The sequence below is a fragment of the Aeromonas sp. s7(2024) genome, from assembly GCF_040907825.1.
GTDB classification, from domain to species: domain Bacteria; phylum Pseudomonadota; class Gammaproteobacteria; order Enterobacterales; family Aeromonadaceae; genus Aeromonas; species Aeromonas veronii.
This window is the reverse complement of sequence record NZ_JBFOCM010000019.1, coordinates 1-57,671: the sequence shown is the minus strand read 5'-3', so window position 1 is coordinate 57,671 and position 57,671 is coordinate 1. Positions and strand designations below refer to the sequence as shown.

44 protein-coding genes, 3 tRNA genes and 1 pseudogene (1 of these 48 running past the window's edge) are annotated in these 57,671 nt (G+C 60.1%); 26 read left to right on the top strand and 22 right to left on the bottom strand.

Features of this window, described 5'->3' with window-relative positions:
• The 5 genes from AB5Y73_RS08240 to AB5Y73_RS08220 form a co-directional block, all read right to left on the bottom strand.
• Positions 1-1,820 carry the 5' portion of a non-ribosomal peptide synthetase gene (locus AB5Y73_RS08240; protein ID WP_107685139.1) on the bottom strand. It extends 2,170 nt beyond the left edge of the window, so only the first 1,820 of its 3,990 coding nucleotides appear in the window; its start codon is at positions 1,818-1,820; its stop codon lies off the left edge, out of view.
• A 125-nt stretch (positions 1,821-1,945) separates the two neighbouring features.
• Positions 1,946-2,713: a 2,3-dihydro-2,3-dihydroxybenzoate dehydrogenase gene (gene dhbA, locus AB5Y73_RS08235; RefSeq protein ID WP_107685138.1), complete on the bottom strand. Its 768-nt coding sequence runs from the start codon at positions 2,711-2,713 to the stop codon at positions 1,946-1,948.
• Positions 2,710-3,657, bottom strand: a complete 948-nt coding sequence (locus tag AB5Y73_RS08230; RefSeq protein ID WP_107685137.1) for an isochorismatase family protein — start codon at positions 3,655-3,657, stop codon at positions 2,710-2,712. Before AB5Y73_RS08230 ends, dhbA begins: the two co-directional genes overlap by 4 nt.
• A complete protein-coding gene (locus AB5Y73_RS08225) occupies positions 3,654-5,300 on the bottom strand; it encodes a (2,3-dihydroxybenzoyl)adenylate synthase (RefSeq protein ID WP_107685136.1) in 1,647 nt (548 codons plus the stop codon). Before AB5Y73_RS08225 ends, AB5Y73_RS08230 begins: the two co-directional genes overlap by 4 nt.
• Complete coding sequence (locus AB5Y73_RS08220; protein ID WP_107685135.1) at positions 5,297-6,445, bottom strand: isochorismate synthase MenF; 1,149 nt, start codon at positions 6,443-6,445, stop codon at positions 5,297-5,299. The genes AB5Y73_RS08225 and AB5Y73_RS08220 overlap by 4 nt, the downstream gene beginning before the upstream one ends.
• Positions 6,446-6,711: 266 nt before the next feature.
• On the opposite strand from AB5Y73_RS08220, the gene AB5Y73_RS08215 reads away from it, so the two are divergent.
• Positions 6,712-8,664, top strand: a complete 1,953-nt coding sequence (locus tag AB5Y73_RS08215) for a TonB-dependent receptor (protein WP_107685134.1) — start codon at positions 6,712-6,714, stop codon at positions 8,662-8,664.
• A 126-nt stretch (positions 8,665-8,790) separates the two neighbouring features.
• The gene (locus AB5Y73_RS08210) at positions 8,791-9,855 is read left to right on the top strand and encodes a 3-deoxy-7-phosphoheptulonate synthase (protein WP_368147451.1); all 1,065 of its coding nucleotides are present in this window, start codon (positions 8,791-8,793) and stop codon (positions 9,853-9,855) included.
• 77 nt (positions 9,856-9,932) lie between these two features.
• Here AB5Y73_RS08210 and AB5Y73_RS08205 read toward each other — a convergent pair whose 3' ends face one another.
• From AB5Y73_RS08205 to AB5Y73_RS08195, 3 genes are all read right to left on the bottom strand, one after another.
• On the bottom strand, positions 9,933-10,931 hold the full coding sequence (locus tag AB5Y73_RS08205; protein WP_040066127.1) for a LacI family DNA-binding transcriptional regulator: 999 nt from the start codon (positions 10,929-10,931) through the stop codon (positions 9,933-9,935).
• A gap of 177 nt (positions 10,932-11,108) precedes the next feature.
• Positions 11,109-13,010, bottom strand: coding sequence for a transglycosylase SLT domain-containing protein (locus tag AB5Y73_RS08200; RefSeq protein WP_040066126.1), 1,902 nt, complete (start codon positions 13,008-13,010; stop codon positions 11,109-11,111).
• 99 nt (positions 13,011-13,109) lie between these two features.
• Complete coding sequence (locus AB5Y73_RS08195; RefSeq protein WP_181497187.1) at positions 13,110-15,614, bottom strand: bifunctional diguanylate cyclase/phosphodiesterase; 2,505 nt, start codon at positions 15,612-15,614, stop codon at positions 13,110-13,112.
• A gap of 368 nt (positions 15,615-15,982) precedes the next feature.
• Here AB5Y73_RS08195 and raiA point away from each other — a divergent pair, with 368 nt between their 5' ends.
• Complete coding sequence (gene raiA / locus AB5Y73_RS08190) at positions 15,983-16,321, top strand: ribosome-associated translation inhibitor RaiA (RefSeq protein WP_005334257.1); 339 nt, start codon at positions 15,983-15,985, stop codon at positions 16,319-16,321.
• Between the two features lie 111 nt (positions 16,322-16,432).
• On the opposite strand, the gene AB5Y73_RS08185 is transcribed toward raiA, so the two are convergent.
• Positions 16,433-16,942: a VC2046/SO_2500 family protein gene (locus AB5Y73_RS08185; protein WP_107685175.1), complete on the bottom strand. Its 510-nt coding sequence runs from the start codon at positions 16,940-16,942 to the stop codon at positions 16,433-16,435.
• 124 nt (positions 16,943-17,066) lie between these two features.
• Here AB5Y73_RS08185 and AB5Y73_RS08180 point away from each other — a divergent pair.
• Both AB5Y73_RS08180 and AB5Y73_RS08175 read left to right on the top strand, forming a co-directional pair.
• Positions 17,067-17,151 (top strand) — tRNA-Tyr (locus AB5Y73_RS08180).
• Between the two features lie 34 nt (positions 17,152-17,185).
• Positions 17,186-17,270, top strand: a tRNA-Tyr gene (locus tag AB5Y73_RS08175).
• A gap of 177 nt (positions 17,271-17,447) precedes the next feature.
• On the opposite strand, the gene AB5Y73_RS08170 is transcribed toward AB5Y73_RS08175, so the two are convergent.
• Both AB5Y73_RS08170 and AB5Y73_RS08165 read right to left on the bottom strand, forming a co-directional pair.
• On the bottom strand, positions 17,448-21,248 hold the full coding sequence (locus AB5Y73_RS08170) for a translocation/assembly module TamB domain-containing protein (RefSeq protein ID WP_107685131.1): 3,801 nt from the start codon (positions 21,246-21,248) through the stop codon (positions 17,448-17,450).
• A 61-nt stretch (positions 21,249-21,309) separates the two neighbouring features.
• Entirely contained in the window at positions 21,310-23,085 is a 1,776-nt protein-coding gene (locus AB5Y73_RS08165) for an autotransporter assembly complex family protein (protein ID WP_107685130.1), read from the bottom strand.
• Between the two features lie 514 nt (positions 23,086-23,599).
• Here AB5Y73_RS08165 and AB5Y73_RS08160 point away from each other — a divergent pair.
• The 10 genes from AB5Y73_RS08160 to mltB all read left to right on the top strand — a co-directional run bounded on the left by AB5Y73_RS08160 (position 23,600) and on the right by mltB (position 33,434).
• Complete coding sequence (locus AB5Y73_RS08160; protein ID WP_043818464.1) at positions 23,600-23,974, top strand: hypothetical protein; 375 nt, start codon at positions 23,600-23,602, stop codon at positions 23,972-23,974.
• Positions 23,975-24,097: 123 nt separating this feature from the next.
• Positions 24,098-24,376 carry a peptidylprolyl isomerase gene (locus AB5Y73_RS08155; RefSeq protein ID WP_005334269.1) on the top strand — a complete coding sequence of 93 codons (279 nt, stop codon included), beginning with the start codon at positions 24,098-24,100 and terminating at the stop codon, positions 24,374-24,376.
• A gap of 179 nt (positions 24,377-24,555) precedes the next feature.
• Positions 24,556-25,230, top strand: a complete 675-nt coding sequence (locus AB5Y73_RS08150; RefSeq protein ID WP_100654087.1) for a DUF1499 domain-containing protein — start codon at positions 24,556-24,558, stop codon at positions 25,228-25,230.
• Positions 25,231-25,255: 25 nt separating this feature from the next.
• A complete protein-coding gene (locus AB5Y73_RS08145) occupies positions 25,256-25,837 on the top strand; it encodes a carboxymuconolactone decarboxylase family protein (RefSeq protein WP_263717628.1) in 582 nt (193 codons plus the stop codon).
• A complete protein-coding gene (locus tag AB5Y73_RS08140) occupies positions 25,837-27,990 on the top strand; it encodes an FAD-dependent oxidoreductase (RefSeq protein ID WP_368147448.1) in 2,154 nt (717 codons plus the stop codon). Before AB5Y73_RS08145 ends, AB5Y73_RS08140 begins: the two co-directional genes overlap by 1 nt.
• 17 nt (positions 27,991-28,007) lie before the next feature.
• Positions 28,008-29,204, top strand: coding sequence for an ABC transporter substrate-binding protein (locus tag AB5Y73_RS08135; RefSeq protein WP_279499469.1), 1,197 nt, complete (start codon positions 28,008-28,010; stop codon positions 29,202-29,204).
• A gap of 77 nt (positions 29,205-29,281) precedes the next feature.
• The gene (locus AB5Y73_RS08130; protein ID WP_279499468.1) at positions 29,282-30,916 is read left to right on the top strand and encodes an ABC transporter permease; all 1,635 of its coding nucleotides are present in this window, start codon (positions 29,282-29,284) and stop codon (positions 30,914-30,916) included.
• 23 nt (positions 30,917-30,939) lie between these two features.
• Positions 30,940-31,590, top strand: a complete 651-nt coding sequence (locus tag AB5Y73_RS08125; RefSeq protein ID WP_064336852.1) for an ATP-binding cassette domain-containing protein — start codon at positions 30,940-30,942, stop codon at positions 31,588-31,590.
• 14 nt (positions 31,591-31,604) lie between these two features.
• Positions 31,605-32,219: a CDP-alcohol phosphatidyltransferase family protein gene (locus AB5Y73_RS08120; RefSeq protein WP_139406355.1), complete on the top strand. Its 615-nt coding sequence runs from the start codon at positions 31,605-31,607 to the stop codon at positions 32,217-32,219.
• Between the two features lie 132 nt (positions 32,220-32,351).
• Positions 32,352-33,434, top strand: a complete 1,083-nt coding sequence (gene mltB, locus AB5Y73_RS08115; RefSeq protein WP_181497182.1) for a lytic murein transglycosylase B — start codon at positions 32,352-32,354, stop codon at positions 33,432-33,434.
• 102 nt (positions 33,435-33,536) lie between these two features.
• Here mltB and pgm read toward each other — a convergent pair whose 3' ends face one another.
• Positions 33,537-35,186, bottom strand: coding sequence for a phosphoglucomutase (alpha-D-glucose-1,6-bisphosphate-dependent) (gene pgm / locus AB5Y73_RS08110; RefSeq protein WP_042080241.1), 1,650 nt, complete (start codon positions 35,184-35,186; stop codon positions 33,537-33,539).
• A 58-nt stretch (positions 35,187-35,244) separates the two neighbouring features.
• On the bottom strand, positions 35,245-35,754 hold the full coding sequence (gene seqA / locus AB5Y73_RS08105; RefSeq protein WP_181497181.1) for a replication initiation negative regulator SeqA: 510 nt from the start codon (positions 35,752-35,754) through the stop codon (positions 35,245-35,247).
• A 274-nt stretch (positions 35,755-36,028) separates the two neighbouring features.
• On the opposite strand from seqA, the gene AB5Y73_RS08100 reads away from it, so the two are divergent.
• The 4 genes from AB5Y73_RS08100 to fldA are packed head-to-tail and all read left to right on the top strand — an operon-like array spanning position 36,029 to position 37,969.
• Entirely contained in the window at positions 36,029-36,811 is a 783-nt protein-coding gene (locus AB5Y73_RS08100; RefSeq protein ID WP_235686276.1) for an alpha/beta fold hydrolase, read from the top strand.
• Positions 36,812-36,866: 55 nt separating this feature from the next.
• On the top strand, positions 36,867-37,088 hold the full coding sequence (locus AB5Y73_RS08095; protein WP_005334296.1) for a DUF2788 domain-containing protein: 222 nt from the start codon (positions 36,867-36,869) through the stop codon (positions 37,086-37,088).
• A 20-nt stretch (positions 37,089-37,108) separates the two neighbouring features.
• Positions 37,109-37,405, top strand: a complete 297-nt coding sequence (gene ybfE, locus AB5Y73_RS08090) for a LexA regulated protein (protein WP_005334297.1) — start codon at positions 37,109-37,111, stop codon at positions 37,403-37,405.
• A gap of 39 nt (positions 37,406-37,444) precedes the next feature.
• Positions 37,445-37,969: a flavodoxin FldA gene (gene fldA / locus AB5Y73_RS08085; RefSeq protein WP_005334298.1), complete on the top strand. Its 525-nt coding sequence runs from the start codon at positions 37,445-37,447 to the stop codon at positions 37,967-37,969.
• A 90-nt stretch (positions 37,970-38,059) separates the two neighbouring features.
• On the opposite strand, the gene AB5Y73_RS08080 is transcribed toward fldA, so the two are convergent.
• Positions 38,060-38,533 (bottom strand): DUF4442 domain-containing protein, encoded by a 474-nt coding sequence (locus AB5Y73_RS08080; RefSeq protein WP_058056010.1) that lies wholly within the window; start codon positions 38,531-38,533, stop codon positions 38,060-38,062.
• 241 nt (positions 38,534-38,774) lie between these two features.
• Between AB5Y73_RS08080 and fur the strand changes: the two genes are divergently transcribed.
• Positions 38,775-39,203 carry a ferric iron uptake transcriptional regulator gene (fur, locus tag AB5Y73_RS08075; protein ID WP_005334301.1) on the top strand — a complete coding sequence of 143 codons (429 nt, stop codon included), beginning with the start codon at positions 38,775-38,777 and terminating at the stop codon, positions 39,201-39,203.
• Positions 39,204-39,319: 116 nt separating this feature from the next.
• On the opposite strand, the gene glnS is transcribed toward fur, so the two are convergent.
• The 3 genes from glnS to nagE form a co-directional block, all read right to left on the bottom strand.
• On the bottom strand, positions 39,320-40,981 hold the full coding sequence (glnS, locus tag AB5Y73_RS08070) for a glutamine--tRNA ligase (protein ID WP_005334302.1): 1,662 nt from the start codon (positions 40,979-40,981) through the stop codon (positions 39,320-39,322).
• A 355-nt stretch (positions 40,982-41,336) separates the two neighbouring features.
• Entirely contained in the window at positions 41,337-44,000 is a 2,664-nt protein-coding gene (locus AB5Y73_RS08065) for a beta-N-acetylhexosaminidase (protein WP_181497179.1), read from the bottom strand.
• Between the two features lie 121 nt (positions 44,001-44,121).
• Entirely contained in the window at positions 44,122-45,600 is a 1,479-nt protein-coding gene (gene nagE, locus AB5Y73_RS08060) for an N-acetylglucosamine-specific PTS transporter subunit IIBC (protein ID WP_058056009.1), read from the bottom strand.
• Between the two features lie 273 nt (positions 45,601-45,873).
• Between nagE and nagB the strand changes: the two genes are divergently transcribed.
• The 4 genes and pseudogenes from nagB (at position 45,874) to AB5Y73_RS08040 (ending at position 50,196) form a co-directional block, all read left to right on the top strand.
• Positions 45,874-46,674, top strand: coding sequence for a glucosamine-6-phosphate deaminase (gene nagB, locus AB5Y73_RS08055; RefSeq protein ID WP_005334308.1), 801 nt, complete (start codon positions 45,874-45,876; stop codon positions 46,672-46,674).
• A 9-nt stretch (positions 46,675-46,683) separates the two neighbouring features.
• Complete coding sequence (gene nagA, locus AB5Y73_RS08050) at positions 46,684-47,829, top strand: N-acetylglucosamine-6-phosphate deacetylase (RefSeq protein WP_106843195.1); 1,146 nt, start codon at positions 46,684-46,686, stop codon at positions 47,827-47,829.
• 4 nt (positions 47,830-47,833) lie between these two features.
• Positions 47,834-49,048 (top strand): ROK family protein, encoded by a 1,215-nt coding sequence (locus tag AB5Y73_RS08045; protein ID WP_005334312.1) that lies wholly within the window; start codon positions 47,834-47,836, stop codon positions 49,046-49,048.
• Between the two features lie 109 nt (positions 49,049-49,157).
• Positions 49,158-50,196 (top strand): annotated as a pseudogene (locus tag AB5Y73_RS08040) (IS481 family transposase).
• Positions 50,197-50,378: 182 nt separating this feature from the next.
• Here AB5Y73_RS08040 and AB5Y73_RS08035 read toward each other — a convergent pair.
• Positions 50,379-50,468: transfer RNA gene (locus AB5Y73_RS08035), tRNA-Ser, on the bottom strand.
• A 391-nt stretch (positions 50,469-50,859) separates the two neighbouring features.
• Here AB5Y73_RS08035 and AB5Y73_RS08030 point away from each other — a divergent pair.
• Together AB5Y73_RS08030 and AB5Y73_RS08025 are read left to right on the top strand one after the other, a co-directional pair.
• Complete coding sequence (locus AB5Y73_RS08030; RefSeq protein WP_118853599.1) at positions 50,860-51,816, top strand: L,D-transpeptidase family protein; 957 nt, start codon at positions 50,860-50,862, stop codon at positions 51,814-51,816.
• Between the two features lie 39 nt (positions 51,817-51,855).
• Positions 51,856-52,842: a DUF481 domain-containing protein gene (locus tag AB5Y73_RS08025; protein WP_118853598.1), complete on the top strand. Its 987-nt coding sequence runs from the start codon at positions 51,856-51,858 to the stop codon at positions 52,840-52,842.
• 116 nt (positions 52,843-52,958) lie between these two features.
• Here the strand turns inward: AB5Y73_RS08025 and AB5Y73_RS08020 are convergent, their stop codons facing one another.
• The 4 genes from AB5Y73_RS08020 to AB5Y73_RS08005 all read right to left on the bottom strand — a co-directional run bounded on the left by AB5Y73_RS08020 (position 52,959) and on the right by AB5Y73_RS08005 (position 57,604).
• A complete protein-coding gene (locus AB5Y73_RS08020; protein WP_118853597.1) occupies positions 52,959-54,374 on the bottom strand; it encodes a DASS family sodium-coupled anion symporter in 1,416 nt (471 codons plus the stop codon).
• Between the two features lie 245 nt (positions 54,375-54,619).
• On the bottom strand, positions 54,620-55,345 hold the full coding sequence (locus tag AB5Y73_RS08015; RefSeq protein ID WP_118853596.1) for a MaoC family dehydratase: 726 nt from the start codon (positions 55,343-55,345) through the stop codon (positions 54,620-54,622).
• Between the two features lie 246 nt (positions 55,346-55,591).
• The gene (rlmF, locus tag AB5Y73_RS08010) at positions 55,592-56,563 is read right to left on the bottom strand and encodes a 23S rRNA (adenine(1618)-N(6))-methyltransferase RlmF (protein WP_118853595.1); all 972 of its coding nucleotides are present in this window, start codon (positions 56,561-56,563) and stop codon (positions 55,592-55,594) included.
• Positions 56,564-56,641: 78 nt separating this feature from the next.
• Positions 56,642-57,604: an IS1595 family transposase gene (locus AB5Y73_RS08005; protein ID WP_279499216.1), complete on the bottom strand. Its 963-nt coding sequence runs from the start codon at positions 57,602-57,604 to the stop codon at positions 56,642-56,644.
• Between the last annotated feature and the right edge of the window lie 67 nt (positions 57,605-57,671).

The window sequence follows — 57,671 nt, the reverse complement described above, 5'->3', positions numbered from 1 at the left end:
TCACAAGGTGCTATCCCCGCCACGTCTATCGTCGCCAGCTGCTCTGCCACACCGGGGGCATCGAGGCTGACAAGTGGCGCAGCCACATCGAGCGGCATCTGAAGCGTACGACTGGTCAGCACCAGCGCAGGATCGCTGCTGGCGAGAATGTAGCCGATCCGCTCCGCCGGATAGTCCGGATCAACGGGCACGTAGACGGCACCCACCGCCATGATGGCCTGCTGGGCGAGAATCAGCTCGGGAGAGCGCGGGATCACCACCGCCACCCGACAACCGGGGACCACGCCCCTTCCCGCCAGATAGCTGGCCAACTGACAGGTACGCTGACGCAGCTCGGCCACACTCCAGCGCTCGGCACCACACTCCAGCGCGATGGCGCTCTGATCTGCCGCCGCCAGCCCCTCGGCCAGCAGTGCGCTCAGGGTGGTTGTCGGCAACGGATGGTCGGTTTGGTTCCAGCGCGCCAGCTCAACCTGCTCACAGGGCAGCAACAGCGGCAAGCGCACCGCTTCGGCCTCGTCATCCGCCTCCCTCCAGGCCGCCAGATAGGCGACCAGCCGGGCCAGATGACGTTCGCTCTCCTGTTGGCTGAAACGCCCCTGATGTGCTTCGAGGGTCAGGGTCATCGCGCCTGCCTCCTCGGCAAAGTAGAATGCGCACTCCTCCACCGGCCCCGCCGCCAGCACCTGCACCTCACCACGAACCTGGTTGTGCCCTTCACCAAAGCTGAGGGTACGGGCAAAGGGCATTAAATTGACCTGAGGGCCAAACAGCGACTGGCCCGGCTGACGCTGTTGCAACCACTCCTGACGGCAGCCCTGATGACGGCGCAGGGCGGCAAATTGCCGCTCTACCTGTGCCAGCAACTCCCCTACCCGGCTGGTGCCGCTCAGCTCGATACGCAGTGGCACCACATTGACCTTCATGCTGGGGGTATCGGCCGCCGCTGAACCCAGCCTCCCCATCAGCGGAATACCCAGCACCACCTCGCCAGCGCCGCTCATCCGCTGCACATAGCTGGCCACCGCCGCCAGCAGCAGACTGTATGGGTGACAGGCCGAACGACTCGCCCGTGCCACCAATGCCTGCCACTGGCGGCCAGCCAGCCGCTGCTCAAGACGATATGTGGGGCCCGGCCCTTGCGCCGGACGGCGGGAGAGCGACGCCGGATTCTCCACCCCGGCCAGCTGCTGCACGAAGAAATCGCGATCCCGCGCGGCGCGCGGCGAATCCTGATAGGCCGCCTCTTCAGCCAGCAACTCCTGCTGGGTCGCATAACGACAGGGTGCAGGCTGCTCGCCGGCACAGAGCGCCTCATACCAATTTGCCACCCGCTGGCAGAGCAGGCTCAGGCCAAAGCCGTCGATGGCGATATGGTGCACGGCGATAAACCAGGCCCACCGCCCCTCGCCAAGGCGATAGAGGGTGGTGGCAAACAGCGGCCCCCCGGCCAGATTGAAGGGGACTGCCAGCTGCGCACGCATCTCGGCCTGCGCGGCGGCGAGCGGGTCAGCTTCGCTGCGCAGATCCCGCTCTGCCAGCTGCCAGCAGGCGGGGTTGGCCACCATCTGCGGGCCATCGGCAGTGGCTACAAAAGCGCAGTGCAGACAGGGGATCTCGTCGATAGTCTGGCGCACCGCGCGGGTGAAGTGATGGGGAGCCAGCGCCCCCTCCAGCAGCCAGTACTCGCCGGTATTGCAGGCGGGGCTCTGCGGGTATTTTTGCTGGGCAAACCAGATGCCCGCCTGAGCGGTGGTAAGCGGCCAGCGCGAGTGCTCACCACGCTGGTGGGTGGCGCGCATCGCCATTGTCTGTTCCATGGAAATGTCCTTGCGCAAACATCGAGCGGGCAGTGGCTTGCCCCTGCCCGCATGGCTGAAAAGCGAGGAGGCCAGGCCTCCTCCATTAAGAAGGTGTCACGCCTGCCAGACCGGCAGCGCGTCGGCTAAACCCCCAGGGTGGCACCGCCATCGACCACCAGATCCTGCAGGGTGATATGGCTGGCCGCATCGGAGGCGAGAAACAGCACGCAGGCAGCCACCTCGTCGGGTGTACCCAATTTGCCAAGGGGGATCCCCAGCTTGAACTGCCCGGGCAGACCCGCGATAGTGCGCTGTTCTCCCTCCCGCTGCTCAGCCTCCCCCTCCTGCCACATGCCGTACAGCATCGGGGTACGGGTCGAGCCCGGTGACACCAGATTGCAGCGCACCCCATAGGGGGCAAGTTCCAGCCCTGCCGTTTGAGTGAGGCTGGTCAGCGCCGCCTTGGAGGCGCCATAGATGCCCATCCCCACTCGCGGCACCCGACCAGCATTGGAGGATACATTGACGATGGCGCCCCTGCGCCGCCCCTGAAACCAGGGGGTCAGGGCCCGCATCAGGTAGAAGGGGGCGAAGGTATTGATGGCGAAGGTGCGCTGCAAGAGGGCGTCATCCACCTCATCGATCCTGCCGGTCGCCAGTACGCCCGCGACATTGACCAGCACATCGGGCCCCAGCCCCTCGTCCAGCAGCTGTTCGCAGCAGCGGGTCACGGCCTCGCTGTCACTCACGTCGATCACCACCCTCTTCATGTTGCCGGGCAGTGCCTCGGCCAGTTGCAGATCGAACGCCACCACGCTGGCTCCTGCCTCGGCAAAAGTGCGCGCCACCGCATGGCCAATTCCCTGCGCCGCGCCGGTCACCCAGATGGTTCTGCCTTGCCACTCGCTCATGGGGTGCACTCCGGTTCGCTGACGTGCTCTTCGTTGACCTGATAAGCCGTGGCCTGACTGACATTGGGTTGACTGACATTGTGCTGACGGGAGAGGAGATCCCACCAGTGAGCCAGGGTCGGCGTGCGGGCCAGCTCGGCCAGCTCCACCACCAGCCCCCGCTGACGCCACTCTTCCACCAGCCCCATCACCGCCAGCGAGTCGAGACCGTAGTCGAGCAGGTTGTCATCCTCGGCGGGCTGCTCCTGCTGCATCTCGGCGGGCAACCGTGCCAGCACCTGAGCGCGTAGAGATTCGCGAGTCATGGGGCGTTTGCTGGCCGCCATCACCTCGGCCACGGTAATCACCCGACCGGCATTGCGGCTGACGTAGGAGAGCGCCAACAGATGATCCTCGCGGGAGAAGTCGGCGATGGCATCAGCCACCAGGAAGGGGCGAATATCGCGCATAAAGGCATCGACCGCCGTCTGCATCACCCCGATATGGCCGTAGATGCCGCAGATCACCAGCTGATCTCGCCCCCATTGGGCCATCAGCTCGGCCAGTGGAGAGCGGCAAAAAGCGCTGTAGCGCCACTTGGTCAGCACCGTATCCTGCGGCTCGGGCGCCAGCGCCGGAACGATAGGTTGACGCTCCGGCGCCCGGGTCAACCCCGGCCCCCACATGTCGTTGAGCAGCGCCCGATCGGCCTGGCTCTGCTCGGCGGGCTGGGCGGTATAGACCACCGGCATGCCAAGAACTCGCGCCTGACGGATCAGGGTGGCGATATGGTCGATAACCTGATTGATCAGCGGATTGCCCGGCCCGTAGAAATCGACGAAATAGTGCTGCATATCGTGGACCAGCAAAGCGGCACGGCCCGGTTCGAAGGGCCAGTTTACCCGCCCGGTTGGCAGCTCTTCTGCGGTAGGCAGCGGATAGGCGGCGAGGGATTGAATGGTCATGCACACTCCTTGGCGAGCTGCTCGCGCAGCGTCTGTTTGTCTATCTTGCCGACCGGGGTGTGGGGCAGTTGCTCCACCAGCACCAAGCGATCGGGCAGTTTGTAATCGGCCACCCCCTGCTCGCGCAGGAAACGGCGCAAACGGGGCAGATTGAGGGGCTCGCGGCACATCAAAAAGGCGCAGCTGCGCTCCCCGAGCATGGGATCGGGCATGGCGACCAGCGCCGCCTGCCGCACCTCCGGGTGGGTCAGCAACAGCTCTTCAATCTCGAGGGCGTCGATCTTCTCGCCACCCCGGTTGATCTGATCCTTGTTGCGCCCCACCACCATCAGATGACCGCCGGGCAAGCGGCAGACCAGATCGCCGGTGCAGTAGAAACCGTCCCGGTCAAAAGCCCGCTGATTGTGGGCATCAGCCTTGAAGTAGCCGCGAAAGGTGTAGGGGCCACGCGTCCAGAGCTCGCCGCACTCACCATCGGGCAAGGGGCGCCCGTCGCTATCCCTCACTTCCACCTCGTCGCCCGGGCTCATTGGACGGCCCTGGGTATTGACGATGTGCCACTGGTCATCCTCGATGCGGGTGTAGTTGACCAGCCCCTCGGCCATGCCAAACACCTGCTGCAAACGGCAACCAAGGCGGCTCGCCACCGCCTCGGCATGAGCCGGGCTGAGGCGCGCACCTCCCACCTGCACACACTCCAGAGAGGTCTGCGGATAGTGGCTGGCCGCCTCCAGCCAGAGCGCCAGAGCCGGTGGCACCAGTGCCGCCCAGTTGACCTGATGGCGCTGCACCAGCGGCAGACAGGTTGCGGCGGAAGGATCCTTTGCCAGCACCACGCAGCCACCGACATAAAACACCCCGAGTGCCCCGGGGGAGCTCAGGGGAAAGTTGTGGGGCGCTGGCAGAGCGCAGAGATAGATCACCCGCTCATCCCAGCCGCACACCGCTACGCTCTGGCGCACGCTGTAGCCATAGTCATCGTGGGTACGGGGGATCAGTTTGGGGGTGCCGGTGCTGCCGCCGGAGAGCTGGAAAAAAGCGACTTGATCGGCCGGGGTAGGAGTTGGCTCGATAGCCGTCAGCGGCGAACCATCAGCACGGGCTATCGGGTCAGGCTGACACCATGCAAATCCTGACTGAAGATCGGAGCCTTCTGCCTGCTCGAACAGCAGTGTCTGGCAGGAAGGCGATACCAGCTCATCAAGGGCCACGAGGCTCCCAGCTTCACCGGCAAAGCCGGGATGGGAGGGGCTGAGTACCAGCAAGGCGGGCTCAATCTGGCGGGCAAAGGCCACCAGCTCGCGCCGCTGATGGCTGTAGAGGGCGTGCACCGCCACCACTCCGCAGCGGATCAGGGCAAACCAGCAGATATAGAACTCTGCGCAGTTGGGCAACTGCACCAGCGCGGTATCGCCGTGGCCCAGCCCGCGCGCAGCCAGCCGCGCCGCCAGTGCATCGACCTCACGCTTTAACTGGCCATAATTGAGGGTTCGCTCGCCGCAGATCAGGGCCGTGCGCTCGGGATAACGTGCGGCGGAGTCATCGAGCAGTGCGGTGAGCGGTTGTCCGCACCACCACCCTTGCGCCCGGTAGTGGGCCGCCAGCTCGGCGGGCCAGGGGGTAAAGGGCACCAGCGGCTTCATGCAGTTACCTCCGGCTCCCGGCTCTCGAGGCCAAACGCCCGCAGCATGGTGCCGAGCTTGGCGGCGGTCTCCTGCCACTCCGCTTCCGGCGAGGAGCCCACCACTACCCCGGCGCCGGCATAGAGCCGCAGTTGCCTGCCGGCCAGCACGCCACAGCGAATGGTGACTACCCACTCGCCATTGCCATCGGCATCCATCCAACCAACGGCGCCGCAGTAGAAGCGGCGATCGTACCCCTCAAGCCGGGCGATGGCCTGACGCGCTGCCGAGAGCGGCGTGCCGCACACCGCCGGTGTCGGGTGCAGCGCCAGCGCCAGAGCCAGCACGGGAGAGGGCTCATGGAGCCGTCCGGCGATGCGGGTCGAGAGGTGCCACATGGTAGGAGTGGCGATCACCTGCGGCTCCAGAGGGACGTCCAGCTCGCGACAGAAGGGAGCGAGGGCCGCAGCGACTGCATCGGCCACCAGCGCATGTTCATAGCGATCTTTTTGCGCCCCCAGCAGCTCGGCACTGGCCGCCGGTTGATCAGGAAAAGCGTGGCGCGGACGGGATCCCGCCAGCGGATTGCTCACCACCGCCATCTCGCTGCGCGATACCAGCAGCTCGGGGCTGGCGCCAAGCAGGGTCTCCCCATCCGGCAGCGGGATCTGGAACACATAGGCGCCCGGATTCTGGGCCAGCAGAGAGCCATAGGCGTGTGCGGGGGAGGTCTGCTCTGCGCTCTGCACGTCGATGGCGCGCGACAACACCACTTTCTCAAGCCTCCCCTCGCTAAACTGCTGCAGCGCCGCCCGCACCGCCCCCTGATAGTGGGCAGCGCCGGTCACTTCACTCACCGCACCATGGAGCTGGCAACAGCGGGCGGGCAACAGGGCATCCCTTGCAACCCACTGCGATTGCGCCGGGATCACCAGATGCCAGGGGGATTGGGTATCAAACGGAATGGCGCCGATGGCGATGGGATTGTCCATCCCCTGTTGGCGCAACTGACGCAGATGGGCGAGCAGTTTTTCCGGTGGAATGCCGGTAAAACTGTCGTGGATACCGGAAGCGACCAGTACCCTGTCACCGCTGGCAAAACAGCACACTTTATCCAACCCGGCCGCTGTGGCGGGCCACTCTCCTTCCAGTGCATGGTCACACATGACGGTGCTACTCCTTGGAATGAATCACTGCCTGACACGACTTAAAGTGAGTCATTTGACTCACCAGATGTCAGGGTGAACGGCATCCTAACAAGGAGCGAAATAACGATCAATACAAATGAGAATCAATTTCATTAACTTCTTTTTAGTCAAAAGAGGGTGACGAACGAAACTTAACTTCGCCGATAAAAAAGAGTTGCGATCGGAGCAAATTCAATTTGATAATGATAACGCTTATCATTTGTATATTATGGAAGATGTAAATAATGAAATCCTCAACCTCCCGTTTTATTGCTCCCAGCCTGCTGGCCACTACCATCGTCACCCTGCTGACCCAGCAAGCGATCGCCGCCAGCAACGCCCCTCAAGCCGATGAGGTGATTACCGTCACCACCACGGCGCACAATACCCGCTCGGCACCGGCCTCTATCTCTGTCATCACCGCAGAACAGATCGCCGCCGCGCCCGTCAATGATCTTGCCGACCTGCTGCGCCACGAAGTGGGCATTCAGGCTGAAGCTGACACCAATGGCCGCAGCGATATCGGCATTCGCGGCATGTCCGGCAAGTACACGCTAGTGCTGGTGGATGGCAAACGCCTCTCCTCCTCCAATGCCCTGTGGCGCGGTGGCAACTTCGACAACACCCCGGTCCCCCTTGGCATGATCGAGCGGGTCGAGGTGATCCGTGGCCCCATGTCGGCACTTTACGGCTCCGATGCCATCGGTGGTGTCATCAACATCATCACCAAGCAGCCGGGCAAAACCTGGCAAGGGGCAGCCGATGCCGACTTCAAGGCCATCGAGGGCAAAGATGGCGGCGATCAGCACAGAACCAACCTGGGCTTTACCGGCCCGCTGACCGACAACCTGCTGATCCGGATGAATGGCGAAGTGTACGACCGTCAGGCCTGGACTCCGCCCGAAGCGGCCGATGGCATCCCGCTCATCGAAGCCAAGCAGACCCGCAACTTCGCCTCCACCCTCAGCTGGCTGGTGGATGAGCAGCAACGCTTCGAGCTGGATTACCTCTACAACCAGGATGAGCGGCCTCTCGATATCTTCCGCAAAACCGGCAACAAGGTGCACAGCCGCCAGCAGCAGAACGATCGCAACCTGTTTGGCCTGACCCACAAGGGGAACTGGAGTTGGGGTGACACCACCGTCATGGCCAACTATGAAAGCTCCCAGATCGACGACTTCAACACCAGCTACTCTGCCCCGCAGCAACGGGAGCTGGAAGAGAACACCTTGACCCTCAAGGGCTATACCAACCTGGCACTGGCTAACCACTACCTGACCCTGGGTGGTGAATATCTGGATCGGGAGCTGGTGGATGCGGTGAGCTACAAGGATATCGGCGGCAAGGAGAGTCACTCCCAGGAGGCGCTGTTCGCTCAGGACGAAATTGGCCTGACCGACAGCCTGACCTTCACGCTGGGCGGCCGTTACGATCACCACGAGATCTACGGCAGCCACTTCACCCCGCGCGGCTATCTGGTCTATGAGATGAACGATGTGGTGACAGTGAAAGGCGGTGTCAGCCAGGCCTTCAAGGCACCGGCGCCGCACCAGTACTCCAACGGCTACAGCATCGAGAGCTGCGGCGGCAGCTGCCGCATCTATGGCAGCGACAAGGTCAAGCCGGAAACCAGCACCAACTACGAGCTGGGTGTCATCGCAGGAGAAGGGATCTGGGAGACCAGCGCTACCCTCTTCTACTCCGACATCGACGACATGCTCACCTTCAAGCAGTTGCCGAACTCCACTGACCGCACCTGGTACAACCTGGAGAAGGCCACCACCAAGGGGTTGGAGCTGACCGGCAAGCTCGATCTGACCGACGATATCAACCTTGGCGCCAACTACACCTACCTCAAGGCTGAAGGCGATCAGGGTCAGGCACTGCCCGAGCGGCCGGAGCACAAGGCCAATGCCAAGATCACCTGGCAGGCCACCGAGCGGGTCAATGCCTTTGTCGGCACCACCTACACCGGCACCCAGTTTGCCGAGCAGACCGTCAACAAGGTTGTCGTACTGCACAAGCTGCCCAGCTATCAGACCTTCGATCTCGGCACCGGCTTCAAGGTCACCGAGAACTTTGACCTGCGACTGGGGATCAACAACCTGACCGACGTGCGCCTGCAAGAGAAAGATACTGTCTTCCAGAACGTCGAACCGGGTCGCAGCTACTACGTCAGCGGCTCAGCCCGCTTCTAAGGTAGCCAAGGCCGATATAACAGAGCGCGGGCCCATGCCCGCGCTCTGTTAACCAAGAGAATAAGGGGAAGATCCCCACTGGACAGCAAAGAGCATGCAGATTTCCATTTGTCATCAGGATCGCTCATGTTCACCTCACTTCTGAATGCTTCACCCCTTGCCACATTGCCCACCCCTGACGAGATGTTAAAGGCCAGACTCTGTCCGGCACGGCTTACTCGCCAAATCGCACGCAGCCGCCAGCAAGCCCGCCATATTCTGCAGGGAGAGGATGATCGCCTACTGCTGGTGATCGGCCCCTGCTCCATTCACGATCCGGCAGCCGCCCGCGACTATGGTGGCCAGCTCGCTGAACTGCAGGGCCAATACGGGGAGCAGCTGCAACTGGTGATGCGCACCTATTTCGAAAAGCCGCGCACGACGCTCGGCTGGAAAGGATTTATCTTCGATCCCGACCTCGATGGCAGCGATCAACTGGAAAAGGGACTAACCCAGGCTCGGGAGTTACTGTTGGCACTTGGGCAGGAAGGGCTCGCCTGTGCCACCGAATTTCTCGATCTCACCAGCATGCTCTATCTGGGGGATCTCATCAGCTGGGGTGCCATTGGCACCCGCACCACCGAATCCCAGCTCCACCGCCAACTGGCCTCCGCCCTCCCCTGCCCCATCGGTTTTAAAAACGGCACCGACGGCAATATCCGGATCGCGGTAGAGGCGATCCTCGCCAGCCGAGCGGCCCACCTCTATACCCAGCCTTCCGGTGATGGCCAGCTGGCACTGGTGCGCAGCCATGGCAACCCCGACTGCCACCTGATCCTGCGCGGTGGCCGCCAGCCCAACTATCAGAGCTGTCATGTGGCAGAGGCTGGCGACTTGCTGCGCCAGCATCATCTGTCACTCCGGCTGATGATCGATTGCAGCCACGGCAACAGCCAGAAGCAGCATGCCCGCCAGCTGCTGGTTGCCCGTGACATTGCCGACCAGCTGGGTGCTGGTAGCCATGCCATCGCCGCCATCATGGTGGAAAGTTTTATCGGCGAAGGGCGTCAGGAGATTGGCAGCAAACCGCTGCGCTACGGCCAGTCGATCACCGATAGCTGTATCGGCTGGGAACAGACAAGGCAGCTGCTCGATATGGTGGCAGAAGGGGTGGAGGCGCGCCGTCAACACCGGATCGCCCTGGCGGGATAAATGGCGGATTAGAGAGATAACGCAGAAAAGAGTGTGGCCCCGATGGGGCCACCTTGTTGTTCACTGTTTGACGCACATCAGGCGACTGACTCACGCTCCACCAGCTGGGCTTCAAACTTGAGCGCCAGGCCGTCCACCGGCTTGTGATCGAGCAGACGCAGCGCCAGCTCGGCAGCGCGGCTGCCCATCTCCTCGATGGGGTAGCGCACCGTGGTGAGTTTGGGATAGATGTAGCGGGCGTAGGGGATATCGTCGAACCCCACCACCGACACCTGCTGCGGGATCTTGTAACCCCGCTCCAGCAGGCAAGAGATCGCCCCCGCCACCATGCCGTCGTTGAAACCGAGCACGGCAGTGAACTCGACACCACGGGCCAGCAGTTCACTCATCGCCACATAGCCGCCATTTTCGTCGGCAAAGGCGCGGCTGACGAGTGCAGGATCAAAGGCGATCCCGGCCCTGGCCAGGGTCTGGGTGTAACCGGCCATCCGCTGCTGACCATCGACAAACTCTTCATCATCGGAGGTGATAAAGGCGATGTTGCGATGACCGGCATCCAGCAAGTGCTGGCACGCGGTGGTGATCCCCGCCTGGTTATCGAGCCAGACGCAGCGATCCTCAAAGCCCGGCACCTGACGGTTGATGAACACTATGGGGGTAGAGCCAGCCGCCAGCTCGCTCAGCTCCTCGTCCGGGAGCGCCTTGCTGTGGAGGATCAGCGCATCGCACTGGCGCTGCAGCAGCGCCTGAATGGCGTGACGCTCGCGCGCGATATCATGGTTGCCAGACATGACGATGGTGAACTTGTTGGCCTGATCGACCATGGTTTCGATGCCACGCATCATCTGGGCAAAGAAGGGACCGCCGCAGAGGTCGCCAACCAGCACGCCAATGCAGTTGGAACGCTTGCTGACCAGTGCCTGGGCAAAACTGTTGGGTCGAAAATTCAGTTCCTTCATGGCCGCCAGTACGGCCTCACGCTTTTCCGGTGCTACCTGTGCCGTGTTGTTGATAACCCGCGACACGGTGGAGATAGACACATTTGCCAGCTGAGAAACGTCTTTAATCGTTGCCACTATCCATTCCTTTATTGTGGGGGAACCTGTCGATGCCGACGCCCGAGTATACCCTGCGGCCTGATGCAATTCCCGGAGCCAGGTCACCAGGCATGTTTCCTTTGGTAACAAAACCTTACCCGATGATACCCGGCAGCAGGGAAATTTGAAAACAGGGGCCGGCTTGCGGCCCCCGACTCAATAGGCGTGATTGAGCTCCCGCTCTGACATGAAGCGCAGCGGCTGCTGCAGCTTGTGCTGATAAATGAGATCGAACGACAACACGTTTTGCACGTAGTTGCGGGTCTCCTTGTAGGGAATGCTCTCGACCCACACGTCCATCGGCTTGTTGTCACTCTGCTCTCGCCAGCGTTTTACCCGTCCTGGCCCGGCGTTGTAGGCAGCAGCAGCCAGGATCCGGTTGCCGTCATAGACATCCAGCAAGCGCTTGAGATAGGCGCTCCCCAGACGAATATTCATCGTCGGATCAAACAGTTGCTGCTCGTTGCGATAGGGCACCCCCAGCTTGCCGGCAGTCTCTTTGGCAGTAGCAGGCATCAGCTGCATCAGACCGCGCGCCCCCACCGGCGACTGGGCCAGCGGATAGAGAGCACTCTCCTGACGGGAGATGGCGTAGAGCAAACTGGTGTTCATGGTGCGCTCTTGCGCCATCTGGGAGAAGGTGCGCTTGAGCGGCAGCGGGAAGCGCAGGTCGAGAGCATCCCACGCTTCGGCGCGAATGCTGGCGAGAATGGCCAGCTCGTGCCAGCCCTGATTGAGGGCGATATGACCAAACTCGATGCGCTGGGCCACCGGATTGCGATCCATATTGTGGATCCACTCCGAGCGGGCCGCCGCAATCTCGTTCATCGACAGCAGCTCGCGCACCCGCAACAGGAAGGGCCAGCGCTGGCTGGCCGTGCGCCAGTCCGGTACATGCTTGACGCTCTGGTTCTTGATGCGATAGGGCACCCCGGTGCGCTGGGCGGCCATAAAGCCGTAGAAACCGCGCAGGTTGGCAGTCTCCAGATAGAGATCCCGCGCCGGTTTTTGCTGCCCCTGCACTTCAAGGGAGCGCGCCATCCAGTAGCGCCAGCGATCTTCTTTCTGACGGGCCATCGGCATCATCTTCACCCAGCCGGAGAGGCCACGCCAATCCTGCTCCCAGATGGCCAGTCGTGCCCGCAGCTCGGTAATGTCGGGATCCGCCAGCTTTTTCACCGTGCTGTCGACCCAGCTGCGCTGGGCTATGGAGCGATCCAGCAGCAGGCGGCGGGCAATCGCACGCTCTACCGGTTTCACCTCGGCCTGGGTCAGGCCGAAACGGCTGCGAAACAGCGCAAGCTGGCGCAGCACCGACTCCGGCTCCTGATTGGCATAGCGGGTCAAACCAAGGGAGAGCAGCTTGCGGGAATAGGGGTTGCTGCTGAAATAGGCCGGGTTCATCGCCTTGGCTGGCTGCTCGAACAGGGTCACCATCTGATCGCCATAGCTCTGCAAGCCGCTACCCAGGGTCGCGCCAAGGTGGCGGATCAGATTGGGGTTTTCCGCCTCGAACGCCAGCGTCATCCGCTGCCAGATCTTCTCCTGGGTTCGCTGACCGGATGCCTGCCACAGCTGGAACAGCGGGGAGCAGGCATCGGGACGGGATTGGCCGCTCATCCAGATCTTGCCCGCCCCCTGCAACGCCTCTTTCGGCTTGCCGGTGTAATAGAGCGCCTGATAGTGCATGCAGAGCAAGTCGGTGGAGCTCGGCTTGGCCGGATAGAAGCGCAGGAACTGCGACCACTGCTGGCTCTGGGCCAGATAGGTCAGATAGCTGCGCTCCAGTCGGTTGGACTGGGGGGTATCCCCATGCTGGCGGATAAAACGGGTCACATCGTTGTAATCCGCCGCCCCCGGACGAAAGGCGAGCTGATAGTAGTCGAGGTAAGGGAGCAGGGGGTAATGGGTCAAACGGGCACGAATTTGCTGGAAACGGGCCTGGTCATTGGCCCGTACGGCGTCATATGCCTGACGGTAGAGCGTCTGGTCGGCAGTCTGCGCCATCAGGGTCGGCACAAACAGCGCCGACAAAACAATTCCCCATACAGCTTTCACTGAACATCTCCATTGAGGGCAATACACCGCCCGGTGGCGGTGGGTCTACTGCCTCTCATTCTACCCGTTGCCGGGCAGCGCTACAGCGGGGAGCAGGGACTATTTTTCTGACTCGCTCAGCTGCATCTCGCGCAGTTGCTCCGGTCTGGTCAGCCGCTGTACATATTTCTCCAGATAGGGCACCGGCAGCGGCTTGGAAGCGAGATAGCCCTGATAGAAACTGCACCCCTGCGCCTTGAGAAACTCCAGTTGCTGGCGGGATTCCACCCCTTCCGCCGTGACGTTGAACCCCATATGTCGCGCCATGGCGATCACCGCCTCGACGATGGCCATGTTGTCGCCATCTTTCGGGATGTCCTGAATGAAGGAGCGGTCGATCTTGAGCTCATCGGCAGGCAACCGCTTGAGGTAGCTCAGGGAGGAGTAACCGGCGCCAAAATCGTCGATGGCAAAGCTGATGCCGAGCTCCTTGAGCTCGGTCATCTTGCTGATGGTGTCCTCGGCATGGCCCAGCACCACGGATTCGGTGATCTCCAGATTGAGGCAGGCCGGATCCATGCCGGTTTGCGCCAGCACATCGTGGATCCGCTCGACAAAGTCGGTGGCATGGAACTGCTTGGCACTGACGTTGACCGAGATCTGCGGAATGTGGATGCCGTTCTCCTCCCACAGCACATACTGGGCGCACGCCTCGTGCAGCACCCAGTTGCCGATATCGACAATCAGGTCCGTCTCCTCGGCAATGGGAATAAATTCGGCCGGCGAGACCAGCGAGCGACCGGCTGGCTGCCAGCGAATGAGCGCCTCGACACCAATGATATCGCCGCCATCGACCATATGCTGGGGCTGATAGTAGAGGGTCAGCTCTTGCTGGCTGAGGGCGTTGCGCAATTCGTTGTGAATGAGCAGACGGCGATCCGCCTGCTGCTGCATCGAGGCATCGAAGAAGCGACGGGTCTTGCGGCCAGCGGACTTGGCCTGATACATGGCGGTATCCGCCTGCTTGAGCAGATCATCGACCCCCTGCTCCCGATCCGGAAACAGGGTAATGCCGACACTGGCGCCGATGTGCAGCACTTGCCCCACATAGGTATAAGGAGCGGCAATCTCGGTGATAAGCCGCTCGGCAATGACATCGGCCTGCATCTCCGCCTGGGGCGGGCTGGCCGAGAGCGATGGCAGCAGCAACACAAACTCGTCACCGCCGAGGCGGGCCAGGCAATCTCCTTGCCGCACCAACCGTTTGAGACGGGCGGCGACCTCCTTGAGCAGCCAGTCACCGGTAGCGTGGCCGAGGGAGTCGTTGATGGTCTTGAAGTGATCGAGATCGATAAAGAGCAGCGCGCCAATCAAGCCATCACGGGTCGCCTCGTTGAAGGTCTGCACCAGAGTCTCGTGGAGCTGACGGCGATTGGGCAATCCGGTCAGCTCGTCGTAATAGGCGAGATCCTGAATGCGTCGCTCGGCCGCCTTGCGCTCGGAGATATCCTCGAAGCAGATGACAAAGTGGCTGATCACCCCCTTCTCGTCCTGCACCGGCGTCACTATCTCCCACTGGGGATAGGTGTGACCATCGACATGGCGACGCTGGGTCTCCCCCTGCCAGCGACTGAGAGTATTGAGCTCGTAGCCGAGCCCCCCCAAATTGGGCCAGAGATCCTCTTCCAGATGCAGGCCCAGCACCGACTGGCTGTCAAAGCCGGTGATCTGGCTGAAGGCGTTGTTGACCCGCAGGATCTTGAACCCCGGATCCGTAATGATGATCCCTTCGTGGGTCTCGAATGCAACGGCAGAGAGGCGCATCTGGGCATCTGATTGCAATCGCTCCAGCTCGGCCACCATCCGTACCGAAAAGGTATTGAGCACCGAGGTGAGATTGCTGGTATCTGCCGGGGCCGAATAGAGCAGCGCCAGATGGCCCAGAAGTTGGCCTCTGGCATCAAACAGCGGCTGACCATAATAAGTCTGCCCGACCGCCAGCCAGGGTTGATACTCCTGCGACTCGTCGATCACCTCGAAACAGATGGCCCCTTGCTTGTAGAGCTCCTGACAGGGGGATCCCGCCAGCAGATAGTCCTTCTGCGCCAGCCCGTCGGCAGCCAGCACTTTGACTCGGTCGGCACCGCACAACTCACCCACCCAGACCGCATCCACCTTGAGGATATGGGCCAGCTGGCTGACCAGGGTATTGAAGAAATCGAGCCCAGTGCGGGCAGAGAGCGCCTGCGCCAACTGGGTGAGCAGGGTGGTTTGCAGCAACGGCAAAGAGAGGTTGAGAGAGGATACTGCACTGTTGGCGGTATCAAGAGGGGCCAGCCAGCCACAGCAGATCTGCTGGGTGGGCACAAACTGGCCGCTCCAGAGCACATGGTTGAGCTGCCCCTGATCATCTTTCAGATGACCGATGAACTGTTCAGGCAGATGTGATTCATGAAGCCGGACGAGAAAGTCGGCAAAGCCTGCCTCGTCTTCCGGTAACAAGCGAGCGGCCCAAGGATGATTGCCCTCCCCTTGCCACTGCTGGTAGGCCCCCTGATCAGAGAGACTCCACTGATCATGTTGCCGATCGAAAAACCACATGACTTGCGTGGCCTGCTGCTTCATTTACCACTCCAACACAACAACCAACCACGTTTGATGTCCAATCAGGCATAGCAACGCCCCCTGCATCCGCTCATCAGATCAGAGGTTGCGAGGGAAGAGTACAAACATGCGATATCAAGCAGTGGAAACCGGGCATGAGGTCGACACGAAGTGCTGCCAAGAAGGGACAGAAACGATCCTATTCCCGTCATACTGCCTGCCAGTTTCATGGAGCTCAAGCTGTTTTTGGCACGAAACCGGAAAAGATCACAATTTATAAGTTGCTGAATAGCCAAGGGAAGGTTATGTGACATAGATCACATTTCAATCTTTACCAATGAGTAATCTGAAGGTGAAGACACAAGCAAGACGACCCGAAGGGGGCCAATATGAAAATCGAAATTACCAGCAAAATCATCGACATCACCCCGGCTATCCGCGAGCGCATCGAATCCCGTTTTGAAAAGCTCGAACGTCTTCAGGTGCCTCTCATCACACCCCATGTGATTGTTTCCAAAGAGCGTCTGATGTTCACTGTCGAAGCCAGTGCTGGCATCCCCAACGGCAAACTGTTTGCCCAGGCAGAGCATGAGGATCTCTACGCCGCCATTAACGAACTGGGGCAAAAACTGGAGCGCCAACTCAACCGTCACACCGAAAAGCCGATTGCCCGTCGTGCCAATGCCGCCCTCAAAGAGCAGCCGCAACCGGATGAAGCTGACGCTTGATAGCATGCCGCAAGGCTAAAAATTCTAAAGAGCATAAAGGCGGGGTTACCCGCCTTTTTGTTGCCTGTGATTTGCCAACAAGCATCGCGTTACACCAGTGAACAGGCGCCATCAACTGAGCCAGTGCAACCGGGTATCCACCCCCTGTTGCAAACGATCGAGGATCGGCAGCAATACCAGCGGATCCTCTTGGCGTGGCATATCGGCCAGCTTTCCTTGCAACCGCTCCCGCGCCAGCGGCGACAGGTTGTCGTAGACAGCCTCATCCAGCAGCGGCTGTTTGACCGCCAGCGGCGGTGTTTGCAGCGCCAGCCAGAGCCGCACATCCACCATACTTCCCCCCTGCTGCAGCCGCTCATTGATGGCACTGCAGTCACTCCCCGCCCCTTCAGCCACCAGCACCTCTACCGGTCTCAGCTCAAAGTGCAGACGCCAGTCACGGCTCTGGGGAGTGGCCGCCGGTTTGGCATCAAACCAGGGCTGTTCCTCCACCGCATCGGTCAGCAGGGCCAGATGCAACCGGAAATCAGCCCGATCCCCATGCTGCAGGTCACGGTTGAGGCGCTGCCCCAACTGGCCCTCATCAACGAGCAGGTGATTACGGATTGAACTGGGCAGCATGAGATAACTCTCGAAAATGGCGATTTCACTGGTTATCGGCCACAAATCCAATTCTTTTAATGGAAAAATCCTGCTTGGGGGTTCACAAAACCGGAAGATCTGTTAGTATGCGCCTCGCACTTGTGGAGGGGTTCCCGAGCGGCCAAAGGGATCAGACTGTAAATCTGACGGCTCTGCCTTCGAAGGTTCGAATCCTTCTCCCTCCACCATTTCAAGTGCGACAAGTTGAAAGCAATACACCGTGGAGGGGTTCCCGAGCGGCCAAAGGGATCAGACTGTAAATCTGACGGCTCTGCCTTCGAAGGTTCGAATCCTTCTCCCTCCACCATCATTCAGAAAACCCAGCCTCGCGCCGGGTTTTCGCATTTTTGGCCCATCGCAATTCATTCTCCCTCTGCACTGCCAACCTTTATCACGGCTTGCCCGCGGCCGATCGCGCAATAAAAAAACGGGAGGCCTGCGCCTCCCGTTTACGTTCATATCAGCCCTGTTACGGGATGAAGCGTTACAGAGTAAAGCGATAGAAGATATCGACCGCCTGGGCCACTCCGCTCATCGCCTGCAGATAGAGCCGTGGCAATACCTCGTAGCGCAGCTTGAATTCGGCGATGGGACTGAAGACCCCGACCCCGTACTGGAACTGCAAGCCCGGCAGCAGATAGGCCGACAGAGTCACCTGGGTGTTGTCACCACTGCCCGCGGTATCGAGGGAGACATCGCTCATCCCGAGCGACTCGCCAATGCTCGACACCACGCCGTTGGCCTGACTCACCGCACCGGCCACCAGCAGGCCGTTGAAACCGCCATCCTCACCGCCAGTCTGCAACCCTTTGCCACGCAGCAGATAGGAGAGCTGTTCCGACTGCGCCATCTGCGGCTCGGAGTAGACAGTGATCTCAGGCTTGCTGGCAGGGCCTGTCACCCGCACCCCGACCGTCACCTGACCCTCGATGGTATCGGGATCCCGGTTGGCTTCGATGTTGAGGAACGGCCGATCCAGCGGACCGGAGAAGAGGATCCGCCCCTCCTTGATGATGAGGTTCTGACCATAGGCCTTGAAGCGGCCGTTGGTCAGCACCAGCTGGCCGTTGCCTGCCAGCGGTTTCTCGGGATCCTGACGGATATTGAGACCGCCGGAGACATCGGTCTTCAGTCCCATGGCATCAAGTTTCACATCGTTGCCAAGGCGGATCGCCACCTTCATCGCCAGCGGCAGACTTGCCTGCTTGGGGGCCGGGGGCAGATCGTCATAGACCACAGTCACATCGTCGGAGACCGCCACCGCCGAATCCGGCAGGCTCTTGACCAGAATGCGCGCCCAGGGAATATCCACCTGACCGGTAATCCGGGTCTCCTCCCCCAGCGACACCGCGATATCGGGCGAGACTCTGACCCGGCCCATGCCCGGATATTGCGCCTCCAGATCCTTGCCCTGAATGGTGAGGCTGCCGCTGACCGGCATCTTGGCCCAGCTGAGCCAGCCGCCCAGTGCCAGCGGCCCCTTGCCCACCAGCATGGAGCCATCGAGCTCGGCGCGGTTGCCCTCGATCTTGAGGCGGGTCACCAGCTTGGTCAGGGTCACCATGTCGGAGTGGGTCTGCACTTCACCGTCACGCAGGTTGAGCTGGCCAAACAGCAGGGGCGCCGCCAGCGTGCCGTCGAAGCGGGCATCGGCGGAGATGATCCCTTGCAGGGAGCGCACCTCAGGGATGAGCGGCGCGAAGGTATTGAGCTTGAGATCGTCAAACTTGAGCTGACCACCGAGAAGACCGCGACCGGCGGGCTCCTTGATCAGCAGATCGGTATCGATATTGCCGATCTGTTTGGAGGCAAAATCGAGGCGAATGGCCGCCTGCTGCCGCTCGAAATCCAGGGCCAGAGCCAGCTGCTGATAGTCGGTCTTGAGGCCATCTGCCACAAAAGTGCCCGGCGTGGTGCGCACCACCGCATGCAGGGTCGGCTGATTGCCACGCCAGCTGGCGCGGCCATCGGCCGAGAGCATCGCCTGCCAGCGGAAGTTGTCCGGCAACCAGGGGCGTAGCCGCTTGAGATCAAACTCACTCAAAGCAAACTCCAGAGTGCCCTGTGCAGCGGAGACCTGACTCCCCTTGACGCAGAGGCTGGCCCCTTGGGAGCCGAGGCAGAGATCCCCCATCGCCAGCCGCTGACGCGGCAGATCGAGATCCAGTGCCCAAGGGGAGCTCAAGTCCCAACGGCGCAGCGGGGTTTTCAGCCGCAACTCGGAGAGCGCCCCGCGCCAGTGATCCCCGCGCACGCCGCCACCCAGTTTGAGATTGGCCGCAACAGGGTCACCCTTCATGGTCAGGGTCAACAGATGCTGACTGATATCGCCGCTGAGGTTCAGGGCCAGCTGGCTGAGCTTGGTCTCCCCCTGTTTCAGCTGCGCCACCAACAACGCGAGCTCACCGGCCGGTTTGGCGCCGATCACCGCATTGCCCTTGAGAGTAATGCCCTTCAGGTCGGTGCCGGCATAGTAGAGCCGCTCGGAGGCGAGATCCGCATCGATTTTTGGCGTCTGCTGATTGCCACTGACCTTCACCTGCCCCTTGATATCCCCTTTCAGGCCAGGATAGATGCCCCCCAGCTGGGGAGCCTGCAGGTTGGCATCGAGCTTCCACTGGGCGCTGCTGATACTGCCCTTGGCCTGCAACTGGTTGGGGCCACTTTGCAGCGAGAGCGCCGGGATCAGCCACTCCATCTTGTCGTTACCGCTAAGCTCCCCCTTGAGGGCCAGCGGGTACTGGTTGAGCTTGCCATCAACCTTGAGCTTGGGCAGTTTCAGCTCCCAGTGGCCCGCTTCGTTCATCACGAAACTGCTCTCCAGCTCACCGGCCAGCGTCCCTTTCAGCTCGGGCAGCAGCTCGGCCGGATTGATCCCCTTGAACAGGGTGGTTCCCTGCCACTCGAGCCCCTTGTTCCAGGCGAGCTTGCCATCGAGTTTGAGCTCCCCCTTTAGGGCGTTGAGCTGCAAGGCGATCTTGCTGAGCCGCTCCAGATCCCCCTTACCGTCCAGCGCGAGCTTGAAGGGGGGGACATCGGTTCCCTTGCCGGAGGTATTGAGGGCAAACTGATAGCCGGAGAGCTTGCCCTTGGCAGTCAGGCTCCCTTTATCCAGCAGATAGCTCGGCTCATCTTTGGCAGGCTTGTGAAGAGGCCAACCGAGGCTCTTCCAGTCGAGGGCCAGATCAAAAGGGAGATCCGGGTCGAGAGCGGCCAGCGAGCCCTTGAGATTGGCGACGACCGGCCCCTTGGCCGACAACACCAGCCCCAGCTTGCCGACCGAACCGCTCAGCGCCAGCGTGGCCTGCTCCCCCAGCAGCTCGCCACCGAGCAACCCCTTGCGTGCCTTGGCATCCAGGGTCACCGCCAGCGGGTAGTCGTCACTGAGCTGGATATGGCCCTTGAGCGCCAGATCGGCCATGGCGTGGCGCAGCGAGAGCTCGCGCACCTCGATGCGATCGTCGGCAGCAGTGGCCGACAGCAGCAACTTGTCGAGCCCTTCAATCAGCTCGCCCTGCTTATATTGCACCTGGGTCGCGCTGACCCCTTCCAGCTGGATGGGGAAAGGAAGATGAATGGCGGGCAGGAGAATGGGGGCAGCCTTTGCCGTGTTCGCAGCTGGCGTCCCTTTGCCCTGTTTGACGGTCTTGGCGCTGGCCTTGTCGTTGCGCGCCACCGCAGCACCGGCTCGCTTCTCGTTAGCGGCCGGCTGCTTGGCAGATTTGGCTGCGCTGGCGGGTGCCGCATCATCCAGCGTCACCTTCAGGTTATCGAGCACCGGGCCGCGTACAATCAGCCCCTTGCGATTGAGGGTGGCGCCGATATCGAGGGACCCCAGGGTCACAGCCACGCCGGGCACTGCCAGATCGAGATCGGCCACCTTGAGGCTGTCGACCTGGATCTTGAGTGGCAGCGGGCGCCAGACAAAGGGTTCGGAAGGCTCTTCCGGCGCAGGCTCGGAGTCGGCTACCTTGACCACCGGATGGGTCACCGCCAGGGATTTTATCCAGAGCTTGCCCTGCAGCAACTTGCCGAGATCCCAGTCGAGCACGGCGCGATCCACCGTCACATCCACCAGCTCATCCTGCCAACCCGCCCCTTCCAGAGTCCAGCCATAGCCAAGCTGACCGGCCACCAGCTCCCCCTTGAGGGAGGGCAGCGCCCCCTTGGCCTGTTGCCACAGCCACTTGTTGCCCTGATGGGTAAAGCCCAGCAGGCTGACACCGATGAGCAGCAGGAACACCAGCCCCATCAGCCAGAGAAAAATGCGTTTTAGCCAGATCACAATGCAGACCCCCGCGCAAGATACAGCCGCAGCGGCCAAAGAAAAAAGCGTTTAGACAACATCATAATTCAGGCCCCAATGCGAAATGCAGCCGCAAGGGCTTGTCCTCCTCCGATACCCCGACCGCCAGATCCAGCCTGACCTGACCGATGGGGGTGACCCAGCGCACACCGACGCCAGTACCTATTTTCCAGGGCTCGCTGTAATCGGTGGTGGAGGTGCCGCCATCCACAAACATGGCCCCCAGCCACTTCTCGCTGAAGCGGTAGTTGTATTCCAGACTGGCCACGCTGGTGTAGCGGCCACCGGTCAGCTTGCCATCCGGCCCGGTGGGGGAGATGCTCTCGTAACCAAAGCCGCGCACCGTCTGATCGCCACCGGTAAAGAAACGCAGAGAAGGCGGCACCAGCGAGAAGCTGTCACCTATGATGGCCCCCTGCTCGGCCCGCATCAGGAATCTGTGGTTATCGCCAAGAGTTCGCAGCCACTTGCTGCGTCCCCACACCCGCATAAAGCTGATGTCGGAGCCCCATCTGGGATCGGAGAACTCCAGCGTCAGCTGCTGGCGATCCCCCCAATCGGGCACCAGAGTACCGCGCACCCGCAGTCGGGACCAGGAGACCCCGGGGATCAGCAGCAAGCTGTTCCCCTCGTCGGCGCCCTGGGTATAGATCTCGTTCTCCAGCCGGATAAAGACGTCCCGATCCCAGCTCTCCGGCCGCCGCGTCCAGCGGTGTACACCGATGGTAGTGAGATCGGAGCGGGTATCGTTGTTGTCCTTGTACTGGTAGCCGGTCTGGATGGAGTAGTAGTCCCGCAGCGGGTTACCCACCGGGATCTGGTAGTCGAAGCTGAGCTCTGCCTCCGGCGCCGACACCTTGGCGGTGGCAAACAGGCGATGGCCGTAGCGGTTGACCCAGGGCTTCTCCCAGGTGGCACTCATCCGCGGGCCTACGTCGGTGGCGTAACCGATACCTGCCTCGATTTCGTGATCGACCCGGTTATCCAGCGTCACCGCAATGGGCACCCGATAGTTGCTCGCCTCGCTCAATACCGGCTTGATATCGACCTGACGGAACAGCTTGGTGGAGGAGACATCCTGCGACATCTCGGCCAGACGGATGGCGAGATAGGGGTCGCCGCTCTTGATGTTGATAAGCGGGCGGATCAGGTGAAGCGCTTCGGGGGTGGCATCGTAGCGGATCTCGCCAAAACGGTAGCGATGGCCCGATTCGAACAGAATAAAGATCTCTGCCGTCCCCTTGTCCGGGAACACCTTGACCTGACTCTTGCTCAGCTTGGCATCAAAGTAACCGCGGGCCAGCCCGAGGCTGCCCAGATCCGCCTTGATGGATTCATATTTGGCGTGATTGAGGGGTTCACCCTCTTTGAGGGGCAACTTGTCCAGCAGGGCGCTGTAGAGCTCGTCGCTGCCTGCATCCCCCTCCAGCAGAATATCGAGGCGGGAGACGATGACCGGCTCCCCCTTGTCCACCTCAATCACCACTTTGGACGGAGTCTTCTTGTCGCGGCTCAGGGTGATTTTCGGCTGGTAGTAGCCATAAACCTGCAGCGCCTTTTGCACGCTCTCGGTGATTTTGGCGCGGGCCGGACGGTATTGCCGCTCCTGATAGACCGGCAGGGCATTGAGGTAGGCTTCAACGTTATCCTTGTTCTCCCCTTTCAACCCCTTGACCTGATAGGTGAGCTTGGCAGCAAACGCGGGCGAAGCCAGCAGCGACAGCAACAGGCCCACCCCTAGTACCCGCAGGCCGCGGCGAAACGCAGGGCCGGACAGTAAACGCCCTGCCAGCAGGGATGAAATGCATCCTGTCAAAGGTCAATATTCCTGAATCTGTGGTGAAGGAAACCAGCGCCCTTTCGGGCCAACCCCGAATGCGGCGCAGCACGCCATGCAGTGCATGGCCGTGACACAAAAATGCGCGCCAGAAAAATGGCGAACCTTATCCTAACATAGGCATCGGCCAGCGACAGCGCGGCGCCATTGGCAAATTCACCATATCTTTTAAGAGGTTGACCACAAATCACACATTTTGCTGACAATGACGCCGCCCGCTTTCCCGATGAGGGCGAATTGACCTGCCCTGAACAAGGTTCACTTCGTCGTCAGGCACCATTTGTCACCTCTCCCCCTCTCTTTACCACCAGAAACCCACCACGACAGAGTTTGTCGGCATCGCCCCACCATCACCGTTTAACAGACCCGGCACACGCCAAAGCCCGCCGTAGCGGGTGATTAAGAATTGCTCGTTCAGCACAATCGAATTATCCCGCTGCCTTTGCGAACGTCCCTCCCTCACACTTGAACCATCAACTGAAGGAGACACATCATGCATGCACGTAGCGAACAGATGGCTGACTATATTGCCGATCGTCTCGAGTTCATCACCTTTCTCGCCTGCTGCAGCGCCCTGCTGGCCCTGCTGACCGGCATGAGTGGCCAGCAGGCGCTGGCCTTTACTGCCCTGAACCTGCCGTTTGGCCTCGGCATTCTGCTGGCGATGGCGCTGCTGGCCCCCCTGCCCGTCCACTGGCGGCTGCCGGGCATCACCTTGCTGCTGGCAGGTTGCGCCCTGATGACCCTGCAACTGGGGGGGGAGTGGCTCAATCCGCTGGCCATCTGGAGCCTCTACGCCCTGCTCGGTCTGGAGATCATCTGGCAAGCGCGTCCCCGCGCCGTGCTGGCCACCCGCGCTCGCCAATAATACGGCCGATAAAGGGCGGGCTGTGATGGCTGACGCCAGTGGCAAATTGGGGTACTCTTGCGCCCCGATTTGCCACCACCCCTGGCGTTAACAACCTTCGCCATCACTCCCAGGAGCGCCCCGATGAAAAAAGCCTGTGCCCAGCACATTCTGGTCAAGACCGAAAAACAGTGTCTGGAGATCAAGGAGAAGATCGAGAAGGGAGCCGACTTCGGCCAGATGGCCAAGCGCTTCTCTACCTGCGCTTCTGCAAAACGCAGCGGCGATCTGGGGGAGTTCAATAAAGGGGATATGGTCAAGCCCTTCGACGATGCCGTCTTCAAGGGTGAACTGCTCAAGGTGCTGGGGCCGGTGCGCACCAAGTTCGGCTTCCATCTGATCAAAGTGCTCTATCGCAACTAAGTCATCGCAACTGACCATTTTCTCGGTGAAGCTCCCGTCAGGCGGGCTTCACCGACCTCTGCATCTCCCTCGCAAAACTGACCAAAACCACGCCAAACTCTCATCAATTTACTAACGTTATCAGGCAATTAAGTTTATCCTTCTCGGCATTGTCCACATTCGACGATGGATCCCGTGCTATGCCCCGCTCTTGCTTGTGGCCCCTGCTGGCCTGGTTACTCCCGCTCGCTGGCGCCCTCGGCAGCCGCTTTCATCTCTGGCCCTGGTGGATCGGTTTTGCGATCTGTCTCATCGGAGCCCTTGTCTCCCTGATCTTGCTGGTACGCCTGCCCTGGAGCCGTAACCGCTATGCCAGCGGCCTTGGCGCCTTGCCACTGCTGCTACCGCTGACCTTTGTGGCACAGGCGCTGCGCATGCCGCTGATCAACGATGTGAGCACAGATCCCTACAATCCCCCCCAACTGCGCTGGGCGGCAGAGCTCAGAACGGCGCAGGATCTGCCAATAAATAGCGCACCGCTGAAAGCAGTTGAGGCAAAACCCGGTCCTCTCTTTACCAAGGCCTCTCCTGCCGAAGTGGTGATTGAAGCCAACGAACTGATGCAGGAGCTGGGCTGGCAGGTACGACCCAGCCCAGATGGTCTGGATGCGGTGGTTACCACCGGCTGGTTCGGCTTTCAGGATGATGTGGCGCTGCGGGTCTTTGCTGGCCTCAAAGAGACCCGCATCGATATGCGATCAGCCTCCCGTCAGGGGCAAAGCGATCTGGGCACCAACCGGGCGCGGATCGAGGATTTCCTGACCCGCCTGAATGAGCGCCTCGGCCAGGCCTACAAACCCAATTTGAAACCGTAAGTGTGAAACAACAAGAAGGTAACTGATGCGCGTTGAGGTCAAACCCGACCGGGAATATGCCTGGTTTATCCGCCCCTTTTTCTGGCTACAAAAGCGCAACTATGGTCAGGTGCTTATTCCGGGCAAGTGCTGGGGCCGCTCGCCGCGCCTCTTTGCCGCCGTCGCCACCCTCTACGGCGTCATCAACCGCAAGCGCTCCCCCATCGATCCCGTGCTGCGCTCGCTGGTGACGGTGCGGGTCTCCCAGCTCAACTGGTGTCGTTTTTGCGTCGACATCAACGCCATGACCCTGGTAAAGAGAGCCGGCTCCAGCGAGAAGGTGGAGGCGCTGGCCAACTGGCGCGAAAGCCCCTTGTTCGACGAGCGGGAAAAAGCGGTGCTCGACTACACAGAAGCGATGACTGGCCTCGATGGGGTGAGCGACGAGCAGGCGGCCCGCCTCAAGCTCTGGTTCGATGACGATGCCATGGTGGAGTTGACCGGCCTTATCGCCTTCCAGAACATGTCGGCCAAGTTCAACGCGGCCCTCGATATCGCGCCGCAGGGCTTCTGCCAGCTGCCGGTGCAACCGGAACGCCCTGCCAAGCCAGACAGCAAGGACGCCTGATGAACCGGACCCGCCTGCTGCTTGCACTGGTGATGGGGGGCCTTATCGGCACCTTTTTTGCCCTCGATCTTGGCCGTTACCTCACTCTGGACGCCTTGCAGGCCCAGCAGGCGGCAGTGGCGCAATGGGTCGACAGTCACTTTGTCTCGGCCAGCCTGCTGTTCGTGCTTATCTATGTGCTGAGCACCGCCCTCTCCCTGCCCGGCGCCAGCCTGCTCACCCTGGGTGGCAGCGCGGTGTTCGGCGTCGGCTGGGGGCTGCTGCTGGTCTCCTTCGCCAGCACCCTAGGCGCAACCCTGGCTTTTCTCAGCGCCCGCTTTCTGCTGCGCGACTGGGTCACCGCCCGCTTTGGCGACAAGCTGGCCACCTTTCAGTCCGGCATGGCGAAGGAGGGGGCTTTCTATCTGCTGAGCCTGCGCCTCATCCCCATCTTCCCCTTCTTTCTGGTCAATCTGCTGATGGGGCTCACCCCCATCAGAGTCAGCACCTACTACTGGGTCAGCCAGCTTGGCATGCTACCCGGCACCTTCGTCTATGTACTGGCGGGCAGCGAGCTTGGCCAGTTAACCAGCACCGGCAATATCCTCTCCCCCGGCCTGATGGTGGCGCTGACCCTGCTGGGGCTGATGCCCTGGCTGGTCAAGAAGTTGACCGCCCACCTCGCCCAGCGGCGCCTGCTCGCCCCCTATCGCAAACCCGCTCGCTATGACTACAACCTGCTGGTGATAGGTGCGGGCGCCGGTGGGCTGGTTACCAGCTATATCGCGGCAGCGGTGAAGGCCAAGGTGGCGCTCATCGAGAAGCACAAGATGGGGGGCGATTGCCTCAACAGCGGCTGTGTCCCCTCCAAGGCATTGATCCGAAGCGCCCGCTTTGCCGCAGAGCAGCGTAAAGCCGACGAGCTGGGCTTTAGCCCAAGCCACTCCCGCGCCGATTTTGCCGCCGTGATGGAGCGGGTGGCTGAGGTTATCAAGGAGGTCGAGCCCCACGACTCCATCGAACGCTATCAGGGGCTCGGGGTGGAGTGCATCGAGGGAGAGGCACGACTGGTCTCCCCCTGGGAAGTGGAGGTTAACGGCCAGCGCCTTGCCAGCCGCCATATCGTTATCGCCACCGGTGCCCGACCGCTGGTGCCCAACCTGCCGGGGCTGGATCAGGTGCCTTACCTCACCTCGGATAGCCTCTGGCAACTGCGCACCCCGCCGCGCCGCCTGCTGGTGCTGGGCGGCGGCCCCATCGGCTGCGAGCTGGCCCAGAGCTTCGCCCTGCTAGGCATTCCCGTGACCTTGGTGGAACTCTCGGAGCAACTGCTGCCCCGCGAAGAGAGAGAGGTAGCCGACGCCCTGGCAGGGCAGATGAGCCGCGATGGTGTGCAGCTACTCACCGGCTGGCGCGCCGAGCGAGCCGACTATCTGCCCGCAGCCAAGGGGGATCTCCCCATCCGGCTGCAACTGCGCCGAGGCGATGAGACACAGGTGGTGGAAGGGGATCAACTGCTGCTGGCACTGGGTCGAGTCGCCAACGTCAGCGGCTTCGGGCTCGAAGCGTTGGGGGTCGAGCTGGCCCCCCGCGGCACCATCGCAGTCGATGGTTTTCTTGCCACCAACTTCCCCAGCATACTGGCAGTGGGAGACGTAGCGGGCCCTTACCAGTTCACCCACTTTGCCGCCCATCAGGCCTGGTATGCGGCAGTAAATGCCCTGTTTGGCCAGTTCAAGCGCTTTCGGGCCGACTATCGGGTCATTCCGGCGGCCACCTACACAACTCCGGAGATTGCCCGGGTTGGCCTCAATAGCAAGGAGGCCGAGGCGCAGGGAATTCCCTTCGAGGCGACCCGCTTCGAGCTGGCCGAGCTGGATCGCGCCATCGCCGATGGCGAGCGCCACGGTTTTGTCGAGGTGCTGACCGTGCCGGGCAAGGATACTATCCTTGGCGCCACCATAGTGGGCACTCACGCCGGTGAGCGGATTGCCGAGTTCGTGCTCGCCATGCGTCACCGCCTCGGCCTAGGCAAGATCCTCGGCACCATTCACGCCTATCCCACCCTGATGGAGGGGAACAAATACGTGGCAGGTGAATGGAAACGGGCCCACCAGCCCACCCGGGTGCTGGCGTTGCTGGCTCGTTATCACCGCTGGCGCCGTGGCGCCTGACAATCAGGGAAACATTTATGCTCAAGCCATTCTCACAACTCAACTCACAGCTCAAACAGCGGCTAAACGCCCTGCTGTGCGCCCTGCCACTGCTGGCAAGCGGCCCGCTGTTAGCCAGCCCTGATGACAACTGGCAACGGACCCTTGAGGAGGCGAAGGGGCAGACCGTCTACTTCAACGCCTGGGGCGGCAGCCCGGAGATCAACGCCTATCTGGTGTGGGCCGGGCAGGAGCTGGCACGCGACTATCAGGTCAAACTGGTGCAGGTGAAGGTGGATGACATCGCCCAGAGCGTCAGCCAGTTGCTGGCCAACAAGCAGGCGGGCAAGCAAGCAGGCGGGCCCATCGATCTGCTCTGGGTCAACGGCGAGAACTTCAAGGCGCTCAAGGAGCAGGGGCTGCTCGGTGCTCCCTTTACCACTGAGCTGCCCAACATGGCGCTGGTCGACAGCAGCCTGCCGGTGAGTGAGGACTTCACCCTGCCGGTGGAAGGGCTGGAAGCCCCCTGGGGCATCGGCCAGCTCAATCTGATGGTCAACACCGAAGAGGTCGCCAGCCCGCCCACCTCGGCAGCTGCCCTGCTTGCGTGGGCCAAGGCCCATCCCGGCCGTTTCACCTATCCCAAGCCGCCCCAGTTCCATGGCTCCAGCTTTCTCAAGCAGATCCTGCTGGAGTTGACGCCGGATCCCACCCCCCTCTATCGGGAGGCGGCCGAGAGCGACTTTGCCAACGTGACCACCCCGCTCTGGGCCTGGCTCGATGAGCTGCATCCGGCACTCTGGCGCAAGGGCAAACTGTTCCCCACCAGCGCCGCCGAAACCCGCCAGCTACTCGATGATGGCGAACTGGCCATGGCCATCAGCTTCAATCCGCAGGAGGCGCAGAGCGCCGCCCAGATTGGCGCCCTGCCCCCCAGCGTGGAAGCCGTCGCCATGGAGAAAGGGGCGCTCACCAACAGCCATTTTCTCGCCATCCCCTTCAACGCCAGTGCCCGTGCGGGTGCCAAGGTGGTAGCCAACTTCCTGCTAAGCCCTGCCGCTCAGGCGCGCAAGGCCAATCCGGCCTTCTGGGGTGATCCCAGCGTGCTGCGGACCGATGCGCTGCCTGATTCAGCCAAGGGGCAACCGGCGCTGCGCTTCAAAGCAGTGGCCGAGCCTCACCCCAGCTGGCAAATCAAGCTAGAAGCGGCCTGGGCCGAGCGTTACGGTCACTGATGAGTGCCGCTGGTCACCCGCTTTCCCGCTCCCGACCGTGGCGCCGCTTGACACGCCATCCCAGTATGAATGTGGGGATGGCGGTCATTTATCTGGCGATCTTTGTCATCCCCCTACTGGCGGGGCTGTGGCAACTGCTGGCGGAGGGGATGGCCGCCTCTCATCTCGCCTTGCTGCTCGCCCAACCCGGTCTTTGGCACTCAGCAGCACTGAGCCTGTGGATTGGCGCCGCCTCGACCCTTGGCAGCCTGCTGTTGACCGCCCTGCTGCTGGCCCACAGCGACAGTCGGGCTTTCGGGCTGCTCCGTCGCCTGCTCTCGCCCATGCTGGCCATGCCCCACGTCGCCTTTGCCATCGGCTTTGCCTTTCTGCTCGCCCCCTCCGGCTGGCTGCTGCGGCTCCTCTCGCCAGCTCTAACGGGGTTTGATCTTCCCCCCGATTGGCAGACCATTCGGGATCCTTGGGGGCTCGGGCTGATTGCACTGCTCGTTTTCAAGGAGACCCCCTTTCTGCTGCTGATGGCGATGGCCGCGCAGCAACCCATCCTGCTGGCACGCCAGCAGTGGCTGGGGGCGAGCCTCGGTTTCAGCGCCCCCCAGATCTGGTGGCGCCTGCTGCTGCCAGCGCTGTGGCCTGCCCTGCGCCTGCCCATCTATGCGGTGGCGGCCTACGGAGTGGCGGTGGTGGATCTCGCCCAGTTGCTCGGGCCCGATGCCCCCGCCCCGCTGGCGGTGCGGTTGTGGCTCTGGTATCAGGACCCGGATCTGCTCTGGCGCGGAGCCACCGCCAGCGGCGCCCTGCTGCTGCTCGCCATCACGGCGTTGCTCATCGCTCTGCTCAGATTACTGGAGTGGCTTCATAAAGAGATGGGCAAAGGCTGCTGGCTCGATGGCAAACGGGCGGCGCCCCACTTCTTTGCCAACCGGCTCGCAGCGGGCTTTGCCTTCACCCTGATCACCCTCAATCTGGCGGTGCTGGCGGCGCTGCTGCTCTGGTCACTGGCGCGCCGCTGGCCCTTTCCCGCCCTCTGGCCCAGCCAGTGGAGCAGTCACTACTGGCTGGATCTGCTGCCAACCCTGCTGCCGCTGCTGACAACCAGCACACTGCTGGCGCTGGTGAGCGGCTTGCTGGCACTGGGAATGGCGGTGTGCAGTCTGGAGGCACAAGCCGGCCGCCGCCCCTGGCCTCTCTGGCTTATCTGCCTGCCGTTGTTGCTGCCGCAAGCGAGCCTGCTGTTTGGTATCCGGCTCGGGCTGGACTGGCTTGCACATGACTCGATAAGCAGCGGCATTGGCTGGGGCTGGGTGATCTGGAGTCAGCTGCTGTTTGTCTTTCCCTATGTCTATTTGTGTCTGCACGGCCCCTATCGCCAGTTCGATCCGCGGATCACCCAGAGCGCCCTGCTGCTGGGGGCAACGCCATGGCGAGCCTGGTGGCAAGTGAAAGCGCCGCTGCTGGCGCGCCCGCTGCTGTTTGCCTTCGGAGTCGGGGCGGCGGTGAGTTTGGCCCAGTATCTGCCGACCCTGCTGTTTGGCGCTGGCAGGGTGGTCACCATCACCACCGAAGCGGTAGCCATTGGCAGCGGCCTCAACAGACGGCTGGCGGGACTCTACGGCCTGCTGCAACTGCTGCTGCCGCTCATTATCTATCTGCTGGCGCTCTGGTTACCGGCGCGGATCAATCCGGCGCTCAAGGGGGGCGGCTCACGATGAACTCTGATGATGGAAACAGCCATATGCTGAGCACCACGCCTCTTCGGCTTTACCTTGATGAAAATCTGCTGCTTTCGCTGCCCCCCCTGCAGGTGGCCCCCGGCGAGGTATTGACCCTGATGGGGCCGAGCGGTTGCGGTAAAAGTTCCCTGCTGGCAGGGCTGGCAGGAGTACTGCCCGGCGCGCAGACAGATAGTGGCCCGATCCGGCTGGAGGGGGAGATAAGGCTTGGCGAGCGGCTACTCAACGCCCTACCGCCGCAGGCGCGGCGCATCGGCATGCTGTTTCAGGATGACCTGCTGTTTGACCATCTGACGGTGGCGGAGAACCTGATGTTCGGTATGCCTGCGGCCATCAAGGGAAAACACGCTCGGCGGGAAAAAGCACTGGCCGCATTGGCACAAGTCGCACTGGCGGATCAGGCTGACAAGCTGCCACAACTGTTGTCAGGGGGTCAGCGAGCGCGGGTCAGTCTGCTGCGGGCGCTGTTGGCGGAACCCGATGCCCTGCTGCTGGACGAGCCCTTCTCCCGCCTCGACAAGCCACTGCGGGCCGCCTTTCGCGAGCTGGTATTCGCGCAGATCAAGACGCTGGCCATCCCCGCGATTCTGGTGACCCACGACGAAGAGGATGCGCCGGGCACCATACTCAATCTCACCGAATCCTGTTTTTGACCAAGGAGTTCACCTTGTTTGATCGCCATCTGATCCCCGTGATCCGCAGCCCCCTCACCCAGCTCGCCAAGCCGCTCTGCCGCGCCGGGATCAGTGCCAATCAGGTGAGCCTCACCGGCTTTGCCATCGGCATGCTGGCGCTGCCGCTACTGGCCTTTGGCTGCTATCCGTGGGCGCTCGCGGCCATCCTGCTCAACCGGCTGCTGGACGGGCTCGATGGCGCCGTGGCGCGGGAAACCGGCATCACCGACTGCGGCGGCTTTCTCGACATCACGCTGGATTTTATCTTCTACGCCGCCGTGGTGCTGGGCTTTGCCCTCGCCGCCCCCGCCAATCCACTACCCGCCGCCACCCTGCTGTTTGCCTTTATGGGCACAGGGTCAAGCTTTCTGGCGTTTGCCATCATGGCGGGCAAGCGGGGGATCGACAATCCGGTCTACCACCACAAATCCCTCTACTATCTGGGCGGCCTCACCGAGGGGAGCGAGACCATCGCCCTCTTTGTGCTGATGTGCCTGTGGCCCACCGCCTTCGCCCCGCTCGCCTACGGCTTTGCAATGCTCTGCGCCATCACCACCCTGACCCGGCTCTGGAGCGGTTACCACACCCTGCGTCCCCCCCAGCCATAAACAGCACAGCCCTCACCGGAGGGCTAATCCATCGCACGATGAATTGGCGGCAAACAAGGCACACGGAACACTTGCACGGGGATGACAATGTTTTACCATGACGGCACTTTTATCAGTCTCTTTGAGAACCCTATGCGTCGCCTTGCCTCTCTTCTCACTCTGTCGTTATTCCCCCTGCTCGGTGGCTGCAGCAGCGCCCCTGCGCCAAAGCCCGTGGTCGTCCCCCAGCCCAAGAGCGCCTTTATCAATCAGGCGCCATCGAGCAAACCCGTTTATACACAAGGGGTTAGCAAGGGGGACTTCGCCAATCGCCCAAACGTGGACAGATTCGTCCAGAAGATGGTCGAGAAGCACGGTTTTGACAACGCCCAACTGCATCAGGTGCTGGCACAGGCAGAGCGTTACGACTGGATCATCCGCCTGATGGATGCCCAGGCGCCGACCACCGCCAAGCCCACTGGCCCGACCGGTGCCTGGAACCGCTATCGCGCCAAGTTCATCACCCCGGACAACGTACAGAACGGCGTCAACTTCTGGCGTGAATACGCAAGCGAGCTGAACCGGGCGGAGCAGACCTACGGGGTGCCGCCCGAGATCATCGTCGGCATTATCGGGGTCGAGACCCGCTGGGGCCGGGTGATGGGCAAGACCCGCATTCTGGATGCACTGGCCACCCTGGCGTTTGATTACCCGCGCCGCGCCGAATTCTTCACCAGCGAGCTGGAAGCCTTCCTGGTGATGACCCGCGATGAGGGGATGGATCCCACCGAACCCAAGGGCTCCTATGCGGGTGCCATGGGCTACGGCCAGTTTATGCCCTCCAGCTTCCAGCGCTATGCGGTGGACTTTGACGGCAACGGCCACACCAACCTGTGGGATCCGGTGGATGCCATCGGCAGCGTCGCCAACTACTTCAAGGCCCATGGCTGGGAGAAAGGGCAACCGGTGGCGGTGCGTGGTCAGGGCCAACTGCCCGGCTATGAGCATGGCTTCCAGACCCGCTACCCGGTCGCCTCCCTGCGTCGCGCCGGGCTGACCCCCACCAGCAGCCTTGGCAACCACAGCGAGGCGAGCCTGCTGCGCCTCGATGTCGGCACCGGCTACCAATACTGGTACGGCCTGCCCAACTTCTACGCCATCACCCGCTACAACCACAGCACCCACTATGCCATGGCGGTATGGCAGCTGGGTCTGGCGGTGAAGGCGGCGCGCTGACAACTCGCTGGCATAAAACTGACAATGAAAAAGGAGCCATCATGGCTCCTTTGTTATATTCAACGTTCCACCCCATCAGGGGCTCAAGGATGGCTACCTGATTTAGACGCCTGCCTTGGCCAGCGCAGCAGAGACGATCTGCTGGGCTTCCTGCTGGATAAGGTCGAGGTGCGCGTCGCCCTTGAAGCTCTCCATGTAGATCTTGTAGATAGACTCGGTGCCGGAGGGGCGCGCCGCGAACCAGCCGTTCTCGGTCACCACCTTGAGACCACCGATGGCGGCATCGTTGCCCGGCGCCTTGGTCAGCTTGGCGATGATGGGCTCACCCGCCAGGGTGGAGGCTTCTACCAGTGCAGGATCCAGCTTGGAGAGCACCGCTTTCTGGGCACTGTTGGCCGGGGCGTCGATACGGCGATAGCTGGAGCGGCCGAACTTGGCTTCCAGTGCGTCGTAGTGGGCTTGCGGATCCTTGCCGGTGACCGCCAGAATTTCGGCCGCCAGCAGCGCCAGAATGAAACCATCCTTGTCGGTGGTCCAGACGGTGCCATCTTTGCGCAGGAAGGAGGCGCCAGCGCTCTCCTCGCCGCCAAAGCCGAACTCGCCGCTGTAGAGGCCATCCACGAACCACTTGAAGCCGACCGGCACCTCTTTCAGGGTGCGGCCAATCTCGCCGGCCACCCGGTCAATCATGGAAGAGGAGACCAGCGTCTTGCCGACGGCCGCATCGGCAGACCAGCCGGTGCGATGGGTAAACAGATACTGGATTGCTACCGCCAGATAGTGGTTCGGGTTCATCAGGCCAGACTTGGTGACGATACCGTGACGGTCGTAGTCAGGGTCGTTGCCAAGGGCAATGTCGAACTTGTCCTTGAGGGCAATCAGGCTCGCCATGGCGAACGGGCTGGAGCAGTCCATCCGGATCTTGCCGTCTTTATCCAGGGTCATGAAGGAGAAGGTCGGGTCGACCTTGTAGTTCACCACCTCGATGTTCAGGCCATAGGTCTTGGCGATGACGTCCCAGTAGGCGACGCCGGAGCCGCCCAGCGGATCGACACCGATCTTGATGCCCGCGTTCTTGATGGCATCCATGTCCAGCACGTTCTTCAGATCATCCACATAGGGGGTGACATAGTCGTGCTCGACCACGAACGGGCTCTTGAGCGCCTCGGCGAACGGCATCCGTTTCACGCCAGCCAAACCCGCTTCCAGAATGGCGTTGGCACGGTCCTCGACCCACTTGGTGATCTCCCCTTCGGCGGGGCCACCGTGAGGCGGGTTGTACTTGAAGCCACCATCTTCCGGCGGGTTGTGAGACGGAGTGATCACCACGCCGTCAGCACGGGCAGCCGGTTTGCCTGCATTGTGGCGCAGGATGGCGTGAGAGATGACCGGGGTCGGGGTAAAACCGAGGCCAGCCTGAATGCGGGTCTCGACGCCGTTGGCCGCCAGCACTTCGACGGCGCTGGCAAAGGCGGATTCGGACAGGGCGTGGGTATCCATACCGACAAACAACGGGCCAGTGATGCCGGCCTGCTGGCGATACTCCACCAGGGCCTGGGTCACCGCCAGGATATGGGATTCGGTGAAGGCGTTGTGCAGGGCGCTGCCACGGTGGCCAGAGGTACCGAAGGCAACCCGCTGCTCGGGGCGGCTCATGTCCGGCTTGTTGAGGTAGTAGGCGCTGACCAGACGGGGGATGTTGGTCAGATCGCTTAAACGGGCCGGTTGACCGGCGTGGGAATGCTGAGCCATGGCGTTTTCCTTGCGTAATGGCGGCCTTGCCGGGCAAGGCCTGAGTCTTGAAGAATCGTTAAATTGCGCCACACACCTGCGCGATCACCTCTTCGCCATAGCCCATGCTGGCCATCAGCTGGGCCACCATATTCTGCTTGCGGCTGGTGTTGGTGTTGGTGATCACCCAGAACGGGGTCTCCGGTACCGGCTTGGGCTTGGTGGTGCTACCGCTGGCACGCAGAGCCTCGGGATCCTGCGAGAAATAGACGCGCTTGCGCCCCTTGATTTCGGTGGCCTGGGTAAAGCCTTCCGGGTTATCCCGGTAGAGGGTACTCAGCACCAGCATAAAGCGGTTGATGGACTTCTCTTCTTTTTGCAGCTCACCGGAATCGAGCAGGGCTTGCAGCCCTTGTTGGGTGGCTACCGTACTGGGCTGCGCGACGGCAACGGGCTCGGCAACCGGCACACGTTGGTTAGCAGGCTGTTCCAGCAGACGGCGCAGGATATCGGAGGCACTCTCACCAATGTGCCGGGTCTGGCTGGCGATATAGAAGTAGAGATCGTCATCAAGCTCGATGGTTTTCATAGGGATGCGCTGGACTCGTCGAAATTCGGATGCGGCGATTATACATAGGCAAACCCGACAGCCCAAGCAAGGGGCTGGCAGATGTACATGAATCTCATCGAGAATACGGCATAATAGCGGGCCAAGTGTGTGATCAGCCGCACTGATAGCCGATCCGGACAGGATTTTTTAGAAAAAAAACCACATAAAATCCCAATCCATTGGACGAAATCCTTTTCTTTCCAGTGCGTTAAATAAAACAGCGATACGCACCCACGACCGACAAGGTGTCATTTTGCAACAAAACAGCATATTGAACTTCAAGGAGCAGGGTCAGGGCCCGGCGGTCATTCTGATCCACGGCCTGTTTGGCAGCCTCGACAACCTCGGCCTGCTGGCCCGAGCCCTCTGCGAACAGTACCGGGTCATCAGCGTCGATCTGCGCAACCACGGCGCCTCCTTTCATAGCAGCGAGATGAGCTATCCGGCCCAGGCAGCCGATATCCTGGCCCTGATGGATCGGCTGAATATTGCTGAAGCGACCCTGATTGGCCACTCGATGGGCGGCAAGGTGGCGATGCAGGTCGCCAAGCTGGCGCTTGAGCGGGTGACCAAGCTGGTGGTGGCCGACATGGCGCCAGTCGCCTATCCCCACTCCCGCCACCAGAATGTGTTCGCCGGACTCAACGCCACACTACGCACGCCGCCGCAAAGCCGCAGTGAAGCGGAAGCCATGCTGGCGCAGCATATCGAGATCGCCGGGGTACGCCAGTTCCTGCTCAAGTCCTTCGCCAGAGGCGAGCATGGCTGGGGTTGGCGCTTCAATGTGCCCGCCCTTGAGCAAAACTACGCCAACATCATGGGCTGGCCAGACGATGAACGCCGCTTCGAGGGGCCGGTGCTCTTTATCAAGGGGGGGAATTCTGACTATATGCAGCCCCAATACAGCGAGACGGCACTGGCCCAATTCCCGGCGGCAAAGGTGCGTGTCATCGCGGGTACCGGCCACTGGTTGCATGCGGAAAAACCGGCTCTGTTCAACAAATTGGTTGTGGATTTCCTGTCGACAGGCGGTTAACAGTTTCAAATCCTTTGTGATATAGTGCGCCCGTCATAAGGAGTGTGCGCAATCCATGCTAAGTGAACATATCGACCTGATCGAAAGTTTGGGCCTCAAGTTATTCTTTGTGGCCATTTTCATATTGATTGGCCTGGCCATTCAGGACGTGCTCAAGCGCGGCAACGTGCCCCGTTTCGGTCGTTTTATCGTCTGGTTGGTACTGTTTCTGGGTTGTGCGGGTTTTGTCGCCAAGGGGCTGATCGAACTGGGCTGGGAAGGCTCAGGACTCGGCTAACTTATTTTCATCTGTGATGTATGGCCAAACAGCAAACTGATCGAACAACACTGGATCTGTTCGCAAATGAGAAGCGCCCCGGCAGGCCAAAGACCAATCCACTCCCCCGCGAGACCCAGCTCAAGATCAACAAGCGTAACCAGCTTAAGCGCGATCGGGAAAATGGGCTGAAGCGGGTAGAGTTAAAGGTGGAGGCCGAATTGCTGGAGCGCCTGAACCAACTTGCGTTACAACAGAACATCAGCCGAGCCGAGCTGATCCAATCTATCCTGAAACAACAGATTGAGTCCGCCTTTGCGGTGGACATTGCAGTCTGAGCGTTGAGCATTAACACCAAATACGGGTAACTAAACACTATGGCAAGTGTAGGTCTGTTTTTTGGCAGCGATACCGGTAACACCGAAGCTGTCGCCAAGATGATCCAGAAAGAGCTGGGCAAAAACCTGATTGAAGTCCGTGACATCGCCAAGAGCAGCAAGGCCGACATCGAGAGCTTTGATCTGCTGATGTTCGGCATCCCGACTTGGTACTACGGCGAAGCCCAGGCCGACTGGGACGACTTCTTCCCCGATCTGGGCGAAATCGACTTCACCAACAAGCTGGTCGCCATCTTCGGTTGCGGTGATCAGGAAGACTATTCCGAGTACTTCCTCGACGCCATGGGCACCCTGCGTGACATCGTCGAAGCCAAAGGCGCCATCATCATCGGTCACTGGCCGACTGCCGGCTACGAGTTCGAAGCCTCCAAGGCACTGGTCGATGACAAGCACTTTGTCGGTCTGGGTATCGATGAAGATCGCCAGCCGGAGCTGACCGCCGAGCGCGTCAAGGGCTGGTGCAAGCAACTGCACGAAGAGATGTGCCTGGGCGAGCTGGAGTAATCCGCTTCCCCTCATATCTCTGACAACAAGGGCCCCGACGGGGCCCTTGTTGTATCTGCAAGTGGCGATGCCTGCCTTTATTCACCCCTGTTATTCCCCTCTGTGCTCCGGTTTGGCCCGCACATAGAGGGTGCGCTTGACCTGCGCCACCAGCTCGCCGCTCTTGTCCTGCACCGAGACCTCGAATTCTGGGAAGTGTTTGTTGCCACCTTCGGTCGCCGCCACGATTTCGGCCAGCTTGCCCTCGGTCAGGTTAAACTCGGCCACCAGCTTGCCCTTGCCCGGCTTGATGTAGTTGATGCTGCCCGCCTTGTCCCAGACGTAGTAGCGATTCTTGAAGTAGCCCATCAGCATCAGCGGATAGATGGGGTCAGTCATGGCAAACATGCTGCCGCCAAACTGGGTGCGGTTGGCGTTTTTGTTCCACCAGCGGGATTTGAGGGTCACCCGGCAGTAGCGAAAATCATCGCTCAGGGTCTCTATCTTGATACCAGCGCCCCAGAAGGGGGGCCAGGCGTTGAGTGCGCGGCGCACCCAGGCCGCATTGTCAAAAAGCCAATCCATGGATCTCATCCGACCAGAATATGAAAGTTACATCTTATCAACATCTGCCATGCCAGCAAGTCGGACGACACGATTGATTATTTCAATCCAACCGGCCATTTATGGCTAAACCCCTTGAATTGCTGGGTTTATTTTTAGGGAGGCTACGACCTATAATGACAGGCCAAGCGAGTTCAAGGTTGCCATTCCTGCGGCAGTCCATCAGAATAACCCCACCTTCGAGAATGCGAATAAGTAGAATATGGCAGACAACAACCAAGCGTTAAAAAAGGCCGGGCTCAAGATCACCTTGCCCCGGGTCAAAATCCTGGAAATCCTGCAACAGCCGGACTGCCAGCACACCAGCGCCGAAGATCTCTATAAACGACTGATCGACCTGGGTGAAGAGATTGGTCTCGCTACCGTCTATCGCGTTCTCAACCAGTTTGATGATGCCGGTATCGTTACCCGTCACCACTTCGAAGGTGGCAAGTCGGTATTCGAGCTGGCCACTCAGGAGCACCACGACCACCTGGTTTGCCTCGACTGCGGCAAGGTGATCGAGTTCTCCGACGAAGTGATCGAACAGCGTCAGCGCGAGATCGCCAAAAAATTCAATATCCGTCTCACCAACCACAGCCTCTACCTCTACGGTCACTGTGCTACCGGTGAGTGCAAGCACGACGAATAAGTCGGCCGCGACTTGCAGATAACGGACAATAAAAAAGCCAGCTGATGCTGGCTTTTTTATTGTCCGGCGCAGGCCGTTGGCAGCACACAAGGCAGGGTCTCCCCTGCCCCATCGGCTTAGCCTTCTACCTTGCCCCAGGAGTCGCGCAGGGCAACGGTGCGGTTGAACACCAGATGCTCGGGGCTGGAGAGCTTGTTGTCGGCGCAGAAGTAACCTTCACGCTCGAACTGGTAAGCCTGCTCCGGCTTGGCGTTCTTGAGCGAAGCCTCGACACGAGCCCCCTCGATGATCACCAGGGATTCCGGATTCAAGGCAGCTTCGAAGTCATCCTCGGCGCCCGGGTTCGGTACCTTGAACAGACGGTCGTAAAGACGCACTTCGGCTGGCAGGGAGTGAGTGGCGCTGACCCAGTGGATCACCCCTTTCACCTTGCGGCCATCGGCCGGATCCTTGCCCAGGGTCTCGGGGTCGTATGAGCAGTAGATGCAGGTGACTTTGCCATCGGCATCTTTCTCGATGCGCTCGGCCTTGATCACATAGGCATTGCGCAGACGCACTTCCTTGCCCAGCACCAGACGCTTGAACTGCTTGTTCGCCTCTTCTTTGAAGTCCGCTTCATCGATGAAGATCTCGCGGGTGAAGTTCAACTCGCGGGTACCCATCTCGGCATTGCTCGGGTGAGCCGGAGCAGTCAGCACTTCGTCGGCAGCCAGGTTCTCGATGACCACTTTCACCGGATGCAGCACGGCCATGGCGCGCGGCGCATGCTCGTTGAGGTCTTCGCGGATGCAGGCTTCCAGCATACTCATCTCGACGATGTTGTCCTGCTTAGTGACGCCGATGCGCTTGCAGAACTCGCGGATGGAGGCCGGGGTGTAACCACGACGACGCAGACCGGAGACGGTCAGCATGCGCGGGTCATCCCAACCATCGACGTGCTTCTCGGTCACCAGCAGGTTCAGCTTGCGCTTGGACATGACGGTGTATTCGAGGTTCAGACGAGAGAACTCGTACTGACGGGGGTGGCAGTCGATGGTGATGTTGTCCAGCACCCAGTCGTACAGACGACGGTTGTCCTGGAACTCCAGGGTACAGATGGAGTGGGTGATCCCTTCCAGCGCGTCCGAGATGCAGTGGGTGAAGTCATACATCGGGTAGATGCACCACTTGTCACCGGTCTGGTGATGGTGGGCAAACTTGATACGGTAGATAACCGGATCACGCATCACCATGAAGGGGGATGCCATGTCGATCTTGGCGCGCAGGCAGGCGGTGCCTTCGGCGAACTCGCCGTTCTTCATCTTGGCAAACAGCGCCAGGTTCTCTTCCACACTGCGATCGCGGAACGGGCTGTTCTTGCCTGCTTCAGTCAGGGTGCCACGGTACTCGCGCATCTGCTCGGGGGTCAGCTCGTCCACATAGGCCAGACCCTTTTCAATCAGCTCGATGGCGTAGCCGTGCAGCTTGTCGAAATAGTCGGAGGAGTAGCAGATCTCGCCGTTCCACTGGAAGCCGAGCCACTGTACGTCCTGCTTGATGGACTCTACGTACTCGATATCTTCCTTCACCGGGTTGGTGTCATCGAAACGCAGGTTGCACTGGCCCTGATAGTCGCGGGCGATGCCGAAGTTCAGGCAGATGGATTTGGCGTGGCCGATATGGAGATAACCGTTCGGCTCGGGCGGAAAACGGGTATGCACGCTGCTGTGCTTACCGCTGGCCAGATCTTCATCAATGATCTGACGAATAAAGTTAGTTGGGCTGTTCGCCTGACTCATGGCTCACCTCAAAAAAGCGTCACTGGCGGAAGTTGTGCCGGCTGGCACCCTCATCCCCCCGCCGTCAAGCCGGGTATGATCCCTTATTACGGGCGCTGTCTCAACCTGAATTTGGCACTTCCGGGCCATTTCCCGGCCATTGCGCCGCTAAAAACGGCGTGGCTTGGCACATTACACCCCAAATGCATAAAAAAGCCCCGCACGAGGCGGGGCTGAAAGTGATGAAAAACACAAAACAGACAATTACACACAACAAAGGCTCACACGCACAGTCAACCTTTCCCAAACCCGATGCGCCATCGCCCTTGGGAAAGGCGGGTCTTGCGACCCACCTCATGTTAACGGTTGACTGCTATCAGTTCAGTTCGGTGACGCGGCTGGTGCGCTTGCCATCGAAGCTGGTGGTACGCAGGTAGACCTTGCCATTCACGCTCGGCTTGGCCGCGGCGTCATAGGCACTCCAGTTGGTACCGTCCAGGCTGTACTGGATAGGCAGACCCGGCAGATCCACGTTCGCTTCCAGCACACCGTTCACTACCTTGGCACCCGGTACGGAGAGGCGGTATTCAACACCGGCCTGATCCAGTTTCGGCAGCACGCGCTGACCCAGTACGTTGGCAAACTGGTTCCACTCTTTGTTGAGGGTGGCCTTGTTGACGAACTTGGTCTCGCCGGAGAACTCGCGACCCTTCACATAGTTCAGCTCGAAGCCACCTTTGTGCCAGGCACGCTCGGCCACGGAGAAGATACGCGGGTAGACCATGTACTCGTACTGAGCATCGGTACGCACGGTTTCACTCCACTGCTGACCGGAGATCCCCTTGAACTTGACCGGATCCTGGTCACCCTTGGCCACGAAGGCGTTGCCGTCGCGGTCAACCGAGGTCTCGGCGTTCTGCGGCAGGTTTTCCGGGGCGAAGGCGAACACCTTGCGGGTGTCGTTGAAACGGGTTGCCCAGTAGTAGCCACGCTCAGCCGGGTGTACTTCGTTCGGGAAGTCGAAGTAGAGGTAATCCGGGTTGGACAGCACCACTTGGTAACCCTTGTGTGCCCACTTCATCGCTTCGTTGAAGCCACCCCAATAGAGGGTTTCCCAGAAGTTGACACGGGTGTTGTCGGTGGCGAAGTCCTTGGCACCGCTGGCGTACTTCAGGCCATCTTCCCACGCCTGCAGGGTAGAGAAGCCGCGGTCTTTGACCATCTGGCCCACTTCCTTGGCGAAGTAAACCGGCAGCTCGCCCACTTCCTTGATCTTGCCTTCATCGATCATCTTCTGGCACATCGGGGACTTGCCAAACGGCTTGTCCTGCTTGCTGGAGTCGACGTTGCCTTTCCAGGCGACCAGCTCTTCTTTCTTGGTGACGGCCGGATCCTGATAGCCACCGCCCTGCATGATGTTCTTCGCCTCATCACCACCGTAATGCCATGCGGTCAGCGGCTGACCGGCGGCCTGGTGCATCTGGGCAACTTCATCCATTACCTTGGCCACGAAGGTGGCAGCACCTGGCTGGCAAGGGTTGATGAAGGACATCTTGTCGTAGAACTGGACTGAAGTGACGTTGGAGGTGTCAGCCGGATCAGTCAGACGGAACTGGTTGGCTTCCGCTTCTTTGCCTTCCGCCATCAGACGCTTGTAGCGCGCTTCCATGGAGACCACGGCAGCACGGGCGTGGGCCGGCATGTTGATCTCGGGGATCACGGTCACACCGCGGGCCTTGGCATAACGCACCAGATCCACGTAGTCAGACTTGCTGTAGAAACCGGAACCCTGGTTGTCGCTGGTCGGGCCGGAACCCAGTTGCGGCATCAGGCACTTGGTTTCGGACTCGTCGTGGCAACGCTGGCTACCGACCTGGGTCAGCTCCGGCAGACCCGGGATCTCCAGACGCCAGCCTTCATCGTTGGTCAGGCCAAGGTGCAGCACGTTGAGCTTCATGGCAGACATCTGGTCAACCAGCTTCTTCATGGTATCCAGACTGCGGAAGTGACGGGCCACGTCGGTCTGCATGCCACGGTATTCAAAGCGCGGCGCATCCTCGACGGTCATCGGGCTCACCAGCTTGTCATCAACACCCAGCAGGGAGATCAGGGATTGTGCACCCCAGAATGCCCCGTCGATGTCGCGACCCTGGATCACGGTGCCCTTCTGACCGATGGTCATGTCATAGCCTTCAGCCTGCTTGAGCTTGCTGCCGAGCTTGATGGTCACCGGGTAGCCGGTGTCGGAGAGGGTAACACCCAGCTTGGTCAGTTGAGCCTTCAGGGCCTCGGCGCGATCGCTCGGCAGATCCAGGGCATTGAGTTTGATGGTGGAGAAGTCAACCTGCGGGCCAGCTTTGACTACCTGCTTCATCGGGGTCGGCAGGATCTGGTTGTCAATCTTGCCAGCCGGCAGCAGGGTGCTGGTCTGGTTGGCCGCGAAACGGGTCTCGCTGTTCATCAGGATGTTCTTGTCATCCTTGGTGCGCTTCCAGCCATCGGCCGGCATCGGCTTCTCGTAGGTGCTGGCATCATTGATGTTGCTCATGCTGGCCAGTACTTTCGGCTCGGCACCTTCGCTGGCGACATACCAGTTCGGCATGATGTCAGATTCGAACAGTACCCAGTATTCCACCACCAGCGGCACTTCGACCGTGGCATCCTTGGCAAAGCCCTGGAACTTCTCGGCTGGCGTCAAACGATAGAGATCGCCGGTCAGGTGAGTGATGGTGAACTGGTCGTTATCCACACGCTGGATACGACGGATGGAGGAGACGTAGATGCTCCAGTCTTTGGAGGTGACGTCCGCACCGGTATTGGTCAGGTGCAGCTTGGCAACGCCACAGCTCGCCCACTCGGAACCCAGCGCCTGGCAATCGAGGCCGGCACCTGCACCGTCGTTGGTGACCACTTCATACTTGACCACCAGGTTGTTGGCGAGGGAGTCGACCACAGCCTGCTTGGCGGCATCGGCTGCCTGGACCTGGCTGACAAAAACGGTAGACATGGCAATGGCTAACAGAGAATGTTTCAAGTTCATAACTGCTGCTCTCATTTGAAGTAAAGGTTGGATTTTCTTGGCTTTTTTATATAGGGCCCCTGAGCGGGGCCCTTAGTTATGTCAACAATGGACTTAGACTTGAGGTGAGCGAGTCGCTCGATTAACGCAGTGCTTTCATCTCACCGGCGATGATTTCGGCCAATGGGCCCAGAATCACCTGCAGGTTCTGCTCACCGAGTTTGACCACACCGGCCGCACCCAGGGCTTTCAGCTTGCGCTCATCGACGATGCTGCGGTCTTTCAGAGTCAGACGCAGACGGGTGATGCAGGCATCGATGGAGACCAGGTTCTCTTGACCACCCAGCACTTCCAGGTATTGCTTGGCCAGCTCGGTACGGTTGGTAGATTGAGCGGCAGCCGGAGCACTCTCTTCGTCATCTTCACGACCCGGGGTTTTCAGATTCAGCTTGGCAATCACTACGCGGAACACGGTGTAGTAGAGGCCGAAGAAGACCAGACCCTGAGGGATCAGCATGTACCAGTTGGTCGCCAGCGGGTTACGGCTGGAGAGCACCATATCCACCAGACCGGCACTGAAACCGAAACCGGCCATCCACTGCATGGAGGCAGCGATGAACACGGAGATACCGGTCAGTACGGCGTGGATGACATACAGTACCGGCGCCACGAACATGAAGGAGAACTCGAGCGGCTCGGTTACACCGGTGAAGAAGGAGGCAAAGGCAGCTGCGATCATGATGGAGGCAACTTTCTCTTTGTTCTCTTTCTTGGCGGAGTGGTAGATGGCCAGAGCGGCACCCGGCAGACCGAACATCATGATGGGGAAGAAGCCAGCCTGGTACATACCGACCACGCCTTTCACCTGATCCAGGCTCTTGCCAGCGGCCAGAGCAGCATCGATAGTAGCCTGACCACCCAGGAAGTTCGGGATGTCGTTGATACCGGCCACGTTGAACCAGAACACGGAGTTCAGGGCGTGGTGCAGACCGATCGGGATCAGCAGACGGTTGAAGAAGGCGTAGATACCGGCACCGGTAGAGCCCAGGCTCACGATGGACTCACCGAAGGAGACCAGACCACCGTAGATTGCCGGCCATACGGCCATCAGGATGAAGGATACGACGATCATCACTACGGAGGTTACGATCGGTACCAGACGACGACCGGAGAAGAAGGAGAGTGCCTTGTGCAGCTCGACGCTGCTGAAGCGGTTGTACAGCTCAGCGGCGATAACACCACACAGGATACCCACGAACTGGTTGCTGATCTTGGCAAACGCGGCAGGAACCTGCTCCACCGGGATGCTCTTGATCTGGGCCACAGCGCCCGGGCTCAGCAGGGTGGTAACGACCAGGAAGCCGACCAGACCTGCCAGCGCAGCAGAACCGTCTTTATCCTTGGACATACCGTAGGCGACACCGACTGCGAACAGTACGGACATGTTATCGATAATGGCTGCGCCCGCTTTAATCAGGAAGGCAGCCAGCGCACTGTCACCACCCCAACCATTCGGGTCAATCCAGTAGCCAACCCCCATCAGGATCGCGGCGGCAGGCAATACCGCTACCGGCACCATCAGGGCACGGCCGATCTTTTGCAAATAACCGAGAATGTTCACGGTTCCTCTCCTTAGTTAATGTTTTTCTAGAAATTAAGTGCTTATCACGTTTGACGCATAAGCCATCAAGGCTTGATTGGCAGTCTAGGGCTTTTATTTCGCTGCGCAAATTAATAAACCGATAATCGTGATCGTTATCACCCAAACAAGATAAAGGTGGTGGATAGATGTGGCTTAGTTCGCAATCTTTATTTACGCTATAAAACAACTTGAATCCGTCTTAGCCAATTGCCACCGCCAAACCGGTCGCAACCCGACACAGAGGTATCCCATATGCGCCTGATCCCGTTGAAATCTGCCAGCCAAGTAGGCCTGTGGTCTGCTCGTTACATCGTTGACCGCATCAACGCGTTCAAGCCGACCAGCGATCGCCCTTTCGTACTGGGCCTGCCCACCGGTGGCACCCCGCTCAACACCTACAAGCGCCTGATCGAGTTGCACAAAGCCGGTGAAGTGAGCTTCCAGAACGTGGTCACCTTCAACATGGACGAGTACGTCGGCCTGCCGGAAGATCACCCGGAGAGCTACCACAGCTTCATGCACAACAACTTCTTCAGCCACATCGACATTCGTCCCGAGAACATCAACATCCTCAACGGCAATGCCGAGGATCTGGTGGCCGAGTGCAAGCGCTACGAAGACAAAATCAAGTCCTACGGCAAGATCCACCTGTTCATGGGGGGCGTGGGTAACGACGGCCACATCGCATTCAACGAGCCGGCCTCTTCCCTCTCCTCCCGCACCCGGGTCAAGACCCTGACCGAAGACACCCGTATCGCCAACTCCCGCTTCTTCGGTGGCGACATGGAGCAGGTGCCCAAACTGGCCCTGACCGTGGGTGTCGGCACCCTGATGGATGCGGAAGAGATCATGATCCTGGTCACCGGTCACGGCAAGGCACTGGCCCTGCAGGCCGCCGTGGAAGGCAGCGTCAACCACATGTGGACCATCTCCACCCTGCAACTGCATCCGAAGGGAATGATGGTGTGCGACGAGCCCTCCACCATGGAGCTCAAGGTCAAGACCGTTCGCTACTTCCAGCAGCTGGAAGCCGCCAACATCGGCCGTCTGTAAGGAGTCGTCATGTACGCATTGACCAACTGCACCCTCTACACCGGCAGCTGTGTGCTGACCGGCTATGGGGTGCTTATCGAGGGCGACAAGATTGTCGCCATCTCTCACCTGGCCGAACTGCCTGCGGGCATCGAGCAGATTGACCTCAAAGGCGCCAACCTGACCGCCGGTTTTATCGACGTGCAGCTCAACGGCTGTGGCGGTGTGATGTTCAACACTGACATTACGGTCGAGACCCTGGCGACCATGCAGGCGGCCAACCTCAAATCCGGTACCACCAGCTTCCTGCCGACCCTGATCACCAGTCCGGATGCCGACATGAAGCAGGCCGTTGCGGTGACCCGTGACTACATGGCGGCACACCCCAACGAGGTGCTGGGCGTCCATCTGGAAGGGCCTTACACCAACCTCAAGCGCAAGGGGATCCACCCTGCCGCGCAAATTCGCCAGCCAGCGGACGAGATGATCGACTTCTTCTGCACCAACGCGGATGCCATCACCAAAATCACCCTGGCTCCGGAGCGCAACGAGCCGGCCCATATTCGCCGTCTGGTGGAAGCGGGCATTCTGGTCTCGGCCGGTCACACTGCCGCCAGTTACGATCAGGCGATGGCCGGGTTCGATAACGGTATTCGCTTTGCAACCCACCTCTACAACGCCATGACCCCGACCCTCAACGGTCGCGAGCCGGGTGTTGTGGGCGCCATCTATGATCGCAAGGATGTCTACGCGGGCATCATCGTCGATGGCCACCATGTGCACTGGGCCAACGTGCGTCTGGCTCACAAGGCGCTGGGGGAGCGACTGGTGCTGGTCACCGATGCCACCGCGGCAGCCGGTGCACCGGAAGGCTTTGAGAAATTTGATTTTTGTGGCACCACCGTCTTTTTACGCGATGGTCAGTGTGTCGACGAGAATGGTACACTCGGCGGTTCCTCCCTCACCATGATTGAGGGGGTGGAAAATCTGGTCAAGCAGGTCGGATTACCGCTCGATGAAGCACTGAGAATGGCCAGCCTCTACCCCGCTCGCGCCATTGGATGGGACTCACGTCTCGGTAGTATCCAGGTCGGTAAAGTAGCCAACCTCACTGTCTTCGATCAGGACTTCACGGTCCGTGGGACCGTGGTTAACGGACACTACACACAACAGTGACATCATGACTGGCGGACAAATAGCAAACGTAGATCTTATCAAGCAGGTCAACAGTGCAGCCGTGTATCGGCTCATCGACCTGCAAGGCCCCATCTCCCGGGTCAAGATTGCCGAGTTGAGTCAGCTGGCCCCGGCCAGCGTGACCAAAATAACCCGGCAACTGATCGAGCATGGCCTGATCAAGGAGACCTCTCCGCAAGCCTCAACAGGCGGGCGGCGTGCCATCTCCCTGACCACCATCAAACATCGCTTTCAGTTTGTCTCTGCCAAGCTGGGCCGCGGCTACCTGCAACTGAGTCTCTATGACCTCGATGGCAAGGAGCTCGACCAGCACGTCATTCAGGTGACCGAGATCGACCAGCAACCCGTGGTCGACATGCTGCTGCGGGAGATTGGCGCCTTTATCGATGCCAACCGCGAACGTTGTCGCAACCTCATCAGCATCGCGCTGACCATGCCGGGTCTGGTCAACCCGGAATCCGGTATGGTCATCTACACCCCCAAGTACCAGATCCGTAATCTGGGGTTGGCGAAGCTGCTTGAGAACCACTTCAACCTCCCCTGCTACGTGGGCAACGACACCCGCTCGCTGGCGCTGGCCGAACACTTCTTCGGCGAGTCCCGCGACTGCATGGACTCCATTCTTGTGAGTGTTCACCAGGGGACAGGCTCCGGGATCATAACCAAGGGTCAGGTGTTCCTCGGTCAGAACCGCAACGTCGGCGAGATCGGCCATATCCAGGTCGAGCCGCTCGGCAAGCGCTGTCACTGCGGCAACTTCGGCTGCCTCGAGACCATCGCCTCCAACGAAGCGATCATCGACAAAGTGAAGGAGCTCATCAGCCGAGGTCACCAGAGCGCGCTGCAGGAGAAGCACATCACCATTCAGGAGGTGTGCAAGGCGGCGCTGGCGGGGGACGAACTGGCCCGCAGCGTGATCGAGAACGTGGGTGAGCATCTGGGACGGGCGGTGGCTATTACGGTCAACCTGTTCAACCCGCAAAAGGTGCTGATCGCCGGCGAAATCACCGCCGCCGAAGAGATCCTCTTCCCGGCCATCCGTCGCTGTGTCGAGCATCAATCCCTGCCGAGCTTCCACCGTGGCCTGCCCATCGTGAAAGCCCGCTTCCAGAACCAGCCGACCTATGGCGGCTTTGCGCTGGTCAAGCGCGCCCTGCTGGAGGGGGATCTGCTGCAGATCATCATGGAGCAGAAATAATGTGTATGGAGATGGTATTCACCTGATAGTTGTCCACAAAGGGAGTGGTCATACGGCTTCAAACCGGATAACAAAACGGTCCCCCTACCGTGTTATCCGGAGTCACCGTATGACCACCAACGAGAAAGTAGCACGTCGCAAACTCAGCATGCTAGAGCTCGCCAAAGAGCTCAATAACGTCAGCAAAGCCTGCAAACTCATCGGCTACAGCCGTCAGCAGTTCTACGAAATTCGCCGTAACTACCAGACCTATGGCGCCGAGGGATTGCTCGACAAATTGCCCGGGTGTAAAGGGGCTCATCCCAATCGGGTTGCACCCGAGATTGAACAGGCCATCCTCGATTACTCCCTCACCAGGCCTACTCACGGCCCGCTGCGGGTCGCCCAAGAACTGGCTCTGTAAGGTATCAATGTCAGTGCGGGTGGTGTGCGTGGCGTGTGGCAACGTCATGACCTGCTCTCCAAACACGACCGCTTGTTGCGCCTCGAGAAAACCCACTTCGAGCAGACTATTGAGCTCAATGACGAGCAAATTCGGCTGTTAGAACGCTTTAGCCCCGAGTTCCGCGAACGCCAGATAGAGGTTCACTACACCGGGAAATGGTGGCGATCGACACCTTCTTCGTCGGCGCGCTCAAGAGAGTTGGTAAGGTGTATCTGCAAACGGTGCTGGACTGCTACAGCCGCCACGCTTGGGGGTGGCTCTACACCAGCAAGCTGCCGGTGACCTCGGTTCATGTGCTCAATGAAACGGTGCTGCCATTTTTCGAGGCCCACGAGGCACAGGTCTATACCATCCTGTCGGATAAAGGGCCGAGTTCTGTGGGCGCCCTGACCACCATCCCTACGAGCTGTTCCTGCAACTGGAGGGGATTGAGCACCGAACCACCAAGGTGCGCAGGCCGCAGAGCAACGGCTTTATCGAGCGACTGCATCGAACCTTGCTGGATGAACACTTCCGTATCAAGGGGAGAACGACCTGGTATGAGTCGGTAGAGCAGATGCAGACAGACCTGGATAGCTACCTGGAGCACTACAACACCCAACGACCACATCAGGGCAGGATGATGGAGGGGCAAACCCCCTACTGCATGTTCAGGAAGGGTCTGAAATTGATGCCGAAGAAAGTGCGCATTAAAGTAGCGTAAACAAAACACCGGCTTGAGGCGGAGTCAAGCGATAACTAGATCTGTAAAAATACGTGGACACATGACTGGATCGATGTCCAATGCAATCCACCCTGGTAGTATGTCAGCCGACACCAAATGGCATACTAGAAAAAGAAAAAAATGAAAAAGCCCAACCCAATCAAAAGGTTGAGCTTTTTATATGGCGGAGAGACAGGGATTCGAACCCTGGGTGGCATTGCTGCCACAATTGATTTCGAGTCAATCCCGTTCGGCCACTCCGGCATCTCTCCGTGGGGAGAGAGTTTTACCCAAGCTGGGCCGAGGATGCAATAAAAATTTCTTAGATATCAAATGGCTGAATCAGATATCTGGGAGCAGGCTCACAATGCGGCGCGTGCTGTTCGCGTTGCCAGGCCACCCTGCATCCACCCGACATTAACCCTCTCGCACACCCGGCCATTATCCATATCGTGATATTCCCCCATTGCCATCAGGCGTCTCTTTTTCCTGCTTGGCGCTCAAATTTATGGGTGATGCCGATTTTGGCAGGTTTCCTATGTATCCCCACATCATTGCGAGTGCGCGGCAAGCTGGTAATCATGGGCTGATTGAGGAACAATCGCGCCATCCTGGCGGCTGTATTGATGATGTTCCGCCCCGATTGAACTGATGGATCTTCTTATGCGATTGCCGAAACTCAAGCCCCTACCCTTAACGCCCGCCCTTTCCCTGCTGCTGGCAGCCATCCTGCTCTGCGCGGCGCCGGCAGAGGCCAAACGCTACCCGCTGCCACCTGCCGGGAGTCGTCTCATCGGTGAGCTGGAGGATTACATCATCCAGCAGAATGAACATCTGGAGCTGGTTGGCAAAAATACGCAAATTGGATTTTTGGCGCTGCTTGAGGCAAATCCGGGTGTAGATCCCTATTTACCCAAGCCGGGTACCCGCTTGACGCTGCCCACCCAGATGCTGCTGCCTGATGTGCCTCGCGAGGGGATCGTCATCAATCTGCCCGAACTGCGCCTCTACTACTTCCCCAAAGGGAAGAATGAGGTCATCGTGCTGCCCATCGGAATTGGCGATATCGGCCGCGAAACACCCGAGATGACCACCACCGTCATCGAGAAGAATCCCAACCCGACCTGGGTACCCGGCCCCATGGTGCGCAAATCCTGGCTGGAGCAAAAAGGGATCACCCTGCCCGCCGTGGTGCTCCCCGGCCCGGAGAATCCCCTTGGCAAGTTCGCCATGCGCCTTGGCTATGGCAAGCGCGACTACCTGATCCACGGCACCAACAAGGATTTTGGCGTTGGCCTGCGGGTAAGTGCAGGCTGCATCCGGCTGCGACCTGACGATATCGAGGCCCTGTTCAAGATTGTGCCGATCGGCACGCCGGTGCGGGTCATCAATCAACCGGTCAAGGTAGCCATCGAACCGGATGGTCGGCGCTGGCTGGAGGTACACTCCCCGCTCTCCCGCACCGAAGAGGAGCTTGAAAATGGCGCCCCGCTGATGTTATCACCGGCCATAGAGAGCTTTATCAGCGCACCTGACGTGATGCAGGATGAGGTGACGGCGGCGCTGGAGAACAAAAATGGCCTGCCCCGCCCCATCAGCAGCCAACTTGTCAGTGGCTAAGTCACCAGCGCCCGAGTCGCACCGGAGTCACCTTACCCCATGAAATTCCTGCCCCTCCTACTCCTGTTGGCCTGTCACTCCTTATGGGCCAAGGACATTCTCTGGATGAACAATGGCGATCGTCTGACCGGTACCATCGAAGAGATTGGCGATGAGTCGGTACGCATCTCTTTGCCCTATACCGGTGCCGTTACCGTCAAGCGGGATGCCATCAAGCGCTGGCGACTAGAGCATCAGGATAAACCCAAGGCGACCGCCAAAGGTGGATTCACCCTGTTCAAGGATGAGCAGGATGAACGCAAGGCCTGGCTCTGGACCGGTAGTGGCGATCTCAACATCAAGCTCAAACACAAGGACAAGCACACCAACAACGTCAACTTCAAGGGCAAGACCGAGTTGGCCAATCTGGACTGGCGCTACAGCGTCTCCGGAGAGTACTCCTACGAAACGTCTGACAGCGTCACCGATAACCACGACTACAAACTGAACCCGACCATTGACTACTTTTTCGATCAGCAGTGGTTTGTGCGCAGCTCGCTCAATGCCGAATATGACATGCTGGAAAGCAACTACCTCAGCCTCGACTATGGTACCGGGCCGGGTTACCGCTTCTGGAACGAGAAGCGCCGTCGGCTGGAGTTCGTGGCACAAGGGGGTCTGCGCAAGGCCTACTTCAGAGAAGAGAGCGGGATTGGGTTGCTCTTCAAAGGCAACCGGATCATCGACTACCCCTTTGCCAGCATGAACTGGGATTATCGCCAACCCATCCCGATATGGCGGGAAAAACTGGAGCTGTTCAGTCAGGGGCGCTATCTGCTCTATCTGGATCAACCCTCACCCTATATCACTCTGAATCGAGATGTGACCGGCAGCGTGGGCCTGCGCTACTACTTCAACGACCACCTGCGCCTCTCCTGGTCGAGCGAGATGGAGTGGGAAGATGGCGAAGTACATTTCGTCGGTCTCGAGCAAAAGTACAAAGAGACAGAATTCAGGCACCTGCTCAATCTGGGCGCCAGTTTCTGAGTCAACTGCAAACAGAAAGAGGAGCCAAGTTGGCTCCTCTTTCTGTTTTGGTCATTACCTGCCATGGCACTTCTCCGATGATGGAGCAGGCAACAGATGAGAAACCGGCCGTACGCTCAGATCAGTCCCCAAGCGGCAATCTGGTAGATCCATACCATCGCCAGCAGGGTGCCGACCAACCCCATGATGACGCCGATGCGCACCATCTGGTGACTCTCCACCAGACCGGTGGCGTGGGCCAGCGCATTGGGCGGGGTACTGATGGGCAGCGACATCCCGAGCGAAACCGAAATGGTGACCGCCAGGATCAAGGTGTGACTGCCGCCCCACTCGGCCAGCTCCGGCATGCTGACCGCCAGTGCCGCCACCAGTGGCAACAACAGGTTGGCGGTCGCGGTGTTGGACATAAAGTTGGCCATCACCACTGCCAGCAGACAGGCGCCGACCAGTACCGCCAGCGTGGAGTACTCGTGGAACGGAATATGGGTGATGAGCCGCTCGGCCAACCCGGAGTCCTCCAGCGCCAGCCCCAGTGCGATACCGCCCGAGACCAGCCAGAGCACGTCGAGGGAGATCTTGTGCAGATCGTCCTTGGTGATGATGCCGGTGGTCAGGAACACAGCTACCGGGATCATGGCGACCACGTAGGAGCTCATGCCGTGGAGATCCCCCAGCAGCCAGAGCACTATAGTGGTGATAAAGGTGAGGTAGACCACCCAGGCGCGAGGGGTCTGCATAAAGCGCCCCTCAATCTTGAGATCCATCCGCTTGAGGGTGCTCGGGAAGAAGCGCCCCAGCAGAAACCAGCCAAGCAGCAACAGCACTACCACGAAGGGCACCGCAAATCCCATCCACTGACCGAACGAGATGGCATGCTCGCCGGTCAGGTATTTGAGGGCCACTGCGTTGGGCGGAGTGCCGATGGGGGTGCCGATCCCGCCGAGGTTGGCCGCCAGCGGAATGGCCAGCACAAAGCCGATTTTGGCCGGGTCCTTGTCGGGAAACGCCGCCAGCACAGGACTAAGGATGGCCAGCATCATAGCGGTGGTGGCGGTATTGCTCATGAACATGGAGAAGGTGGCGGTGATCAACATCAGCCCCAGCATGACGATCCGGGGATCCTGACCAAACGGGCGCAGCAGTACCCGCGCCAGATTGACGTCCAGATGGTATTTGGTCGCCGCAATAGCGAGGAAAAAACCGCCGAGAAACAGCATGATGACCGGCGAGGCAAAGGTCGCCATCACCTCGGTGGATTTGAGCAGCTCACCAAACCCCGGTTCAGCCTTGTCGGCAGTCATGAACCAGAGCCCCTTGTCGGAGAGCAGCAGCAGCTCCAGCACGATGATCAGCACCGAGGTAGCAAAGATAGGGATGGGCTCCAGGATCCAGCAGAGGGCGGCCAGCACGAAAATGGCCACGACCCGCTGCTCGATGACGGTGATCCCCTCCAGCGGGATCCACTGGGTCGGGATCAGCAGGATGGTGAGGCTCAGCAGCAGTGGCAGAATAATCTTGTTATTGATGGGCACTATTGTCTCCAGGATCGGGAGTAAGAAGCCAATAGTGGCATAACATGCTATCGCCTCACGCGGCCAACTCGCCAAAATGAGAGCTGGCTAACTGCACGGCGCACCGTTTTGTGAGTCATATCAAGCTGGGGTCGGCGCGCTATGGCTGACGCCTCAACCCTTGCAACAAACAGGCAAAAAAACGGGCCCGCTGTTCGTTGCACACGACAGCGGGCCCGTTTCACCATTCATGCCGATGAGGGGGCTCAGAAGTAGATGCGGGTCACCGACTCGATGACGCAACCCGGGCGGCGGATCCCTTCGATCTCAACCTTGATCTCTTTGAGCAACTCCAGCCCACCCTTGATGGGGGTGACCCGGGCCAGCTTGGTGCGGGCGCGGATGTCGCTGTCCACCTTGATGGGGTACGGGAAACGTACCTGATCCAGCCCGAAGTTCACCACCATGCGGGCGGTCGGGAACTCGGGGGTGGCCTCATCGACCGAGCCGGTCAACTGCGGCAGCAGCGCCAGGGTCAGGAATCCGTGGGCGATGGTGGTCTTGAAAGGCGACTCGGCGGCCGCGCGCTCCGGATCGGTGTGGATCCACTGATGATCCCCGGTCACGGCAGCAAACTGATCGATCATCTGCTGGCTGACGTGCAGCCACTCGCCGACATGGGTCTCTTCACCAATGCGAGCCTGCAGGGCGGCATAGAGCTCGGCCGCCTCGGCCCCCAGCTCAACAGCGGGTTCCTGAGCCACGGCAGACTGACCGTTGGCTACTTGTGCCACGGTTGCTGCATCCTGTTGCTGCTCGCTCTGGGACTCGGCTTGCAAGTCCAGCACACGACCCAGCAAAGGGTGAAGATGTGCCTTTTGCTGAAACTCACGCCAGTAGTCGCGGATCGCCGGAGAGAGCCAATCCTTGAGCTCAAAGGGGTGCTGCGCCAGAATTTCGCGCTTGCGCTTCAGAAAATCGACAACTTTCATCTACCGATCCCTATTTGATTCAATGCCTGTAAAGAGGTCTAACCAGTCCTATTTTATTAAAGTTTCAGCTGTAAGTGCAAAAAAAATCTCGGCGTACACCTGTACCAAAGCGGAAGTAACTACTTACACCATATAAACCAGCACGATCTGCCAATGAGGAAATCGATTGCCAAAGATGCCGCCAGCAGGGGAAATTCGCGGGGCCCATCATGAAAAAAGGCCCTCATCGGGCCTTGTGGTGGGGAGTCAGCGCACGCTCGACCAGCCGCGACGCAATCCCTCTTCATCCAGGAAGGACCAGGCAAGGATCCGGCTCACCTTGTTGCCCTGCGCCATGTCGATCACCCGTACCTGACGCGCCCCCACCCGATTCAACGCCTTTTTCGCCCCCGGCAGGTTCTCTTTTTTCGACACCAGCGAGCTGAACCAGAGGCACTGAGTGGCAAACTCCTTGCTCTGGGCAATCATGTTGGCCAGAAACGCCGCCTCGCCCCCTTCGCACCAGAGCTCGGCCTTCTGGCCGCCAAAATTAAGCACAGGAGCGCCTGTCACCTCCTTGCCCAGATTGCGCAGCTTGCGCTCCGTCCCCTTGCTCGCCTCCTCCAGCGATGCATGGAACGGCGGATTGCAAAGCGTCAGGGCAAAGCACTCCTTCGGCCCTATGATGCCGCGAAACACATGGTTGGGGTTACCCTGCAGACGACTCTCAATCTGGTTGCCGAGTCCGTTGCTCTTGGCCAGCAGGGTGGCAGCCTTGACCGAGACCGGATCGATATCCGATCCCACAAAACGCCAGCCATATTCGCGGCAGCCGAGCAGCGGATAGATGCAGTTTGCCCCCACCCCGATATCCAGCACCCTCACCCCCTTGCCGGTAGGGAGCTGGCCTGCGCTCTCGGCCAGCAGGTCGGCCGCCCAGTGCAGGTAGTCCACCCGTCCCGGGATAGGCGGGCAGAGGTAACCGGCAGGCAAGTCCCAGTGGGCAATCCCGTAGTGATGGGCCAGCAGGGCGCGATTGAGGGTCTTCACTGCATCGGGATCGGCAAAATCGATGGTGCGGATGCCGTAGTCATTGATAAAGACATGAGCGGCCAATTCGGGAGTTCGCAGGCAGAGCGCCTCAAAGTCGTAACCCGCCTGATGGCGATTACGGGAGTGAAGTCCGGATTTGCGGTCGCCCGACTTGGGGCCACCGGCTGATGGGATGCGGGGTTTCATGCTGAGCCTGCCGAAGAAAACGGGCCCACACTATAGTGATTTGACTCGGGAAAGTCTAAACGAGGGCAATAAAAAAGGTTATGTCCCAATTACGTGTTGCATGGGGCGCCCCAGCGCCTCATGCAAACATGTTTTGATATTTACGCCTTTTCCGTAACGCTCCAGCATCCGGCGCCAACCCAAGTAGTTCTTCAGGTAGTGCGTCGCCACGCCATGGAACCGCTCCATCCACTCTTTCAACCGATGGTGATATCCGTTCACATGCTGGATGTGATACGCACCGACTACCCGTTCGCCTTGACGATTGCGCACCACCTGATGGGTTATACCCTGTTCCTTGCTGAAACAGGCATACACACCCGCCCCATCGCTACACAGCACCGCATCCGGTGACACCAACGGCTTCAACACTGCGATGACCGTATCGGCATTTATTTTCTCCAACTGGAAATCCGCATGGTGGCCTGCACGGTCTTGTACCACCATCACCGGGATGTAATCTGGCCCGGTTCCACGAGTTCGACCTTTACCACCGCGATGACGTGGTGGACGCGGCAGTCCCCGCTGCCCCTTGAACGATTCAAGGAAGAAGGTCTCATCCACCTCAACAATGCCCTCTTCCCGGGTGGCCTGATGGGTTGCCATCGCGCGCAAGAATCGGTGACGCCAGAGGAACGCGGTGTTTTTGCTGACCCCACAGCGCCGCGCGGCCTGGCGGACAGTCAGTCCTTCGATGAGAGCTTGCGCGTAGTCTTCCCAGCACTGTGCTTTACGCAATCTGGCCAAGGGCGTCTTGGTCAGAACGGTGCTGGTGCGCAGACACAGTTTGCAACGGTAGCGGCGCAGTCCCCGACTCCATCCCCAAGGCGCCAGCTGGGTAACATCGGCCTGACAATGGGGGCAGCCACTGCATGCCGGTAACTGAGTATTGAGCGAGGTAATGGTGTGGGGTGCAGTAAGCTCCTGCTGAGCAACACGGCGCTGGCGCAGGGTTAACTGGGGAAAAAGGGACAACAGGTGTTGAAAGGCTGGGGTATCCATGATGGTAGACCTCAAGGTGATGGCCTACTTCAAGATTAGCCTTTCAACACGTAATTGGGACAGAGCC

Bases quoted from the DNA above. Each gene is read 5' to 3' on its own strand.
- dhbA (WP_107685138.1), bottom strand. From the start codon at position 2,713: ATGAGCGAGTGGCAAGGCAGAACCATCTGGGTGACCGGCGCGGCGCAG.
- AB5Y73_RS08230 (WP_107685137.1), bottom strand. From the start codon at position 3,657: ATGACCATTCAATCCCTCGCCGCCTATCCGCTGCCTACCGCAGAAGAG.
- AB5Y73_RS08225 (WP_107685136.1), bottom strand. From the start codon at position 5,300: ATGAAGCCGCTGGTGCCCTTTACCCCCTGGCCCGCCGAGCTGGCGGCC.
- AB5Y73_RS08220 (WP_107685135.1), bottom strand. From the start codon at position 6,445: ATGTGTGACCATGCACTGGAAGGAGAGTGGCCCGCCACAGCGGCCGGG.
- AB5Y73_RS08215 (WP_107685134.1), top strand. From the start codon at position 6,712: ATGAAATCCTCAACCTCCCGTTTTATTGCTCCCAGCCTGCTGGCCACT.
- AB5Y73_RS08210 (WP_368147451.1), top strand. From the start codon at position 8,791: ATGTTCACCTCACTTCTGAATGCTTCACCCCTTGCCACATTGCCCACC.
- AB5Y73_RS08195 (WP_181497187.1), bottom strand. From the start codon at position 15,614: ATGAAGCAGCAGGCCACGCAAGTCATGTGGTTTTTCGATCGGCAACAT.
- raiA (WP_005334257.1), top strand. From the start codon at position 15,983: ATGAAAATCGAAATTACCAGCAAAATCATCGACATCACCCCGGCTATC.
- AB5Y73_RS08185 (WP_107685175.1), bottom strand. From the start codon at position 16,942: ATGCTGCCCAGTTCAATCCGTAATCACCTGCTCGTTGATGAGGGCCAG.
- AB5Y73_RS08160 (WP_043818464.1), top strand. From the start codon at position 23,600: ATGCATGCACGTAGCGAACAGATGGCTGACTATATTGCCGATCGTCTC.
- AB5Y73_RS08155 (WP_005334269.1), top strand. From the start codon at position 24,098: ATGAAAAAAGCCTGTGCCCAGCACATTCTGGTCAAGACCGAAAAACAG.
- AB5Y73_RS08150 (WP_100654087.1), top strand. From the start codon at position 24,556: ATGCCCCGCTCTTGCTTGTGGCCCCTGCTGGCCTGGTTACTCCCGCTC.
- AB5Y73_RS08145 (WP_263717628.1), top strand. From the start codon at position 25,256: ATGCGCGTTGAGGTCAAACCCGACCGGGAATATGCCTGGTTTATCCGC.
- AB5Y73_RS08140 (WP_368147448.1), top strand. From the start codon at position 25,837: ATGAACCGGACCCGCCTGCTGCTTGCACTGGTGATGGGGGGCCTTATC.
- AB5Y73_RS08135 (WP_279499469.1), top strand. From the start codon at position 28,008: ATGCTCAAGCCATTCTCACAACTCAACTCACAGCTCAAACAGCGGCTA.
- AB5Y73_RS08130 (WP_279499468.1), top strand. From the start codon at position 29,282: ATGGCGGTCATTTATCTGGCGATCTTTGTCATCCCCCTACTGGCGGGG.
- AB5Y73_RS08125 (WP_064336852.1), top strand. From the start codon at position 30,940: ATGCTGAGCACCACGCCTCTTCGGCTTTACCTTGATGAAAATCTGCTG.
- mltB (WP_181497182.1), top strand. From the start codon at position 32,352: ATGCGTCGCCTTGCCTCTCTTCTCACTCTGTCGTTATTCCCCCTGCTC.
- pgm (WP_042080241.1), bottom strand. From the start codon at position 35,186: ATGGCTCAGCATTCCCACGCCGGTCAACCGGCCCGTTTAAGCGATCTG.
- seqA (WP_181497181.1), bottom strand. From the start codon at position 35,754: ATGAAAACCATCGAGCTTGATGACGATCTCTACTTCTATATCGCCAGC.
- AB5Y73_RS08095 (WP_005334296.1), top strand. From the start codon at position 36,867: ATGCTAAGTGAACATATCGACCTGATCGAAAGTTTGGGCCTCAAGTTA.
- ybfE (WP_005334297.1), top strand. From the start codon at position 37,109: ATGGCCAAACAGCAAACTGATCGAACAACACTGGATCTGTTCGCAAAT.
- fldA (WP_005334298.1), top strand. From the start codon at position 37,445: ATGGCAAGTGTAGGTCTGTTTTTTGGCAGCGATACCGGTAACACCGAA.
- AB5Y73_RS08080 (WP_058056010.1), bottom strand. From the start codon at position 38,533: ATGGATTGGCTTTTTGACAATGCGGCCTGGGTGCGCCGCGCACTCAAC.
- fur (WP_005334301.1), top strand. From the start codon at position 38,775: ATGGCAGACAACAACCAAGCGTTAAAAAAGGCCGGGCTCAAGATCACC.
- glnS (WP_005334302.1), bottom strand. From the start codon at position 40,981: ATGAGTCAGGCGAACAGCCCAACTAACTTTATTCGTCAGATCATTGAT.
- AB5Y73_RS08065 (WP_181497179.1), bottom strand. From the start codon at position 44,000: ATGAACTTGAAACATTCTCTGTTAGCCATTGCCATGTCTACCGTTTTT.
- nagB (WP_005334308.1), top strand. From the start codon at position 45,874: ATGCGCCTGATCCCGTTGAAATCTGCCAGCCAAGTAGGCCTGTGGTCT.
- nagA (WP_106843195.1), top strand. From the start codon at position 46,684: ATGTACGCATTGACCAACTGCACCCTCTACACCGGCAGCTGTGTGCTG.
- AB5Y73_RS08045 (WP_005334312.1), top strand. From the start codon at position 47,834: ATGACTGGCGGACAAATAGCAAACGTAGATCTTATCAAGCAGGTCAAC.
- AB5Y73_RS08030 (WP_118853599.1), top strand. From the start codon at position 50,860: ATGCGATTGCCGAAACTCAAGCCCCTACCCTTAACGCCCGCCCTTTCC.
- AB5Y73_RS08025 (WP_118853598.1), top strand. From the start codon at position 51,856: ATGAAATTCCTGCCCCTCCTACTCCTGTTGGCCTGTCACTCCTTATGG.
- AB5Y73_RS08015 (WP_118853596.1), bottom strand. From the start codon at position 55,345: ATGAAAGTTGTCGATTTTCTGAAGCGCAAGCGCGAAATTCTGGCGCAG.
- rlmF (WP_118853595.1), bottom strand. From the start codon at position 56,563: ATGAAACCCCGCATCCCATCAGCCGGTGGCCCCAAGTCGGGCGACCGC.
- AB5Y73_RS08005 (WP_279499216.1), bottom strand. From the start codon at position 57,604: ATGGATACCCCAGCCTTTCAACACCTGTTGTCCCTTTTTCCCCAGTTA.